Annotated in this window: 44 protein-coding genes (2 of these 44 cut by a window edge); 21 read left to right on the forward strand and 23 right to left on the reverse strand. The window is 70.4% G+C overall.

Features of this window, described 5'->3' with window-relative positions; genetic code table 11:
- The 5 genes from frc to QSK34_RS16175 all read left to right on the forward strand — a co-directional run.
- Positions 1-159, forward strand: the end of a protein-coding gene (frc, locus tag QSK34_RS16155) for a formyl-CoA transferase (protein WP_285584917.1). It extends 1,068 nt beyond the left edge of the window; the window shows 159 of its 1,227 coding nt (coding positions 1,069-1,227); its start codon lies beyond the left edge, outside the window; its stop codon occupies positions 157-159.
- 1 nt (position 160) lies between these two features.
- The gene (locus QSK34_RS16160) at positions 161-2,287 is read left to right on the forward strand and encodes an acetate--CoA ligase family protein (protein ID WP_285584919.1); all 2,127 of its coding nucleotides are present in this window, start codon (positions 161-163) and stop codon (positions 2,285-2,287) included.
- Between the two features lie 237 nt (positions 2,288-2,524).
- Entirely contained in the window at positions 2,525-3,931 is a 1,407-nt protein-coding gene (locus tag QSK34_RS16165; protein WP_285584921.1) for an Nramp family divalent metal transporter, read from the forward strand.
- A gap of 1 nt (position 3,932) precedes the next feature.
- Positions 3,933-4,490: a hypothetical protein gene (locus tag QSK34_RS16170; RefSeq protein WP_161480989.1), complete on the forward strand. Its 558-nt coding sequence runs from the start codon at positions 3,933-3,935 to the stop codon at positions 4,488-4,490.
- Positions 4,487-5,506 carry a TerC family protein gene (locus QSK34_RS16175; protein ID WP_285584923.1) on the forward strand — a complete coding sequence of 340 codons (1,020 nt, stop codon included), beginning with the start codon at positions 4,487-4,489 and terminating at the stop codon, positions 5,504-5,506. The genes QSK34_RS16170 and QSK34_RS16175 overlap by 4 nt, the downstream gene beginning before the upstream one ends.
- Before the next feature lie 138 nt (positions 5,507-5,644).
- Here the strand turns inward: QSK34_RS16175 and QSK34_RS16180 are convergent, their stop codons facing one another.
- From QSK34_RS16180 to QSK34_RS16190, 3 genes are all read right to left on the reverse strand, one after another.
- A complete protein-coding gene (locus tag QSK34_RS16180) occupies positions 5,645-5,821 on the reverse strand; it encodes a hypothetical protein (RefSeq protein WP_156045963.1) in 177 nt (58 codons plus the stop codon).
- Between the two features lie 672 nt (positions 5,822-6,493).
- Positions 6,494-7,222 (reverse strand): GntR family transcriptional regulator, encoded by a 729-nt coding sequence (locus QSK34_RS16185; protein WP_030454884.1) that lies wholly within the window; start codon positions 7,220-7,222, stop codon positions 6,494-6,496.
- Positions 7,223-7,349: 127 nt separating this feature from the next.
- On the reverse strand, positions 7,350-8,636 hold the full coding sequence (locus QSK34_RS16190) for an MFS transporter (protein WP_285584929.1): 1,287 nt from the start codon (positions 8,634-8,636) through the stop codon (positions 7,350-7,352).
- Positions 8,637-8,735: 99 nt separating this feature from the next.
- On the opposite strand from QSK34_RS16190, the gene sucC reads away from it, so the two are divergent.
- From sucC to QSK34_RS16220, 6 genes are read left to right on the forward strand one after another with little or no spacing between them, the layout of a single operon-like run.
- The gene (sucC, locus tag QSK34_RS16195; protein WP_285584932.1) at positions 8,736-9,887 is read left to right on the forward strand and encodes an ADP-forming succinate--CoA ligase subunit beta; all 1,152 of its coding nucleotides are present in this window, start codon (positions 8,736-8,738) and stop codon (positions 9,885-9,887) included.
- 13 nt (positions 9,888-9,900) lie between these two features.
- Positions 9,901-10,770: a succinate--CoA ligase subunit alpha gene (gene sucD / locus QSK34_RS16200; RefSeq protein ID WP_161480994.1), complete on the forward strand. Its 870-nt coding sequence runs from the start codon at positions 9,901-9,903 to the stop codon at positions 10,768-10,770.
- Positions 10,767-11,561 (forward strand): hydroxypyruvate isomerase family protein, encoded by a 795-nt coding sequence (locus tag QSK34_RS16205; RefSeq protein ID WP_285584934.1) that lies wholly within the window; start codon positions 10,767-10,769, stop codon positions 11,559-11,561. The genes sucD and QSK34_RS16205 overlap by 4 nt, the downstream gene beginning before the upstream one ends.
- Positions 11,558-12,427 carry a 2-hydroxy-3-oxopropionate reductase gene (locus tag QSK34_RS16210; protein ID WP_285584936.1) on the forward strand — a complete coding sequence of 290 codons (870 nt, stop codon included), beginning with the start codon at positions 11,558-11,560 and terminating at the stop codon, positions 12,425-12,427. The genes QSK34_RS16205 and QSK34_RS16210 overlap by 4 nt, the downstream gene beginning before the upstream one ends.
- 14 nt (positions 12,428-12,441) lie before the next feature.
- Positions 12,442-14,148: a glyoxylate carboligase gene (gcl, locus tag QSK34_RS16215; protein ID WP_502875524.1), complete on the forward strand. Its 1,707-nt coding sequence runs from the start codon at positions 12,442-12,444 to the stop codon at positions 14,146-14,148.
- Positions 14,149-14,162: 14 nt separating this feature from the next.
- Positions 14,163-15,701, forward strand: a complete 1,539-nt coding sequence (locus QSK34_RS16220; RefSeq protein WP_285584940.1) for an aldehyde dehydrogenase family protein — start codon at positions 14,163-14,165, stop codon at positions 15,699-15,701.
- A gap of 353 nt (positions 15,702-16,054) precedes the next feature.
- Here the strand turns inward: QSK34_RS16220 and QSK34_RS16225 are convergent, their stop codons facing one another.
- Positions 16,055-17,545, reverse strand: coding sequence for a hypothetical protein (locus QSK34_RS16225; RefSeq protein ID WP_285584941.1), 1,491 nt, complete (start codon positions 17,543-17,545; stop codon positions 16,055-16,057).
- Positions 17,546-17,812: 267 nt separating this feature from the next.
- The gene (locus QSK34_RS16230) at positions 17,813-18,382 is read right to left on the reverse strand and encodes a dihydrofolate reductase family protein (protein WP_161480999.1); all 570 of its coding nucleotides are present in this window, start codon (positions 18,380-18,382) and stop codon (positions 17,813-17,815) included.
- 147 nt (positions 18,383-18,529) lie between these two features.
- Between QSK34_RS16230 and QSK34_RS16235 the strand changes: the two genes are divergently transcribed.
- From QSK34_RS16235 to QSK34_RS16255, 5 genes are all read left to right on the forward strand, one after another.
- Positions 18,530-19,663, forward strand: a complete 1,134-nt coding sequence (locus QSK34_RS16235; protein ID WP_285584947.1) for an MFS transporter — start codon at positions 18,530-18,532, stop codon at positions 19,661-19,663.
- A gap of 994 nt (positions 19,664-20,657) precedes the next feature.
- Positions 20,658-20,912, forward strand: a complete 255-nt coding sequence (locus QSK34_RS16240) for a hypothetical protein (RefSeq protein WP_285584952.1) — start codon at positions 20,658-20,660, stop codon at positions 20,910-20,912.
- Between the two features lie 59 nt (positions 20,913-20,971).
- Positions 20,972-22,039 carry a glycosyltransferase gene (locus tag QSK34_RS16245; protein WP_285584953.1) on the forward strand — a complete coding sequence of 356 codons (1,068 nt, stop codon included), beginning with the start codon at positions 20,972-20,974 and terminating at the stop codon, positions 22,037-22,039.
- Entirely contained in the window at positions 22,036-23,175 is a 1,140-nt protein-coding gene (locus QSK34_RS16250) for a glycosyltransferase family 4 protein (RefSeq protein ID WP_285584955.1), read from the forward strand. The genes QSK34_RS16245 and QSK34_RS16250 overlap by 4 nt, the downstream gene beginning before the upstream one ends.
- Entirely contained in the window at positions 23,162-24,106 is a 945-nt protein-coding gene (locus QSK34_RS16255; protein ID WP_285584957.1) for a DNA polymerase domain-containing protein, read from the forward strand. The genes QSK34_RS16250 and QSK34_RS16255 overlap by 14 nt, the downstream gene beginning before the upstream one ends.
- Positions 24,107-24,175: 69 nt before the next feature.
- On the opposite strand, the gene QSK34_RS16260 is transcribed toward QSK34_RS16255, so the two are convergent.
- Positions 24,176-25,462: a carotenoid oxygenase family protein gene (locus QSK34_RS16260; RefSeq protein WP_285584959.1), complete on the reverse strand. Its 1,287-nt coding sequence runs from the start codon at positions 25,460-25,462 to the stop codon at positions 24,176-24,178.
- 89 nt (positions 25,463-25,551) lie between these two features.
- On the opposite strand from QSK34_RS16260, the gene QSK34_RS16265 reads away from it, so the two are divergent.
- Positions 25,552-26,106 (forward strand): PadR family transcriptional regulator, encoded by a 555-nt coding sequence (locus tag QSK34_RS16265; RefSeq protein WP_285584961.1) that lies wholly within the window; start codon positions 25,552-25,554, stop codon positions 26,104-26,106.
- Here QSK34_RS16265 and QSK34_RS16270 read toward each other — a convergent pair whose 3' ends face one another.
- Both QSK34_RS16270 and QSK34_RS16275 read right to left on the reverse strand, forming a co-directional pair.
- On the reverse strand, positions 26,107-27,240 hold the full coding sequence (locus tag QSK34_RS16270) for a hypothetical protein (protein WP_285584963.1): 1,134 nt from the start codon (positions 27,238-27,240) through the stop codon (positions 26,107-26,109).
- Between the two features lies 1 nt (position 27,241).
- A complete protein-coding gene (locus QSK34_RS16275; protein WP_285584965.1) occupies positions 27,242-27,730 on the reverse strand; it encodes an NUDIX domain-containing protein in 489 nt (162 codons plus the stop codon).
- A 37-nt stretch (positions 27,731-27,767) separates the two neighbouring features.
- Between QSK34_RS16275 and QSK34_RS16280 the strand changes: the two genes are divergently transcribed.
- On the forward strand, positions 27,768-28,310 hold the full coding sequence (locus tag QSK34_RS16280; RefSeq protein ID WP_285584967.1) for a cadmium resistance transporter: 543 nt from the start codon (positions 27,768-27,770) through the stop codon (positions 28,308-28,310).
- Here QSK34_RS16280 and QSK34_RS16285 read toward each other — a convergent pair.
- The 13 genes from QSK34_RS16285 to QSK34_RS16345 all read right to left on the reverse strand — a co-directional run bounded on the left by QSK34_RS16285 (position 28,288) and on the right by QSK34_RS16345 (position 43,349).
- On the reverse strand, positions 28,288-28,620 hold the full coding sequence (locus QSK34_RS16285; RefSeq protein WP_285584969.1) for a YnfA family protein: 333 nt from the start codon (positions 28,618-28,620) through the stop codon (positions 28,288-28,290). The two genes, QSK34_RS16280 and QSK34_RS16285, sit on opposite strands and share 23 nt — an antisense overlap.
- A 14-nt stretch (positions 28,621-28,634) precedes the next feature.
- Positions 28,635-29,795 (reverse strand): NAD-dependent formate dehydrogenase, encoded by a 1,161-nt coding sequence (locus QSK34_RS16290; RefSeq protein WP_285584971.1) that lies wholly within the window; start codon positions 29,793-29,795, stop codon positions 28,635-28,637.
- A gap of 99 nt (positions 29,796-29,894) precedes the next feature.
- On the reverse strand, positions 29,895-30,815 hold the full coding sequence (locus QSK34_RS16295) for a LysR family transcriptional regulator (RefSeq protein WP_285584973.1): 921 nt from the start codon (positions 30,813-30,815) through the stop codon (positions 29,895-29,897).
- A 104-nt stretch (positions 30,816-30,919) separates the two neighbouring features.
- Positions 30,920-32,395: an L-arabinose isomerase gene (araA, locus tag QSK34_RS16300; RefSeq protein WP_285584975.1), complete on the reverse strand. Its 1,476-nt coding sequence runs from the start codon at positions 32,393-32,395 to the stop codon at positions 30,920-30,922.
- Positions 32,392-33,039: an L-ribulose-5-phosphate 4-epimerase gene (locus QSK34_RS16305; protein WP_161481014.1), complete on the reverse strand. Its 648-nt coding sequence runs from the start codon at positions 33,037-33,039 to the stop codon at positions 32,392-32,394. Before QSK34_RS16305 ends, araA begins: the two co-directional genes overlap by 4 nt.
- The gene (gene araB, locus QSK34_RS16310) at positions 33,036-34,637 is read right to left on the reverse strand and encodes a ribulokinase (RefSeq protein ID WP_285585303.1); all 1,602 of its coding nucleotides are present in this window, start codon (positions 34,635-34,637) and stop codon (positions 33,036-33,038) included. Before araB ends, QSK34_RS16305 begins: the two co-directional genes overlap by 4 nt.
- 7 nt (positions 34,638-34,644) lie before the next feature.
- On the reverse strand, positions 34,645-35,640 hold the full coding sequence (gene yjfF / locus QSK34_RS16315) for a galactofuranose ABC transporter, permease protein YjfF (RefSeq protein WP_285584977.1): 996 nt from the start codon (positions 35,638-35,640) through the stop codon (positions 34,645-34,647).
- Positions 35,637-36,668, reverse strand: a complete 1,032-nt coding sequence (locus QSK34_RS16320; RefSeq protein ID WP_051760580.1) for an ABC transporter permease — start codon at positions 36,666-36,668, stop codon at positions 35,637-35,639. The genes yjfF and QSK34_RS16320 overlap by 4 nt, the downstream gene beginning before the upstream one ends.
- A complete protein-coding gene (locus tag QSK34_RS16325; protein ID WP_285584980.1) occupies positions 36,665-38,164 on the reverse strand; it encodes a sugar ABC transporter ATP-binding protein in 1,500 nt (499 codons plus the stop codon). The genes QSK34_RS16320 and QSK34_RS16325 overlap by 4 nt, the downstream gene beginning before the upstream one ends.
- A 74-nt stretch (positions 38,165-38,238) precedes the next feature.
- Positions 38,239-39,231, reverse strand: coding sequence for an ABC transporter substrate-binding protein (locus QSK34_RS16330; RefSeq protein WP_202610200.1), 993 nt, complete (start codon positions 39,229-39,231; stop codon positions 38,239-38,241).
- 134 nt (positions 39,232-39,365) lie between these two features.
- On the reverse strand, positions 39,366-40,559 hold the full coding sequence (locus QSK34_RS16335) for an MFS transporter (RefSeq protein WP_285584984.1): 1,194 nt from the start codon (positions 40,557-40,559) through the stop codon (positions 39,366-39,368).
- Positions 40,560-40,698: 139 nt separating this feature from the next.
- Positions 40,699-42,852: a collagen-like domain-containing protein gene (locus tag QSK34_RS16340; RefSeq protein ID WP_285584986.1), complete on the reverse strand. Its 2,154-nt coding sequence runs from the start codon at positions 42,850-42,852 to the stop codon at positions 40,699-40,701.
- Positions 42,853-42,980: 128 nt separating this feature from the next.
- On the reverse strand, positions 42,981-43,349 hold the full coding sequence (locus tag QSK34_RS16345; protein WP_285584988.1) for a hypothetical protein: 369 nt from the start codon (positions 43,347-43,349) through the stop codon (positions 42,981-42,983).
- A gap of 189 nt (positions 43,350-43,538) precedes the next feature.
- Here QSK34_RS16345 and QSK34_RS16350 point away from each other — a divergent pair, with 189 nt between their 5' ends.
- Together QSK34_RS16350 and QSK34_RS16355 are read left to right on the forward strand one after the other, a co-directional pair.
- Positions 43,539-44,525, forward strand: a complete 987-nt coding sequence (locus QSK34_RS16350; protein ID WP_285584990.1) for an aldo/keto reductase — start codon at positions 43,539-43,541, stop codon at positions 44,523-44,525.
- A gap of 13 nt (positions 44,526-44,538) precedes the next feature.
- Positions 44,539-45,108: a dihydrofolate reductase family protein gene (locus QSK34_RS16355; protein ID WP_285584992.1), complete on the forward strand. Its 570-nt coding sequence runs from the start codon at positions 44,539-44,541 to the stop codon at positions 45,106-45,108.
- Here the strand turns inward: QSK34_RS16355 and QSK34_RS16360 are convergent.
- Both QSK34_RS16360 and QSK34_RS16365 read right to left on the reverse strand, forming a co-directional pair.
- On the reverse strand, positions 45,081-46,472 hold the full coding sequence (locus QSK34_RS16360) for an MFS transporter (RefSeq protein ID WP_285584993.1): 1,392 nt from the start codon (positions 46,470-46,472) through the stop codon (positions 45,081-45,083). The two genes, QSK34_RS16355 and QSK34_RS16360, sit on opposite strands and share 28 nt — an antisense overlap.
- Positions 46,473-46,500: 28 nt before the next feature.
- On the reverse strand, positions 46,501-49,185 hold the full coding sequence (locus QSK34_RS16365) for an aminotransferase (protein WP_285584995.1): 2,685 nt from the start codon (positions 49,183-49,185) through the stop codon (positions 46,501-46,503).
- 154 nt (positions 49,186-49,339) lie between these two features.
- On the opposite strand from QSK34_RS16365, the gene QSK34_RS16370 reads away from it, so the two are divergent.
- Positions 49,340-57,671, forward strand: partial view of a Tc toxin subunit A-related protein gene (locus QSK34_RS16370; protein WP_285584997.1) — the 5' portion only. Its footprint extends 4,466 nt past the window's final position; only the first 8,332 of its 12,798 coding nucleotides appear in the window; its start codon is at positions 49,340-49,342; its stop codon lies beyond the right edge, outside the window.

The raw sequence follows: 57,671 nt of genomic DNA on the forward strand, positions 1-57,671 counted from the left end.
GGCGACTTCACGACGGTCGGCAGCCCCCTTCAGCTCTCCGACTCCCCGGTCGACATCACGACGCCGCCGCTGCTCGGAGAGCACAACGACGAGATCTACACGCGGCTCGGGGTCACGGCCGAGGAGCTGGCCGAGCTGAAGACGAACGGAGTGATCTGAGATGTCGGCAGAAGTCCGGGAGATCCTGGACAAGGCACGGGCCGAAGGGCGCACCGCGCTCACCGCCCCCGAGGGCAAGCTTGTCTGCGACGCCTACGGGATCGCCACCCCCGGTGAGGGCCTGGCGACGTCGGCCGACCACGCCGTCGAGCTGGCCACCTCGATCGGGTTCCCGGTCGTGCTGAAGATCGTCTCCCCGGACATCCTGCACAAGACCGAGGCCGGCGGCGTCTTGGTGGGCGTGGGCTCGGCCGAGGCCGTACGCGCCGGCTACGACCAGATCATCGCCAACGCCCAGGCCTACGACGCCGGGGCCGTCATCGACGGCGTCCAGGTGCAGCAGATGGTCGGCGGCGGACACGAGGTGATCATCGGCGCGGTGACCGATCCGACCTTCGGCAAGGTGGTCGCGTTCGGCCTCGGCGGAACGTTGGTCGAAGTGTTAAAGGACGTGACCTTCCGGCTCGCCCCCCTAACAGTGCATGATTCCCTGGCGATGCTGGACGACATCAAGGCGGCCGAGGTGCTGCGTGGGGCCCGCGGAGCCGCACCGGCCGACCGGGCGGCTCTGTCGACCATGATCGAACGCGTCGGCGCGCTGGTCGCCGACTTCCCCGAGATCGCCGAGGTCGACCTCAACCCCGTCTTCGCCTCCGCGAACGGCGCCGTGGCCGCCGACGTGCGCATCATCCTGTCGGCCGAACCGCCGGTGGAGACCCCGCGCATCCCGCGCGAGGAGATCCTCGCCAAGATGAACCGCATCTTCCACCCCCGGGCGGTCGCCGTCATCGGCGCCTCCGGCGAGACGGGGAAGATCGGCAACTCGGTCATGCGCAACCTGATCAACGGCGGCTTCCGGGGCAACATCTACCCGATCAACCCGAAGTCCTCCGAGATCCTCGGGTTACCCGCCTACCCGAGCATCGCCGACGTGCCCGGCGAGGTCGACGTCGCGGTCTTCGCCATCCCGGCCGCGTTCGTGCCGGCCGCCCTGGAGGCCGCGGGGGAGAAGGGCGTCGCCGGCGCCGTCATGATCCCCTCGGGCTTCGCCGAGACCGGCAACGTCGAGGGCCAGCAGGAGGTCGTCGAGATCGCCCGCAAGCACGGCGTACGCATGCTGGGCCCCAACATCTACGGCTACTACTACACCCCCGAGAACCTCTGCGCGACCTTCTGCACCCCCTACGACGTGCAAGGAAACGTCGCGTTGACCTCTCAGAGCGGCGGCATCGGGATGGCGATCCTGGGCTTCAGCCGCACCACCCGGATGGGCGTCTCCGCGATCGTCGGAGTCGGCAACAAGGCCGACGTCGACGAAGACGACCTCCTCACCTTCTTCGAGCAGGACGACAACACCAAGTGCGTCGCCATGCACCTCGAAGACCTCAAAGACGGCCGCGGCTTCGTCGAGGCGGTCCAGCGGGTCGTCAAGGAGAAGCCGGTGATCGTGCTCAAGGCCGGCCGGACCGCCATGGGCGCGAAGGCCGCCGGGTCCCACACCGGCGCGCTCGCCGGTGACGACAAGGTCTACGACGACATCCTCCGGCACGCCGGTGTGGTCCGTGCCCCCGGGCTCAACGACATGCTGGAATACGCCCGATCCCTGCCGATCATGCCGACCCCGCAGGGAGAGAACGTCGTGATCATCACCGGGGCGGGCGGCTCCGGTGTCCTCCTCTCCGACGCCTGCGTCGACAACGGGCTGACCCTCATGGAGATCCCGCCCGACCTCGACGAGGCGTTCCGCGCCTACATCCCGCCGTTCGGAGCGGCGGGCAACCCGATCGACATCACGGGCGGCGAGCCGCCCTCGACCTACGAGAACACCCTCAGGCTGGGCCTCACCGACCCCCGGATCCACGCGCTCGTGCTCGGTTACTGGCACACCATCGTCACCCCCCCGATGGTCTTCGCCGAACTGGTCGCGCGCGTCGTGGCCGAGGAAAGGGCCAAGGGCAACCACAAGCCGGTCGTCGCGTCACTGGCCGGTGACACCGAGGTCGAAGAGGCCTGCGAATACCTCTTCGACCACGGCGTGGTCGCCTACCCCTACACCACGGAGAAGCCCGTGGCCGTGCTCGGCGCGAAATACCGCTGGGCCAGGGCGGCGGGGCTCATGCCCGGCTGACGCGTCACCCGCACCACCACCGCGGCGGCCCGCCGCACCTGAGCACGGCGGGCCGGCGCACGACGCTCCGGTCACCAGGGCCGGAGACCCAAGAGGGGGGCGAATCGGGGACAGGCGGGACCAATCAACTCCCGAGGAGGTCCATACGTGGACACGTCAAGTACACCGGCGACCGAACCCACGGCTGCCACCGCAGGACAAGAAGAGAAAGTGTGGCGGGCGGGCAAGCTGGAGCCGATGCCCATCCGCACCCTGCCCGACGCGCCCCCGTCGGTGCACATCCTCGGACCCACCGTGTTCCTCGTCGCGCTCGGCGTGGGCATGGGCGAGTCGTACATGTGGCCCCGGCTGGTGCTGCTGTTCGGGCCGGAGATCCGCTGGTTGTTCCTCGTCGGCGTGACCCTGCAGGCCGTCGTCATGCTGGAGATGGCCCGCTACGCCATGGCCACCGGCGAGAGCATCTTCTTCGGCGCGGCGCGTGTCTTCAAGCCGCTGATGTGGTTCTTCTTCGTCGTCGCCATCGCCGTCTACATCTGGCCGGGCCACCTGTCGGCGGGCGCGGCGGCGTTCGAGGAGATAACCGGCATCCCATGGACAGTGACCGCGGTATGCGGCCTGCTCCTGGTCGGGGTGGTGTTCAGCCTCGCCAAGGTCATCTACAGCCTGCTCGAAAGCCTGCTGTCGATCCTGATCGGGGCGCTGGTCATCGGCACCGCGATCGTCGCCGCCATGGTCGGCACCTGGGGCGACGTCGTCAGCACCGTCACCGGCATGTTCGCGATCGGCTACATCCCCGACGGAGCCCTGTCGGCGGCGTGGTTCCCGGTGATCGTGGGGTCGATCGCCTTCGCCGGTCCGTCCGGAATGCAGCAGATGTGGTACACCCTGCACCTGCGTGACTCCGGCGCCGGCATGGGCGCGCACATCCCGCAGATCCGCGGCCTGCGTCACGCCGGCGAGGAAGAGAAGATGCCCTCGCGGGGCTTCATGTTCGACACGAGCAACCCCGAGGAGATGAAGAAGTGGCGCGGCTGGCGCCGCTGGGTCACCTTCGACGCGTTACTGCTCTTCTGGGGCGTCACCATGCTGGTCACCATCTCCTTCACGGTGATCGCGCAGGCGGCGACGCGGCAGACGCCGGGCGTCAAGGAGATCATCGCGAACGGCGAGCGCGAGGCCGCCCTGTCGGCCATGGCCGACTCGTTCGCCTCGGCGGGCAGCTCGGTCCTCGGCGTCATCTTCCTCGGCTTCATCTCGCTCATCGGTCTGAACGCGACCCTCGGCCTGTTCGACTCGTTCTCGCGCGGCCAGGCCGACATGACCTACCACTTCGTCAAGGGCGCCAAGAAGATGCGCATGTCGCACCTCTACGCGGCCTTCCTGTGGGGCGTCATCGCGTTCGGCATCCTGATCCTGCTGTTCGGCCCGGCCGACGGACCGAGCGGCATCCTCGACACGCTGGCGTTCCTGTCGACGTTCGCCATGGGCGCCTACTGCGTGACACTGCTCCTGGTCAACAACCGCATGCTGCCGAAACCGATCCGGCCCAAGTGGTGGTCGAACCTGATCATCGGCTTCGGCGCCGTGTTCTACCTCGGCATGCTGCTCTACAGCCTCTTCGCCTACGGCGTCGTGGTCGGCTGACATGGCGCCCGACCGACCCTCCATCCGGCACGCCGTGGAGCTCGCCCTCCCCGGCTTCGCGATCGGAGCCGTCGGCGGCGCCATGGCCGGCGGGCTGACCCTCATCGCAGGGCAGCCCGCCGGTTGGGCCGCCGTCTCGGCGCTCACGCTCGCCCTCCCGCTGGGCCTGTTCGGCGGCCTCTTCAGCACCCTGTGCGGGCTCGGCGGCCCGTTCCGGCCAGGCCTGTTCGCCCCGGCCGGGCTGTTCTGGCTGCTGGCCTTCCCGCTCTCCCGACTGACCCAGGAGGTCGGCACCGGACTCGTCATCGACGGCCAGGTCGTCCTCGCGGGCGGCGTGGCGGGCTTCCTCGCCTATCAGGCGCTGGTCAGCCTGGGTTTCGCGATCGGTTTCGTCTGGCTCCACGAACGGCTCATGCCCCATTGGCTGATCCGGTTGGCAGGACGCAACCCCGTGGCGCGTACCCTGCTTCAGCGCTATATCGAGCACGCCGAGGCCCTCGACCACCAACGCCGTAACCGGAAGGCACGTGGAAAGGGCCAGACGAAAGGAGTCCGATGAACCTTCCCGCCTGGGTCTGGGTGGCCACGGTCGCGGGATTCGCCCTCGTGCTCGCGTTCGACTTCTGGCTGGTCGCACGCAACCCGCATGAACCGTCTTTCCGCGAGTGCGTCAGCTGGGTCCTGTTCTACGTGGGCCTGGCCGTCGTGTTCGGCATCGGCCTCTGGGTCCTGTGGGGCGGCGACCACGGCGGAGAGTTCTTCGCCGGATGGATCACCGAATACTCACTGAGCGTCGACAACCTGTTCGTCTTCCTCATAATCATGAGCCGGTTCCAGGTGCCGCGGAAGTATCGCCAGAAGGTGCTGCTGATCGGCATCATCATCGCCCTGTTCATGCGGGGCGGCTTCATCGCCGCCGGCGCCGGGGCGATCTCCCGGTTCGACTGGCTGTTCTACATCTTCGGCGCCTTCCTGATCTACACGGCGTGGAAGCTGATCGGCCACGAGGAGGAGGAGGCCGAGTTCTCCGAGAACATCGCCCTGCGCACCGTCCGCCGGGTGCTGCCCTCGACCGACAAGTACCACGGCGCCGCGATGACCGCCCGCGTCAACGGGCGCCGCGTGGTGACCCCGATGCTCATCGTCATGGTGGCCATCGGCACCACCGACCTGCTGTTCGCCCTCGACTCGATCCCGGCCATCTTCGGCCTCACCCGCGAGCCCTACATCGTGTTCACCGCCAACGCGTTCGCGCTGATGGGCCTGCGCCAGCTCTTCTTCCTGATCGGCGGCCTGCTCGACCGGCTCGTCTACCTGAGCAAGGGCCTGTCGGTCGTGCTCGCCTTCATCGGCGTGAAGCTGATCCTGGAGGCCCTGCACCACGACGGCGTCTCGTGGGCGCCCGAGGTGCCGATCGCGGTCAGTCTCGGCGTGATCATCGGGACCCTGGTCGTGACCACCATCGCCAGCCTGATCAAGACCCGCATGGACGACCGCCGCGCCGCGGCCGAACCCCCTGCCCCGAAGGACGACGCGGGCGAGGAGGACCGCCAGAAGGCCGACATCGACGGCTGACACCGCTTCACCGGCCTCCGTGGTTCTCCTCCACGGGGGCCGTTCCGGTACAGCGGTGTTGGGTTTACGTGCCCCGGATGACGTCGGACTTCGGCGTGGATCGCACGCGTCAGCCCGACGCCGGAGGCATGGGGCGGCTCAGCGCTGCTCGGCCTTGACGGGCTCGGTGGCCCACTGGCGAACGTGGCTCTCGACGCCATCGGCGGAACGCGCCTTGCGCAGCGCGCCGGCGAGGCCCAGCCCGATCGGGCGGCCGTCGGCCGAGGCGCCCAGCGGGCCCTCGAAGGCACGCAGCTTCTCGAAGAACGACTTCATGCGAATACACCTCCTTCGGAACGGTCTCCACTACCCGGGAAGGTCCCGGGGAATCTGGCGGTCATAGGGATGCGGTCTCGGTCTCCGGAATCGATGGTCGGGGACTTCACGGCCGGTGACGTCGTGGTGTGGTGCGGAACAGCTCGGCGGATTGCCCTGCGCGGAAGTTCTTTCAAATATCCCAGCGGGGCATTAGGTCCGCGTTTCAGGCATGGAAACACCGTGGTGGTTCCACGGCTTCCCGATATTTGAATTGTCCGGATCGGATGGCGAATGGTGACGGACGAAGGGCAGCCGAAACCGCACTCCGTGCCGGGTGAAATCGCTTCGACGAAAACCGGGCGACGACTCTTGTAGACGGTCCTCAAAGCAGACGGCTGCGTCTGAGCCAAGTCGGTCGGTCGTGCGTTGACCGATCAGCGATGGTCCGTGCGCCCGCCTGAGATCCAGGGCACACCGCACGGGCCAACGTCGTCAGTGAGCCTCTGCCGACCAGGCCGATCTGGAACTACGCTCCCGATCGCGCTACGAACCCCATATCTGAACGCCCGCTTCAACGCGCTGCGAACGGGCCTGCTCTTCGGCGAGCCGCTCGGTGAAACCAGGAGTGAGCGGCTGCTTTATCAGCCGGCCATTCTTTCCTCCCTGGACTGGCTTACTCGGCGTCGATTCTCAGCCGGATACCGCACGCGGCCGCCGGCGGCGGATGGGAGCCGGGGGCTCCTCCACCGGGTTCTGGGCGCGGGATTCCAGGTAGGACTGACGCGTGTGTTCGGTGTGGCGGCGCATGATGTCGGCGGCGACGTCCTCGTCGCCGGCCTCGATCGCGTCGATCAGCGCCGCGTGCTCCTCCCACGAGGCCCGGCCGCGGTGGCGGGCCACGGGGGTGTGATACCAGCGCACCCGGCGGGCGACCTGTGAGGTCAGATCGGCCAGGACGCGGTTGCCCGACATGTTCACCACGGCGGTGTGGAGCTCGCTGTTCGCGGCGACGGCGGCGTCGACGTCGTCGGCCACGCAGGCGGCCAGACCCCGGTTGCAGATGTCGCGCAGGTCGGAGATGTCGGTCTTGTCTGGGTTGCGGGCGGCCAGGCGGGCCGACTCCGCTTCCAGAAGCGTGCGGACGGCGAGGAGCTGGTCGGCTTCCTCGACCGTGGGGGAGTGGACATAGGCGCCGTGACCGGGCCGCAGATCGACCCAGCCCTCGCCGCTCAGCAACTGAAGGGCCTCTCTGACCGGCTGGCGGGAGACGCCGAGGTTGTCGGCAAGTTCGTTCTCGACCAGGTGCTGACCCGGCTTCAAGCTGCCGATGATGATGAGCTCGAGGATCCTCTCCAAAACGCTCTCCCGCAGGGTTGTGGGACGAACGATCTTCGCGGTGGAGCCCTGGTTGGCCAGCATCGGGTTTCTCAACTCCTGGAAACGACCACTCAAAATGTTTGTCGTCGACTGCCTACAGCATACATTCTTGACATTATCGCTGGCCGTGACATCGCTCACATCGGCCCGCCGGAACTCGTAACGGTCTTTACAGCGACGGCGCGGGAAGAGTGGCGGGCACTCCCGGCCGTCGCAGGGTGGTGCAGAGCAGCGCGGTCGTGGCCGCGATGAGGGTCGCCGCCACGAATACCGGCGCCCCGGTGCTGGTCGCCAGGCCGGGCAGCGCTGTGATCGCCAGGCCCACCCCGGCCGGGCCCGCGACCGCCTTGGCCGTGTAGACCAGGCCGTGGATCCCGTGGACGCGGTCTTCGCCGAAGTACTCCCGCACGAGCGCCGCGATGAGCGGATAGATCGCGCCGCCACCCAGGCCGGCCGGGATCGCGGCCACCACCGCGACCATGTGGGCCGCGGCCACCGCGGCGGCGACGGCCAGCATGCCCTGGGCCAGCGCCAGCAGCGCCAGTGCCGAGGCCAGCACCTTCACGCGGCCGAAGCGCTCGGCCAGGGGCACCGCCGCCGCCCGGCCGGCGCCGGTGAGGGCCAGCAGGACGGCCAGGGCGAGCCACGGGGGCGTGGGGCCGAGGAAGGCCAGGGCGATCACGTCGAAGATCACGACGGCCCCCGCGCCGACGAGGATCACGGTCAGCACGACCAGCGTGGGGGTGCGGACCGCCTCGCCCAGCGAGAACTGACGGGCGGCGCGCGGTTGACGGTGCAGCACCCGCCGGTCGAGGGCCCACGCGCGGGGGTCGATCTCCGGAGGCCACCAGTTGGCGGGCGGGGTGCGGAGAACCGCCGCGGCCCAGGCGATCGCGGCCAGGCCGAAACCGGCCATGACGGGCCATAAGCGTAGGTCAAGGGTGAGCGGAAGCGCGCTGCACGAATAGGCGCCGGTCACGAAGGCGACGCGCACCCCCGGTCGTTCGGGATACCAGCGGGCGATGGTCTCGGTGCAGGCGGCGTAGACGAGCCCGGCCCCGGTGCCGCCGAGCAGGCCGTAACCCACCAGCAGCGCGATGCCCGGAGCGGTCAGCGACGGGACGGCCAGGGCGGACAGGAGGGCGCCGAGCCAGAGGGCGACGCGGACGCCGACGACCCCGCGCGAGAGCAGGCGGGTCGCGGGCAGCGCGACGGCGGCCTGGCAGGTGAGCCACACCGCCAACGGAAGCAGGACCTCGGCGGCGGAGACGCCGTGGGCGCGGGCGATCGACGGTGCGAGGGCGGCGTAGCCGTATTGCATCGGGCCAACCGCCGCCATGGCCGCCATGGCCGGCCACAACATCGCCGACCTGGGTCGCCCGGTGATCTGTGGGGCCGCCGGGCCCACCTGGTAGAGCCGTCCGCGCCAGTCTCTGACTTCCGATGTATCCTGCATACCGTATGGAATATCCCAAGCAACGCCTCTTGTCGAGAGGGGTTTACGACCTCACTTCCATACGGTATACCGTCTACAAGATGCGTTGAGGGAGGCCCGATGGACCTGTTCGAGCACCAGGCGAAGGAGCTGTTCGCGCGCTACGGCGTTCCCGTCCCCGAAGGGGCGGTGGCGGCGACGCCTGAGGAGGCGCGCGCCATCGCCGCCGAGCTGGCCGGGCCGGTCGTGGTCAAGGCCCAGGTGAAGACGGGCGGTCGCGGCAAAGCCGGCGGCATCAAGCCCGCTCCCGGCCCGGCCGCGGCGGAAGACGCCGCGCGAGCGATCCTCGGGATGGACATCAAGGGTCACCTGACCCGGCGTGTCCTCGTCGAGGTGGCCAACGTGCCGGTCGAGGAGTATTACGCGGCCTTCCTGGTCGATCGCGCGGCCGGGTCGTTCCTGGCGATGTGCTCGGCCTCGGGCGGCATGGAGATCGAAGAGCTGGCGGCCACCGATCCGACCGCGCTGGTCAAGGTGCCGATCGACCCGCTGCGCGGCGTCGACCACGAGACGGCGACCTTCATCGTCACCGAGGCGGGGCTGCCCGCCGACGTCGCCGGTGAGGCGGCCGACATCCTCGTCGGCTTATGGAAGGTGATGGCCGGTGAAGACGCCGTGCTCGTCGAGGTCAACCCGCTGGCCCGCACCGCCGACGGCCGCGTGCTCGCGCTCGACGGCAAGGTCACGCTCGACGAGAACGCCGGCTACCGGCACGAACGCCCCGCCGACGAGACCGTGGGCGGCGACGATCTCGAGAGCCGGGCCAAGGCCAAGGGCCTCAACTACGTCAAGCTCGACGGGTCCGTCGGCGTGATCGGCAACGGCGCGGGGCTCGTCATGAGCACCCTCGACGTCGTCGCGCAGGCCGGCGCCAGGCCCGCCAACTTCCTCGACATCGGCGGTGGCGCCTCCGCCCAGGTCATGGCCGACGGCCTCGGCGTCATCCTGTCCGACCCCGACGTGAAATCGGTGCTGGTCAACGTGTTCGGCGGGATCACCGCCTGCGACGCGGTGGCCGACGGCATCGTGGCCGCCCTCGCCACGCTCGGCGAGCAGGGTGCGACCCACCCGATCGTGGTGCGGCTCGACGGCAACAACGCCGAGGCGGGCCGCCGGATCCTCGATCAGGCCGCACACCCCGCCGTCCGGCAGGTCCCGACCATGGACGGCGCCGCCGAAGAGGCGGCCAGGCTGGCCAACGCGGCCGCGTGAGGAGACCCCCAGAATGTCGATCTTCCTGAGCAAGGACAGCCGCGTCGTCGTGCAGGGCATGACCGGCGCCGAAGGCGGCAGGCACACCGCCCGCATGGTCACGGCGGGCACCAACGTCGTGGCCGGGGTGACGCCGGGCAAGGGCGGGCAGGTCCACCAGGGCATCCCGGTGTTCTCGTCGGTCGCAGAGGCGATGGATTCGACCGGTGCCGACGTGTCGGTGGTGTTCGTGCCGCCGCGGTTCACCAAGGGCGCGGTCCTCGAGGCGGTCGACGCCGGGATCGGGTTGTGCGTGGTGATCACCGAAGGTGTTCCCGTCCACGACAGTCTCGAGTTCCTGACCCTGGCCAGGCAGAGCACGACCCGGATCATCGGGCCCAACTGCCCCGGCCTGATCTCGCCCGGCGCCTCCAACGCCGGCATCATCCCGGCCGACATCACCGCGCCCGGGCGCATCGGCCTGGTCTCCAAGTCGGGCACCCTCACCTACCAGCTCATGTACGAGCTCCGCGACATCGGCTTCTCCACAGCTGTGGGCATCGGCGGCGACCCGGTCATCGGCACCACCCACATCGACTGCCTCCGCGCCTTCCAAGACGACCCCGACACCGACGCGATCGTCATGATCGGCGAGATCGGCGGCGACGCCGAAGAACGGGCCGCCGCCTACATCGAGAAACACGTCACCAAGCCGGTCGTCGCCTACGTCGCCGGGTTCACCGCGCCCGAGGGCAAGACGATGGGCCACGCGGGCGCGATCATCTCCGGCTCGGCCGGCACCGCCCAGGCCAAGAAAGAGGCCCTGGAGAAGGTCGGCGTCAGCGTCGGCCGCACCCCCAGCGAGACCGCCCGGCTCATGCGCGCGCTGCTGGAGGCCGCATGAGCACGCTCCGCTACAGCGTCAACCTGTCGATCCTGTTCACCGAGCTGCCGCTGCTCGAACGGTTCGAGGCCGCCGCGAAGGCCGGGTTCGACGCCGTCGAGTTGTGGTGGCCGTTCGACGGCCCGCAGCCGTCCGAGCTCGAACTCGACCGGTTGCGGACTGCCGTCAACGACGCCGGGGTGCGGCTCGTCGGGCTCAACTTCGACGCGGGTGACATGGCCGGGGGCGACCGCGGGCTGGTCTCCTCCCCGAGCGGGTCGGCGCGGTTCCGGGCCAACGTCGAGGTCGCCGTGGGGCTGGCCGAGTCGCTCGGGTGCCGACGGCTCAACGCGCTCTACGGCAACGCCGAACCCGACATGTCCGTCGAGGTCCACCGGGCCATCGCGGTGGAGAACCTGCTCTACGCCGCCGAGGTGGCCGACCAGGCCGGGGCGATGGTGCTGGTCGAGGCGCTCAACTCCTACGAGAGCCCGGCCTACCCGATCGTCTCCTCAGAGGAGGCGTTCCGGCTGCTCGACCAGGTGGGCGTGGCGAACGTCGGGTTCCTGGCCGACCTCTACCACCTCCACCGCATGGGTGAAGACGTGCTCGACCTGATCGGCCGCCAGTGGGAGCGGTTCGGTCACGTGCAGATCGCCGACGATCCGGGGCGGGGGCAGCCGGGCACCGGCGCCATGCCCTACGACCGGATCCTCGCGCGGCTGGCGGCCACCGGCTACGACGGCCACGTGGGCCTGGAATACCGTCCGGTCGGCCCGAGCGCCGACAGTTTCGGCTGGAGGAACGGATGAACATCGGCTTCATCGGCCTCGGCATCATGGGCACGCCCATGGCCGGCAACCTGGTCCGGGCCGGGCACACCGTGGTCGGCTACGACGTCAGCACCACCCGGCTCGACGAACTGGCCGAGCTCGGCGGCAAGGCCGCGGCGAGCATCGGAGAGGCGGTCTCGCAGGCCCACGTGGTGATCACCATGCTGCCCGACTCCCCGCAGGTCGAGGAGGTCGTCTTCGGCGAGGGCGGCGTGCTCGAATACGCCCCCGCCGGGCTGCTCCTGATCGACATGAGCACCATCCGTCCCGAGACCTCGCGCCGGGTCGCGCAGGCGGCGGCGGTGAAGGGCGTGCACGCCATCGACGCGCCGGTGAGCGGTGGGGAGAAGGGCGCGGTCGACGGCACCCTGTCGATCATGATCGGGGGCCGGACCGAAGACGTCGAGTCGGCCCGGGAGATCCTGCGGGTGCTCGGCACCACGATCGTCCACGTCGGGCCCGCCGGGGCGGGGCAGACGGTCAAGGCCGCCAACCAGCTCGTCGTCGGCGGCGTCTACGCCCTGGTCGCCGAGGCGATCGTGCTGCTGGAGGCCTCGGGCGTCGACCCGAAGGCGGGCCTCGACGTGCTCGCGGGCGGTCTGGCCGGGTCGCGGATCCTGGAGCTCAAGCGCCACTCCATGATCGAGCGCAGCTTCCAGCCGGGTTTCCGCATCGACCTCCACCACAAGGACATGGGCATCGCCACCGCAGCCGCCCGCGAGGCCGGTGTCGCGCTGCCCATGACCGCGCTGGTCGCCCAGCTCATCGCGGCGGCCAGGGCCCAGGGCCACGGCGCGCTCGACCACTCCGCCCTGCTGAAAGTGATCGAAAGGATCAATTCGTGAAGCGGATCCCCTGCATGGAGGCGGCCGTCGCGGTGATGGAGAGCGAAGGCGTCGACACCGTCTTCGGCATCCCGGGCGCGGCGATCCTGCCGCTCTACGCGGCCCTGCAGCACAGCTCGATCAAGCACATCACGGTCCGCCACGAAGAGGGCGGCACCCATGCCGCCGACGGCTGGGCGCGGGTCACCGGGAACGTCGGCGTCTGCATCGGCACCTCCGGTCCGGCCGGCACCAACATGATCACCGGGCTCTACACGGCGATGGCCGACTCGATCCCGATGATCTGCATCACCGGTCAGGCGCAGAAGAGCAAGCTCCACCAGGAGTCGTTCCAGGCGGTCGACATCGTCGAGATCGCCAAGCCGGTCACCAAATGGGCGGTCCAGCTCAAGGAGCCCGCGCAGGCCGCGTGGGTGTTCCGCGAGGCGTTCCGCATCGCCCGGTCGGGGCGGCCGGGGCCGGTCCTGATCGACCTGCCGATCGACGTCCAGCGCGGCACCTGCCTCTACGACCCGGAGCTCGACGCGCCGCTGCCCGTCGACGTGCCGCAGCCCTTACCGAAGGCCGTCGCGGCGGCGGTCGACATGCTGTCGGCCGCCGAGCGCCCGCTGATCCTCGCGGGCGGGGGCGTCGTCATCGCCGACGCCTCGACCGAGCTGCGCGCGCTGGCCGAACACCTCCAGGTGCCGGTGCAGGTCACCCTGATGGGCAAGGGCGCGTTCCCCGAAGACCACCCGCTGTTCGCCGGCATGGCGGGCATCCAGACCCAGACCCGGTGGGGCAACGCGGCGTTCCTCGAAAGCGACCTGGTGCTGGCGATCGGCGCCCGCTTCGGCGACCGGCACACCGGCGACCTCGACGTCTACCGCAAGGGCCGCCAGTTCATCCACGTCGACATCGAGCCGACCCAGATCGGCCGGGTCTTCGAGCCCGACCTCGGGGTTGTCGGGCACGCCCGGCCGACGCTGGCGGCGATGGCCTCCGAGGCACAGAGCCGCGGCAAGGCCCGGCGCCCGTCGGCGTGGGCCCACCGGGTCGGCGAACTGCGGCGCACACTGCCGCGCCGCGACGACTTCGACGAGGTGCCGATCAAGCCGCCGCGGGTGTTCCGCGAGCTCAACGAGTTCTACGGCCCCGACACGACCTTCGTGACCGCCATCGGGCTCTACCAGATCTGGTCGGGCCAGTTCCAGAAGACCTACCTGCCGCGCCGCTACCTCGTCTGCGGCCAGGCCGGGCCGCTGGGCTGGGAGGTGCCGGCGGCGATGGGCGTGAAATGCGCCCACCCCGACCGCGAGGTCGTCGTGGTCGTCGGCGACTACTCCTTCCAGTTCCTGATGGAAGAGGTCGCGGTCGCCGCGCAATACCAGATCCCGTTCGTCATCGTCATGATCAACAACGAATACCTGGGGCTCATCCGGCAGGCCGAGATCCCCTACGACATGAACTTCGCCGTCGACCTCCACTACGGCGAGGGCGGCATCGACCACGTGAAGGCCATGGAGGCCTTCGGCTGCCCGGCCCGCCGCGTCGAGGAGCCCGGCGACATCCGGCCCGCCCTCGAATGGGCCACCGCCGAAGCCCACCGGTCACGGCTTCCGGTGCTGGTCGAGGTCATGGTCGAACGCGAGGCCAACGCCGCGATGGGCCCCTCGCTCGACGCCATCAAGGAGTTCGAGCCGCTGCCCGTGCTGGCCGAAGACATCGACTGGTCCGACTGAGAGGGACGACAGCCATGCCGCTCATGCTCAAGCCGGGCACGGCCTGGTCCGACGCCTACGGCCGCTGTGCCGACCTGGCCCCCGAGGCGTTCAACGACGACCGGGTGCTCAACCACTGGGGAGGCATCTGGCACCGCGACGGCCGCACCACCCCCGCCGTCACCCCGGTCGACGGCACGACCATCGCCGGCCCGCCCCGCCTCGACCGCTCGGCCGCCGCGCGGGCCGTCCACGCGGCCGTCGACGAACACCGCCGCTGGCGGCACACCCCCGTGGCCGAACGCGCCGCGCGGGTGTCGGCCGCGCTCGACGCGATGGAGGCCCACCGCGACCTGTTGTCGCTGCTGCTGGTCTGGGAGATCGGCAAACCGTGGAAACTCGCGACCGCCGACGTCGACCGGTGCATCGAGGGGGTGCGCTGGTACGTCGGCGAGATCGCCCGCATGACCGACGGCCGCGTGCCCCTGGCCGGTCCGGTCTCCAACATCGCGAGCTGGAACTACCCGATGAGCGTGCTCATGCACGCCATGCTGGTGCAGGTCCTGGCCGGCAACGGCGCCATCGCCAAGACCCCCACCGACGGCGGTCTGTCGTGCCTGACCCTGGCCACCGCGCTGGCCGTGCGCGAAGGTCTCCCGCTGACCCTCGTGTCGGGGAGCGGGTCGGAGCTGTCACGGGTGCTGGTGCGCGGCCAGGAGATCGGCTGCGTGTCCTTCGTCGGCGGCCGCGACACCGGCGGCCAGGTCGCCACGTCGCTCGCCGACCTCGGGCGGCGGCACATCCTCGAACAGGAGGGCCTCAACTGCTGGGGGGTCTGGGAATACAGCGACTGGTCCACCCTGACCGGCCAGATCCGCAAGACCTACGACTACGCCAAGCAGCGGTGCACGGCCTACCCGCGGTTCGTCGTGCAGCGGTCGGCGTTCGACCACTTCCTGGCCGCCTACCTGCCCGCCGTGCAGGGGGTGCGCTTCGGCCACCCCCTCGCCGTCGAGTCGGCCGACGACCCGCTGCCGGAGCTCGACTTCGGGCCGCTGATCAACAACGCCAAGGTGAAAGACCTGGCCGACCAGGTCGACGAGGCGATCTCCAAGGGCGGCGTGCCACTGTTCCGGGGAGCGCTGGATGACGGGCGGTTCCTGCCCGGGCAGGACATCTCGGCCTACATGGCCCCGGTGGCGATCCTCGCGCCGCCCCGCTCCTCGCCCCTGTTCCACGCGGAACCCTTCGGCCCGGTCGACACGGTGGTGCTCGTCGACACCGAGGCCGAACTGCTGGCGGCGATGAACGCCAGCAACGGGGCGCTGGTGGCGACCATCTCGTGCGACGACACCCGCACCGCCGCGCGGCTCGCCTCCGAGGTGCGGGCCTTCAAGGTCGGCCACAACACGCCCCGTTCGCGGGGCGACCGGGAGGAGCTGTTCGGCGGGTTCGGCGGGTCGTGGCGGGGGGCGTTCGTGGGGGGTGAGCTGCTGGTCCGCGCGGTGACGCAGGGGCCTGCCGATGAGCGGTTACCGGGCAACTTCGGGAACCAGACGCTGCTGCCGGCGTAGGAGGCGTGGCCTGGCGGCGAGGTTCAACGGCTCGGGGCCGACACCGCCGCCAGGCCACTCGACGGGGTTGTCGATGGAGTTTCGCCCAGCGCAGGCCGCCTTGGCGGCCCGTCCCGGCCGCCTTCGCCGCCAGCAGCGCCGACAGGCCGACCCCGCCGCGGCGCCGGGTGTCGGTTCGCGCGGTTCTTCGCCGGTTCTCAGGGGCGCGACCGCTTTCCGTTACGGGGCGCCCCCCGCCGTTCGGGGGGGCGGCTGGTGGCGGGCGGCCACCGGCCGTTTCGATGTCGCGCCGTTTCGGGTCACTTCACGTTGCCAGATGGTTCTCGCATCACCTGGCCGGGGCTGCGGCCTGATTACCACGCCAGGTAGGCCGGGGGTTCTCGGCCCTCCCAGACGAGACGTTGCGGAAGATCGAGCTCGCCGGTCGCCTCCGGGTTCTCGATCAGGGGCCGTAGGTCCACGCGCACGATCTGGTAGGTGCTGTTGCCAGTGAGGTCGTCCACCTGCTGGAAGTTCTCCGTTCCGACCAACAGGGCCGTGCTGGTCGCGTCCACGGCCGTCGACAGGATGCGGCCTCGGACCGTGAAGGCGGTGGCCAGCTTTCTGGCACCCCGGTACACGCTGATCGTGTGTTGCTCCAAGGTGGACTTGGTCGTGAGGTGGCGGCCGTCGGGCAGCAGTGTCGTCACCATGCCTGGCGAGTCGGGGTCGACGTGGAATCGTCCAGGTGCGCCGGTGTTCGTGTTCAGAGTGTCTCCCCCGGGGAGGAGGAGCTCAGTGGAGGAGCTCCAGGTGAGGCCGTTCGGGGACTGGCTCGGCCATTCGCGGTCGGGGGCGACCACGCCTGTGAAGTAGTGATTCGTGTCGACCGCTCGGCCGTAGGCGACCCGGCCCCCGGGCGAGACGGCCACTGCGGTGACGACGCCTTTGAGGGGCGGGGTGATGCTCTCGCGCAGCATGGCCTTCCCGTCGGCGTTCACGGTGAGGCGGTAGAGGCGGGAGTTCCGGCCGCGGGGGCCGAGGGCGGACACGACGTAGTGGCCGGGTTCGCGGTCGCGGGTGGCGGCGGTGTACGTCGCGAACTCCAGCGACCGCGGGTGCCACACCACGTCGGTGACCTTGCCGGTCGTCAGGTCGACGACGTAGAGCTCGCTGGTGCCGTCGTTCCAGGTCTTCCACTGGCCGTAGGAGCTGAGGAGGGCGTACCGATGCGTTCCGTCGGCCGTGAGGGCGGGGCCTCGATAGATCTTGGCGACGCGGTCGTCGACGATCGGCTGTGCGGCGATGACCAGCACGGCGGCCAGCGGCAGGGCGACGATCGACCAGCCGGGCCGGACCCTCCCGGCGACCGCGCCGGCCACCAGGATCGGCATGATCGGGCTCGTCGCCCAGGCGAGGAGGACTCCCAGGCTCATCGACCGGGGGGTGATGCCGAACTGGCGCATGAGGCACTCGTCCGGCGGGACCGGGTTGAGGTCCAGGGACATCAGGACGGTGGTGGTGAGTGCCACGACGAAGGCCCAGCGGGCTGCCCTCAGATGGGTTTCGTCGGCGCCGTTCTTCCTCAGGCCCAGGGCGGGGAGCAGGAAGAGGAGTGGCAACGTCCAGGAAAGGGTGTCGCCCAGATCGTGGATGAAGTATTCGACGCGGTCGATCGTCGTCGGTTCGTCGAAGAACCCTGCGGGGCAGAGGATGGGGGCGACGCCGTATCCGGGCGCCCAGCGCACCAACTCGAACAGCACGGAGTACAGGACGGGAAGGGCCGCGGCGACGACGGCGATCCACCACCAGAACGTCGGATTGCGCCAGGGGGAGGACGTGAGGTCCCGTAAGCCGATGGGCACTCCCGTACCTTAGCGATCACCTGCCATCGCATTGATCGCGTCGCCTCTTCGGTAGCGGAGAAGGCGGGCCGACACGGACCTCTGGCCGTTCGCCGTCGTGGCAGGATCCGGCCTCTTCGCAGGTACTTCGCAGGTATGAGGTGTCTCGCCGGGCCTGGTGAGTGGTCGGCATCGTGCATTTTCGCTGCTGCGATGCCTCCACCGCACGTGAGAACCCGGCGAAGCCGCCCCGCTGGAACTCGTTCCCCGTGTAGCTCGTCGCCACGTTCAGAACCCCATCGGGTTCTCCGGGATGTCGGCCTTCGCGTAGATCTGGTGGGTCACGCCGTTCTTGAAGACCTTGAGGTCGACCAGTTCCAGCCCCAGCCGCTCCCCGTCGTCGAACAGCCGCTTCTTGCCCTCGCCCACGATGATCGGGTGGACCAGCAGCCGCAGCTCGTCGAGCAGCCCCTGCCGCAGCAGCCACATCACCAGCGTCCCGCTCCCGGTGATCGAGATGTCCTTCCCCTCGGACGCCTTCAGCTCGCGGATCTGCGCCGCCACGTCACCGGAGATGATCGACGAGTCGGCCCAGGTCGTCTCGGTCAGGGTCGTCGACACGACGTACTTGCGGACGTTGTTGATGAAGCTGGAGAACGGCACCTCCGGGCCCTGCTCGGGCCAGTAGCTCTGGAAGTCGGTGAAGGTGCGGCGGCCGAACAGGACCGTGTCGGCGTTGGCGACGGTGCTCTCGACCGCTTCGCCCATCTCGTCGTTGAAGTAGGGGAAGTGCCACTGGTCGGGGGCCTCCACGACGCCGTCGAGGGAGATGAAGAGGCCCGAGATGATCTTCCGCATGTCTGCTCCTTGAGAGGTGGTCCCCTTTCCGGGGGCCGGTGCCCTTAGCCTTTCACCGACAACTTTTCTTGTCAAGAAAAACTGAGTGTTCGGACGTGCTCCCGTGTTAGGTTCCGGCGCGGACCACCCCCACGACAGGTCACCGTCATGCGCCTCTACCTGCTCATCCGTGCCGTCGCCGGGTTCGCCATGGCGAGCGCGTTCACCCTCCAGCTCGTCTACCAGGCCCAGATCGCGGGCCTGGGGCCGCTTGAGCTCGTACTGGCCGGGACGGTTTTCGAAGTGGTGATCTTCGCGGCGCAGGTGCCGACCGGGGTGCTGGCCGACCTGCACAGCCGCAAGTGGTCGGTGATCATCGGGTACGCCCTCATCGGGTCCGGCACTCTCGTCGAGGGGCTCGTGCCGGCGTTTCCGGCCATCCTGGCCGGGTCCGCCCTCATGGGGGTCGGCTACACGTGCGTCGAAGGGGCCGAGGAGGCCTGGGTGGCGGGCGAGCTCGGCGACGGCGCCTCGCGGGCGTTCACCCGGGGGGCCCAGGTCAGCCAGGCCGCCACGATCGCGGGCATCGTCGCGTCGGTCGGCCTGGCGTCCATGGAGTTGCGGATTCCGCTGCTCGTCGGGGGAGGGCTGCTGGTCCTGCTGGCGGCGGTGCTGGTCGTCGTCATGCGGGAGTCGCCGTTCGAGAAGGTCGGCGCGCCGCGCGAGCACCTGTCGGAGTCGATCAGGGAGGTGCGGCGGCGGCCCGCCCTCTGGTTCCTGATGGCCGCCGTGGCGAGCACCGCCTTCGCCGCCGAGGGCATCGACCGGCTCACCCAGTTGCACTTCACCGAGGCGTTCGGTACGCCCCTGGTCTGGTTCGGCGTCATCTCCATCGGGGCCATGTTCGCGGCCATCGTCCTCACGCAACTGGCCGACGGCAGCGGGATGCGCGGGCTCGTCATCCTGCAGGCGGGGGCGGCCGTCTCCGCGCTCGCGCTGGCCACCTCGGAGTGGTTCTGGCTCGCGGCGGCGGCGTCCGTGCTGCTGAGTGCCGCCCGGGAGGCCGCGCGGCCCACGATGATCACCTGGGTGACCGAGCACACCGAGCCGGGGAGCCGGGCGACCGTGCTCTCGTTCCTCGGCCAGACCGACGCCGCCGGCGAACTGGCGGGTGGGCCGCCGCTCGGGCTGACGGCGGAGCGGTTCGGGATCAGGGTGGCGCTCCTTGGCGCGGCCGGGGCGCTGGCGGTCGCGGTGCCCTTTCTGAGACTGGCTCTGGCGCGGCGGGGTGTGACCAAGTAGAACTTCTTCTAAGGCTTGAGAAAAGTCTGCCAGGTCTAGGGAGCGCTCTCTGGCTGTCGGGTTGTTTGTCCATCGATAGGCAGGTCGATGAGCTCGTCTCGGGGTTCGATCGCGAGAGAGGCTTCTCGCGAGAGGGAGCCGGATCGGATGATCGAGGTCGGTGGGTTGCTCGCCGGTTACCTCGGCTACTCGCGGAGCTCGTTTCAGGAGGCGGTCGATTGGGGGTCGCACGAGGCGTTCGGCAACGGCGTCTCGTCGCACTCCAGTCGGAAGGTGGATTCGACTGCGACATCGGGGCCGAGCGAGCCGAACGTGAGGAGTCACACCATGGCCCCGTCTTCCTCGGCGGAAGCGGTGGCAACGACGTGGGCTCCCACGGCATGAGCACCGTCGTCAGCTATCCGTGATGCGGCGGCCGGTGCGGTCGGGCAAGACCGCGCCGGTCTTCACGGGAAGCGGACGTGCGGAACCCGGGAGGCGGACTGGGCATGGGCCGCCTCCCGGGCGGTGCCGGAATCCCTACAGCGCCTGTCTCCCGGGTGCGGTGTCGAACGTCTACAGGGGCTGTGTTCCCGGCGGTGCTGGTCGTCCACGAGGGCCCGGCCTCGCCAACGGTGCCCACGTTTACAGCTGCCTCCGGGGCGATGCGGTCGCTTATGGGTCCGCCTCCGGGCGGGCTGAAGGTCCAGGAGGGTCAGGCTTCGCCGGCGGTGTCGAACGTCTACAGGGCCTGTCTCCCTGGCGGCGCGGTCGTGCGCAGGGCTCGTCTCCCGGGCTGTGTTGAACGTGTCTACCAGGCGGTGCCAGTTGTCCGCAGGGCTTACCTCCCGGTGGTGCCGGATGGTCTACAGGGCCCGCCTCCACGGCGGTGCCGCACGTCCACAGCCCCGCGTGCCCCCCGCGAAAACGTCGGTGCCGCAGGAAAGGATGGCCGCAACCCGGGTGGGAGGGCATCCGGTGTTCGCCCCCGTCTCTCTCGGGCACAAATCGGATCATGGCCATGGTTGAGCCCCACGACATCCGGTCCCTGCTCGCCTCCGAGATTCCCGACGCCGCGATGGTCGTCGATGACGGGCGGGTGCGCATCGTCAGCGAAGAGCATGCCGATCACGCCGCCGTCGTGGTCACCAAGCAGACGCTCGTCGACAAGCTCGACGCCGGGGGCATGTCCCCCGACGAGCTCACCGACGACCACGTCAAGCACATGGCGAAGGCGCTCGATCAGATCGCCCATAAACCCGGCGTTTAGCCTCGCTGCCGTCATTCGGCCTTTTCGGGTGATTTACTCGCGGTTGCGACACTCCAGCCGTGAAGATCGTGCGGCTCGCCAACTTCGTCACGGCAACCTCCGGTGGGTTGCGTACCGCACTGGCCGAACTCGGGGCGGGATACGCCGCCGCGGGGCATGAGCCGTTCCTGATCGTCCCCGGGTCGAACGCGTCGGTCCGGGAGTCGGAGGCGGGGCTCGTCATCACCCTTCCCGGGCGGATCGTGCCGGGGACGGGCGGCTATCAGGTCATCACCGCGCGCGGGGCGGTGCGGCGGGTGCTCGACCAGATCAAGCCTGACCGGATCGAGGTCTCCGACCGGTCGACGCTTCGGTGGACCGGGCGGTGGGCGCGGGAGCGCGGCGTCGGGTCGGTCATGGTGTCGCACGAGAGCCTGGCGGCGCTGCTGCCGCCGCTCGCCGATCCGCTGAACAGGGCGACCGCGCGGGCGTACGACACCGTCGTCTGCACGACCAATTGGGCGGCGGCGGAGTTCCGCCGGATCGGCGCGCCGAACGTCACTCATGTTCCCCTCGGGGTGGACCTCGACCGGTTCACCCCCGGCAACTTCGATCAGGCGGTCCGTGACCGGCTGGCACGCCCGGACGAAGTGCTGCTGGTGCTCTGTTCCCGGTTGTCGATCGAGAAGAGACCCCACCGGGCCGTCGACGCGCTCGCGGAGCTGCGGCGGCGCGGGGTGAACGCGGTGCTCGCGGTGGCGGGCGAGGGGCCGCTGCGGGCCCGGCTGGAACGCCGGGCCGAAGGGCTGCCGGTCAGGTTCCTCGGGCATCTCACCGACCGGGCCGGTCTCGCCGCCCTGCTGGCGACCGCCGACATCGCCGTCGCCCCGGGGCCGGCCGAGACGTTCGGGTTGGCCGCGCTGGAGGCGCTGGCCTCCGGGACTCCGGTGGTGGCCGATCGGCGCAGCGCCCTCGGGGAGGTCATCGGCCGTGCGGGGAGATGCGTCTTCGGTCATCCCGGGGCGTACGCCGACGCCGTGCAGGATCTGCTCGGCCACGACGACCGCCGGGAGCTGGCGCGGCGACGCGCCGAACGCTTCAGCTGGGCCGCTTCGGTGGCCGGATTCCTGAAGGTGCACTCGACATGAGGGTCGTCGTCATCTCCGAATCGTTCCTGCCCCAGGTCAACGGGGTGACGAACTCCGTCTGCCGCCTGCTCGACCACCTCGCAGCCAACGGTCACGAGGCGCTCGTCATGGCTCCCGACCCTGGACCGGCCAGCTATGCGGGCTTTCCCGTCGTGGCCACGCCGGCCCTCGCCCTGCCCTTCTACCGTGATTTCCGCGCCGGGCTGCCGAGCCGGCTGGTGCTGCGCACGTTGCAGCGGTTCCGGCCGGACATCATCCATCTCGCCTCCCCGGCGGTGCTCGGCGCGTCGGGGATCCGGGCCGCGGCCCGTCTCGGCATTCCCGCCGTCGCGGTGTTCCAGACCGATCTGGTGGGCTTCGCCCGTCAGTACGGGCTGCGCGTCGCCGGGCCGTTCATCTGGCGGCGCCTGCGCGCCATCCACGGGGCGGCGGCCCGCACGCTCGCCCCGTCGAGCGCGACGCTGAACGAGTTGCGCGCCAACGGCATCCCGCGCCTGGCCCGCTGGGGGCGCGGCGTCGACCTGACCGGGTTCCACCCCGGGCGGCGTTCCGACCCGCTGCGCCGCGAGCTGGCGCCCGGCGGTGAGGTCGTCGTCGGGTACGTCGGCCGGGTCGCCGCCGACAAGCGGGTGCACCTGCTGGCCGGGGTGGCCGACATCCCGGGCGTGAAACTCGTGGTCGTCGGGGACGGGCCGGCCAGGGAGGCGCTCGGGAAGCTCATCCCGCATGCCGTCTTCACCGGGCTCAAGACCGGGCCGGACCTGCACGAACTGGTGGCCTCGTTCGACGTGTTCGTGCACCCGGGCGGCAACGAGACCTTCTCCCAGGCGGTCCAGGAGGCGCTCGCCTCCGGGGTGCCGGTTGTGGCGGCGGCCGCGGGCGGACCGCTCGACCTGGTCCGCGACGGCCGTACCGGACTGCTCTACAAGGCCGACGAGCCCGCCGCGATGCGCGGCGCGGTCGAACGGCTGGTCGCCGATGCCGAATCGCGGCGGCGGATGGGGGAGGCGGCGCGGGCGTCGGTCGAAGACCGGACCTGGAACGCCGTCTGCGCGGAACTTCTCACGCACTACCGGGAGGTGCTGCTCGAATCGGGCAGGCGTGACGACCTAGTGTTGACGGATGGCCAAGGGTGAGGAACGTGACGGCGTCGAGCTGAGCAATCTCGACGCCGAGCTCTTCGACGGCGCGAACGCGACCAAGCGCGACCTGATCGACTACCTCGACGCCGTCTCGGCGCGCATGTTGCCGGGCCTGCGCGACCGGCCGCTGTCGGTCATGCGGGTCAGGCCCGGCCAGCCGCCCTTCATGCAGAAGAACCTGCCCAAGTACGCCCCCGCGTGGATCCGCACCGAGGAGATCTGGGCCGAGGCGTCCAAGCGCGAGGTGCGCTACCCCGTCTGCGACGACCGGCGCACCCTGCTCTGGTTCGGCAACCAGCGTGCCGTCGAGTACCACGCGCAGCTCTACCGGTCGTCGGGTGAGCCGCACCAGACCCACCTGGTCCTCGACCTCGACCCGCCCGAGGGGGCGGGCTTCGACGTGGTGGTGAAGGCGGCCTCGCTGGTACGTCAGGCGCTCGCCGACGACGGGCTCGAAGCGGCGGTGAAGACGAGCGGCTCGAAGGGCGTGCACATCCTGGTGCCGCTGGCCGGGGCACCCTCGTTCGAGGACGTCGCCGCCGCCACCCGCGCCCTGGCGGTCCGGGCGGAGAAGCTGGGGCCCGAGATCGCGACGACCGCGTTCATCCGCGAAGACCGGGAGGGCAAGGTCTTCCTCGACTCGACCCGCGCCGGAGGCGCGACCATCGTCGCGGCCTACTCGCCCCGGATCCGGCCCGGGGCCCCGGTCTCCCACCCGGTCGCCTGGGACGACCTGGAGTCGGTCACCCCCGCCGACTTCACCATCAAGACCCCCCTTCCCGACGAGGACCTGTGGGCGACCCTGATGCCCGAGCCCCAGACCCTGCCCGCCGACCTGATCGAGCACGGCCACACGATCCCGGTGGCCCGGGTGCAGGCCATGCACGAGGGCAAACGCCGGGCCAAGGCCCGCCGGGAGGGGTAGCCGCCCGCGCCGCTTCTCTCGGCGGAGATCCGCAGCTCCCGCCGGACCCCTCAGCCGTCCACAAAAGCTCTAGTCGGCCAGCCAGTGGCCGTGGAAGCCGCGCGGCACCCGGCGGGGCAGGTGGACGGAGGCGACGTGGCCGAGGTCGTGGGCGTCGAGCACGAGCAGGTCGGAGCCGCCGTCGGTGTCGACGATGGAGACGAGCCAGCCGTCGTCCTCCGCTTCCCCCCGCGGCACGAAGACCGCCTCGCCCGGGCCGTCGGCCGCGCGGACGTCCACGGCTCCGGAGGTCAGGTCGTACTTGACGATCTCGCCGCCGGTCACCGCGTAGACGTAGCGGCTCGTGCGGCCCGTGTGGGCGTCGTTGATCGTCGGGAATTCGACGCGCCGGTCGTCGAGCTCCTCCTCCTTCGCGGTGGTGCCGGAGATCGTCCAGCGGTGCAGGCGTGAGCCGACCGTCTCGTGGGCGGGGTTGGCGGTGCCGCTGATGTGGCCCCACATGCCGGTGAAGGTCCCCGGCGAGTAGCGGACCGCGTCGATGACGATGTCGCCGGCGGCGTCCTCCCGGGCGTTGCCGACGTGGAAGACGTAGCAGGGGTCGACGTCGACCCAGGTCACCGGGCCGCCCGACTTGGGCATGTGGCCGATGCGGGCGCCGTAGCCGTCGTCCCAGCGGTAGGGCAGGCCCTGGCCCTTGAACGCCAGGTCGAGGTCGAACACGACCGGGAGATCGAGCCAGACCACGTGGTTCTCGGTGATCGCGAAGTCGTGCATCATGGTCGGCCCGGGGACGGGGATCTCCCGGCTCTCGACCAGGACGCCGTCCTTCGACAGGCGGTGGTAGGTCAGGAAGGGCGCGAAGAAGCCGTAGCCGAAGAAGAACAGGTCGCCGGTGACCGGGTCCTCCTTCGGATGGGCCGTCATCGCCGTGGTCAGTCGGCCGCCGAAGTCGACCGGGCCGAGGGTGTCGAGTTCGGGGCTCATCTCGTAGGGGAGCCCGGCCTCCACGAGCGCGAAGATCCGGTCGGCGTGCCGGATGACGTTGGTGTTGGCCGGGACGGCGGCCAGGTCGAGCGTGCCCTGGTCGTCCACGAGCCGGGCGCCCTCGGTGAGGCGGGTGGTCTTGACCCAGCGGTTGCGGTACCACTCGGCCCGGCCGTTCCTGAGCCGGACGCCGTGGATCATGCCGTCGCCGGCGAACCAGTGGCCGGGGTCCTGGCCGGGCAGCGGGTTGGGGCCGTTGCGGAAGTAACGTCCGGTCAGCTCGGGCGGCAGGGCGCCGGTGACGGGGAGGTCGAACGCCTCGATCTCGTCGGGCACCGGTGCGAGATGCCCTTCCAGGTACGTCTTGCCCATGTCGCGCTCCTCTGACGTTCCACTAGTGACATGTCGAAAGTAGACGTTCCATTAGTGACATGTCAACACATACCGGTAGAGTGCCGGACATGAGCCTGCGCCACGCCCTGCTCGGTTTGTTGTCCGAAGGTCCCGCCAGCGGATATGACCTGCTGAAACTCTTCGAGAACTCACTGGCGAACGTGTGGCCCGCCACCCAGAGCCAGCTCTACGGCGAACTCGGCCGCCTCGCCGACGCCGGGCTGATCACGGTGCGGTCGGAGGGCGCTCGTGGGCGCAAGGAGTACGCCGTCACCGAGGCCGGCCGCGAGGAACTGCGCCACTGGCTGCTCGACGTGAAACCCGCGCCGATCCGGCGCTACGAGATGCTGCTGCGGGTCTTCTTCTTCGGTCAGATCTCCACCGACGACGCCATCGCCTACCTGCGCGAACAGCAGCAGGCGGCCGAGGCCGCGGCCGAGCACCTGGCCGAGATCGGCAAGTTGATCGCGCACCACCAGGACAACTTCACCGTCTACGGACGGCTGGCCCTCGAATGGGGCGTGCGCTCCAACCGTCTCCACCAGGAATGGGCCGAGTGGGCCATCGGGGAGGTCAAGGCCCACGATCCCACGGCGAACACCGAGCCGTGCGACCCGAGCTGATCAGCCCAAAATCCTGCGCAGGCGTTCCCTGGCCGGGCCGCGCAGCCGTGACAACCAGCGGGTGAGCACCGTCTCCCCGAAGCCCTGCACCAGCACCTTCTCCTCGTGGGGCGTCAGGGCGCCCTCCAGGCGTTCCGCCACCGCCGGGAGCAGGTCGTCGGCGAACGGGGCCGCCCTGCGGAGCACCAGGTCGCGGCTGACGTTCTGCTCGACCCAGTCGGGCGGGGCGTTCACGTAGCCGCCCAGCGGGCCGGCGATCATCCGCCGCAGCGCCGGCACGCAGCGCGGGTCGCCCTGCTTCACCAGCACGCACATCGCGATCTCGCCCAGGTCGGGATCGTCGGCGAGCTCGGCCACCCGGTCGAGGTAGCCCGGTTCGTCGATCCAGGCCACGATGTTCCGCAGCGCCGCCTGCCGCACGCTGAAGTCGGGATGGTCGGTCAGCGCCAGCACCAGCGGCCCGAGCGGGCGGCCGTGGTCGCTCTGCGCGGCCAGGCCGGCCGCCTCCCAGCAGCAGGCCGCCAGCGGGCGTTTGCGGCTGAGCAGGATGGTCAGCAGGTGGCCCAGCGCCTCGGGGCGGCAGCGCAGCCGCTCGCAGACCACCCCGGTCACCGTGTCCCATTCGGGGTCCATCCACGGCAGCCGCTCGGCGCAGTTCGCCACGCCGTTCTCGGCGCACAGGGCCAGTTCGGCGACCGAGGCGTCGTCGGTCTCGCCCGCGCGGATCAGCAGCCCGAACGCCGCGCCGAAGCGCAGTTCCGGATGCTCCGAGCGCAGGTGCGCGCGTACGAACGGCACCTGGGCGGGGTGCCGCGACAGCGCGACCAGGGTCGCCATCCCGGCGGCCATGTCGGGCTCGACCTCCATGTGGCCGCGCAGCACCGGGCCGAGGGCGGGGTCGGAGACGTACGAGAGCACGAAGGCCACCACCCGCCGCAGTCCGGGCGACGGGTGGTCGAGCAGGTCGAGCAGCCGTGGCACGTCGCACGTCACGGCGGCCAGCCGCGCCGACCAGGGCCCGGAGGGCGAGGCGTCGACCTCGTCGGCGAGCCAGCGCAGGCCGGCCGCGCTCGCGGTGCCAGGTTCGTCGCCCGAGGTGCCGAAGTCACGGACGACGTCGTCGGCGGCGAACACGCTATGTCGCGGCGAAGTAGGCGGCCATGACCCGCGAGTGCAGGGGGAACGCCAGCTCTTGCGGCTCCTTCACGACCAGCCACTCGGAGGTCTCCGGAGTGGGGGCGAACACCGGGAGGTCCGTGCTCGACAGGGCGGGGCCCCGGCCGAAGACGAGGACCGTGCCGTCGGGGGCGCTGAGCACGTCGAACAGCGTCACGTCGGCGGCGGAGACCGTGATGCCGGTCTCCTCGAACAGCTCACGCGCGGCGGCCTGCTGCCACGACTCGCCGATGTCGATGAAGCCGCCCGGCAGGGCGAGCTGCCCGAGCCGGGGTTCGATCGCCCGACGGATGACGAGCAGGCCCTCGTCGACCGGCAGCACCATGACGGCCACCGGCAGCGGGTTCTGGTAGGAGGTGTTGCCGCAGGCCGCGCAGAGGCGGGGCCAGGGCTGGTCGAGCGCGTAGGAGGCGCCGCAGAAGGTGCAGTGTGAGTTCCGGATCGCCACGTGCTGAGCGTATCCGGAAAAGGTGCAGGATAGCCGGGTGAACGCAGGCACCGTCGGTCAGGCCATCGGCCTTTTCGCCATCACCAATGTGGACGATCTGGTGCTGATCGCCCTCTTCTTCACTCAGACCACGGCACTGCGCATCGTTCTGGGGCAATATCTCGGATTCGCGGCGATCCTCGCCGTCTCGGTGGTGGTCTCGCTCGGCGCGGCGGCGCTGCCCGGCGACGTCGTCCGGTGGCTCGGGCTGATCCCGCTCGTGCTGGGCCTCAAGGCGCTGTGGGGGCTCAGGAACGACGACGACTCCCCGGAGAAGGCCCCGACGGGCATCCTCGCCATCGCCGGCATCACCTTCGCCAACGGCGGCGACAACATCGGCGTGTACGTCCCCGTCTTCGCCACCCAGGGCGTCGTCGTCTACGTGGTCGTCTTCCTGGTCATGGTGGCCGTGCTCTGCCTGGCCGGCCGGTTCCTGGCCACCCGGCCCGTCGTCGCGAGGGCCCTGGCGAGATGGGGGCACGTCCTCTTCCCGGTCGTCCTCATCGGCATCGGGGTCTTCATCCTCGTGGCGCATACATGATGACGAGGACCCCCAGCAGGCAGACGCCCGCGCCGATCAGGTCCCACCGGTCGGGCCGGAAGCCGTCGAAGACGACGCCCCACAGCAGCGACCCGGCCACGAACACCCCGCCGTACGCGGCCAGCACCCGCCCGAACTCGGCCGAGGGCTGGAGCGTCGCGACGAACCCGTAGATCCCGAGCGCGATCACTCCGGCCCCGGCCCAGACGAGCCCGCGGTCTTCGCGGACCCCCTGCCAGACCAGCCACGCGCCGCCGATCTCGGCCACGGCGGCGAGGGCGAACAGCACCAGGGAACGGACGATCGTCACCCCGGCGACTGTAGCTACTTCCTGGTCGAGTACGAGTGGGCGCCCGCCCCGGCGAGATGCCCGCCCTCGACGATCAGGTACTCCTCACGGATCGGCCGGCCCTCGAAGAAGCACTCCAGGATCTCCCGCGTGCCCGCCGCGTAGCGGGTCTGGGCCGACAGGGAGGAGCCCGACATGTGCGGCGTCATCCCGTGGTGCGGCATGGTGCGCCACGGGTGGTCGGGCGGCGCCGGCTGCGGGTACCACACGTCGCCCGCGTAGCCGGCGAGCTGACCGCTCTGCAGGGCGCGCACGATCGCGTCGCGGTCGGTGATGCGGGCGCGGGCGGTGTCGATCAGGTAGGCCCCCCGCTTCATGGTCGACAGCAGTTCCTCGCCGAACAGCCCCTCCGTCTCCGGGTGGAGCGGCGCGTTGATCGTGACGACGTCGCACACCGGGACCATGTCGGCGGTGCTCTCGTGCCAGGTCAGGTTGAGGTTCTCCTCGACCTCACGGGGCAGCCGGTAGCGGTCGGTGTAGTGGAGGTGGACGTCGAACGGCGCCAGCCGCTTCAGCACGGCCAGCCCGATGCGGCCCGCCGCGACCGTGCCGACGTGCATGCCCTCGAGGTCGTACGACCGCTTGACGACGTCGGCGATGTTCCAGCCGCCGTCCTTGACGACCTCCCACGCGGGCAGGTAGTCGCGGACCAGCGAAAGGATCATCATCACGACGTGCTCGGCGACGCTGATGCTGTTGGAGTAGGTGACCTCGGCGACCGTGACGCCCTTCTCCACGGCCGCGTCGAGGTCGGTGTGGTCGGAGCCGATGCCGGCCGTGATGACGAGCTTGAGGTTGCGCGCCTTCTCGAACCGCTCCGGCGTCATGTACGCCGGCCAGAACGGCTGCGAGATCACGACGTCGGCGTCGGGCAGCTCGCGGTCGAACGTCGAGTCGACGCCGTCCTTGTCGGAGGTGACGACCAGCGTGTGGCCGTTGTCCTCCAGGTACTTGCGGAGACCGAGCTCGCCCGAGACGCTGCCGAGCAGCACGCCGGGGGCGAAGTCGATCGCCGAGGGGGTCGGCAGGGTCTGCCCGCCGGGATAGCCGCTCAGTTCCGGCAACCCGTCGCGCGCGTATTCCTTCGGGTAGCCGTCGACGGGATCGTCGTAGAGCACGCAGAGGACCTTGGCCATGGGAATCGCCTCTCGTCCGCGGGAAGGTGGTCTGAAGCCAGCCTTCAAGAGGCTTAATGCCAGGTCAAAGCGTATGTTCCTATCGTTGATAGGCGGCGCCTATCGGCGCAGGTGATCGCGGAGCGTGGCGTCGAGGGTGACGCGGAGGTCCAGGCCGCGGGCGACGTCGAGCAGCGCCCGCACCACGACCGGCTGCGGTGAGCGCTCGGCGGTGACCAGCCCGATCTGGGGCGACCTCGGGGGCGTCTCCATAGGGATGATCCGCATGCCGTCGGGGACGCCGATCATGTGCAGCCACGCGTGGGCGATCACGCTCGACCAGCGGTGGGTGGCGACGTGCGCGAACAGGGCCGACACGCTGTCGGTCTCGATCGCCGGGACCACCGCCGCCCCGGCGTCGTGGAAGAGGTCGTCGAGGATGCGGCGGTTGCGCATCTCCTGGCCGAGCAGGCAGAGCGGGAGCGCCGCCACCTCGGTCCAGCGGGCCCTCGGGCGGTCGGCCAGTTCGCCGTCGTCGGGGGTGAGCAGCAGGTAGCGCTCCTCGTAGAGCGGGATGGCCCGTTCGCCGTCCTCGCCGTCGAGGTAGGTGAGGGCGGCGTCGATCTCGAAGTCGGTCAGCCGCCGGTGGATCTCCCGCGACGACAGGCTGCTCAGGGAGATGCGGGCGTGCGGGTGGCGTGCGCAGAAGGGGGTGGTGAGCAGTGACGCGGCGGCGAGAGCGGTGGGGATGGCGCCGAGCCGGAGCGTGCCGGAGACGCCGGCCCGCATCTGGTCGAGGTCGTCGCGCAGGCCGTCGAGGTCGGCGAGGATGCGGTGGGCCCACAGGAGCACCCGCTCGCCCTCCTCGGTCAGGCCGGTGAACCGGCGGCCCCTGCTGACCAGGGTGACGTCGAGGTCGGTTTCGAGGCGGCGGATGCCCGCCGAGAGCGAGGGCTGGGAGACGTGGCAGGCCTCGGCGGCACGCGCGAAGTGGCGTTCGCGGGCCAGCGCGACGAGATATTGCAGCTCGCGGAGCAGCATGCCCCCAACCTAAGCCGCCAGGCCGACGCGCGATCGTCGGCTCGGTCGCCGGGGAGACGATGGCCCCGCCCCGGGTGGGTGGGCCGGGGCGGGGCCATCGTCTGTCAGAACCCCTGGGACAGGCGGTAGTAGGCCTGGTTCCAGCGCAGTTCCTTGGTGAACTGGCGGGTGGTGGTGTTCGCGTCGATCAGGAGGAGCTCCACGCCGAGCATGTCGGCGAAGTCGTGCAGTTCCTCCGTGCCCACCGCCGCCGACAACACCGTGTGGTGCGGCGCCCCGGCGGTCAGCCACGACTCCGAGGAGGTGCGCAGGTCGGGGCGGGGCTTCCAGACGGCGCGGGCGACCGGGAGGTTGGGGAGGGCCTCCAGCGGCTCGACCACGTCGATCTCGTTGGCGATCAGGCGGAAGCGCTCGCCCATGTCGGCCAGGCCGATGACGACCGCGGGGCCGGGGGCCGCGTCGAAGACCAGGCGGACCGGGTCCTCCCGGCCGCCGATGCCGAGCGGGTGGATCTCGCACGACGGCTTCCCGGCGGCGATGCTCGGGCAGACCTCCAGCATGTGGGCGCCGAGGATCAGCTCCTCGTTCGGCGTCAGGTGGTAGGTGTAGTCCTCCATGAACGAGGTGCCGCCCCCGGGCACCATCGCCTTCAGCGTCCTGAGCAGGACCGAGGTCTTCCAGTCGCCCTCGCCGCCGAAGCCGTAGCCGTCGGCCATCAGGCGCTGCACCGCCAGGCCGGGGAGCTGGCGCAGGCCGCCGAGGTCCTCGAAGTTGGTGGTGAACGCCTTGAAGCCGCCCTCGGTCAGGAAGGTCCGCAGGCCCAGCTCGATGCGGGCGGCGTACCGCAGCGAGTCGTGCCGGGCGCCCTCGCTGCGCAGTTCGGCGGCGACGTCGTAGAGCTCCTCGTACTCCTTCACCAGGGCGGTCACGTCGGCGTCGGACTGGGCGTCGACCACCGCGACCAGGTCGTTCACGCCGTAGGTGTTCACCGAGACGCCGAAGCGGAGCTGGGCCTCGACCTTGTCGCCCTCGGTCACCGCCACGTCGCGCATGTTGTCGCCGAAGCGGGCCAGCTTCAGCGAGCCGACCTCGGCCCGCCCGGCCGCCGCGCGCGCCCACGCCGAGATCCGCTCGGCCACCGCCGGGTCGGAGACGTGACCGGTCACGGTCTTGCGGGCCACCCCCAGGCGCGACTGCACGTAGCCGAACTCACGGTCGCCGTGGGCGGCCTGGTTCAGGTTCATGAAGTCCATGTCGATGGTCGCCCACGGCAACTCGCGGTTGGCCTGCGTGTGCAGGTGCAGCAGCGGCTTGCGCAGGGCGTCCAGGCCGGCGATCCACATCTTCGCGGGGGAGAAGGTGTGCATCCAGGCGATGACGCCGCCGCACTCGTCGTCGGCGTTGGCGGCGAGCATCACGTTGCGGATGGACGTCGCGTCGAGGAGGACCGGCTTCCACTCCAGTTCGAACGGCAGGGCGTGGCCCAACTCCGTCGCGATGGCCCGCGACTGGTCGGCGACCTGGGCAAGCGTCTCGTCTCCGTAGAGGGACTGGCTGCCGGTCAGGAACCACAGTTTCACTTGGAACTCCTCTGTCCGTAGACGTTCTGGTAGCGGTCGTACAGAGCGTCGATGTGTTTCGGCTCGATGGGGATGACGGAGCCGAGCTGGCGGGCGACGTGCACGGTCCGGGCGACGTCCTCGCACATCACGGCCGCCTTGACGGCGGCCTTGGGGGTGGCGCCGATGGTGAAGACCCCGTGGTTCTGCATCAGGACCGCCGGGGAGCGGTGGCCCTTCAGGGTGTCGACGAGGCCGCGGCCGATGTCGTCGCCGCCGATCAGCGCGAACGGGCCGACGGGGATCTCGCCGCCGAACTCGTCGGCCATCGCCGTCAGCACGCAGGGGATCGCCTCGCCGCGGGCGGCCCAGGCGGAGGCGTAGGTGGAGTGGGTGTGGACCACGCCGCCGACCTCGGGCATGTGGCGGTAGACGTAGGCGTGCGCGGCGGTGTCGCTGGAGGGCGCGTAGTCGCCCTCGACCAGGTTGCCGTCGAGGTCGCAGACCACCATCGACTCGGGGGTCAGGTCGTCGTAGGAGACGCCGCTGGGCTTGATGACGAACAGGTCCTCGCCGGGGATCCGGCCGGAGACGTTGCCCGCCGTCCAGGCGACCAGGCCGTACCTGACCAGTTCCGCGTGCAGGGCGCAGACGGTCTTCCTCACTTGGACGCCTCGTTCCGGATCGCGCGCAGCCGGTGGAGCACGGCCCCGTCGGCGAAGTGGTCGTGCAGGACGCGGTATTCGGCGTAGAGCCGGTCGTAGGCCGCGGCCCGCTCGGGGTCGGGGGTGTACGCGTCCGCGATCCGCTTGCCCATCGCCGCCGCCGCAGAGGGGATGTCGGGGTAGGCCCCGGCCGCCACGGCGGCGTGGATGGCCGAGCCCAGTGCCGGGCCCTGGTCGGAGTCGATCATCGACAGCGGCTTGCGCAGCACGTCGGCGTAGGTCTGCATCAGGAAGGCGTTCTTCAGCAGCCCGCCCGCGACCACGAGCTCGTCGACCGGCACGCCGGACGCCTCGAAGGTCTCCACGATGACGCGGCAGCCGAACGCGGTCGACTCCAGCAGCGCCCGGTAGACCTCCTCCGGCTTGGTGGACAACGTCTGACCCACGACCACTCCCGAAAGATCGTGGTCGACGAGGACCGACCGGTTGCCGCCGAACCAGTCGAGCGCGACCAGTCCGTGCGCGCCGACGGCCTGCCCGGCCGCCAGCGACGTCAGATGCTCGTGGACCGAGACGCCCGCCTCGGCGGCGTCGGCCACGTAGGAGGCGGGCACGTAGTTGTCGACGAACCAGGCGAAGATGTCGCCGACGGCCGACTGCCCGGCCTCGTAGCCCCACAGGCCTGGAACGATCCCGTCGCGCACCACGCCGCACATGCCGGGGACCTCGGCCAGGTTCTCCCCGTTCATGACCAGGCACGTCGAGGTGCCCATGATCGCGACCATCTGGCCGGGCCGCACGGCGTCGGCCGCGGCGGCCGTCACGTGGGCGTCGACGTTGCCGACCGCGACCGCGATGCCCTCGGGCAGCCCGGTCCACTCGGCGCCCTTGGCCGACAACGAGCCCGCCCGTCCGCCCAGCGGCGCCAGCTCGGAACCGAGCTTGGCGGTGAAGCCGGCGAACCCGGGGTTGAGCGCGGCCAGGAACTCCTCGGAGGGGTAGGCGCCGTCCTGGTGGATGGCCTTGTATCCGGCGGTGCAGACGTTGCGGGTCTCGACGCCGCTGAGCTCCCAGATGATCCAGTCGGCGGCCTCGATCCAGCGGTCGGCCAGGGCGTAGAGCTCCGGGTCCTCCTCAAGGAGCTGCAGGCCCTTGGCGAAGGCCCATTCCGAGGAGATCTTGCCGCCGTACCGGGGCAACCACGGCTCGCCGCGTTCGGCGGCCAGGGTGTTGATCCGGTCGGCGTGGGACTGGGCCGCGTGGTGCTTCCACAACTTGGGCCAGGCGTGCGGCCGGTCGGGGTAGCGGTCGCTGAGGGGCGTCCCGTCGGCCAGGGCGGGCAGGATCGTGCAGGCGGTGAAGTCGGTGGCGATGCCGATCACCTCCGACGGCGCCACCCCGGCCGTCTCCACCGCCTTGGGCACGGCGATGCGCAGCACGTCGCGCCAGTCGTCGGGCGATTGGAGCGCCCAGTCGGGGGTAGGGCCGGAGATCACCCCCTGGGCGTATTCATGGACGGCGGAGCCGAGCTCGGCCCCGTCCCGGACGCGGACCACCACGGCCCGGCCGGAAAGGGTGCCGTAGTCGACTCCCACCACGTACCTGTCATCGTTCACGCGAGACTCCTGTCGTCACAATGAGGCGCTGGAGAAGGATGAAGACCAGGAGCAGGAGACCGATAACGATCTTGGTCCACCACGAGCTGAGGGTGCCCTCGAAGCTGATGACCGTCTGGATCAGCCCGAGCACGAGCACACCGAGAACCGTCCCGAGCAGGTAGCCCGAGCCGCCGGTCAGCAGCGTGCCGCCGATGACGACCGCCGCGATGGCGTCGAGCTCCATGCCGACGGCGTGCAGGCCGTAGCCGGAGAGCATGTAGAACGAGAGCAGCAGGCCGCCGAGTGCGGAGCACAGGCCGCTGATGGTGTAGACGGCGATCTTGGTCCGGGCCACCGGAAGGCCCATGAGCAGCGCCGACTGCTCGTTGCCGCCGACCGCGTAGACGTTCCTCCCCAGGCGCGTGTAGTGCAGCGTGTACGTCGCCACGAGCACCACCGCCAGCGCGATCAGCACCGTGGGGGAGATCCAGAGCTCGGGGGCGAGGTCGATGCGCGTCTGCGCGATGGCCGTGAAGGTCGGGTCGGTGATCGGGATCGAGTCGGTGCCGATCGTGTAGCACAGGCCCCGGGCCAGGAACATCCCGGCGAGGGTCACGATGAACGGCTGGATCTCGAAGTAGTGGATGATCGCGCCCATCGCCGCGCCGAGCACCCCGCCGATCGCCAGGACCAGCAGGATCACCAGGAAGGACGGTGTCGACGGCAGCAGGGAGGCCGCGATCATCGTGGTCAGCGCCACCACCGAGCCGACCGACAGGTCGATGCCGCCGGTGAGGATGACGAAGGTCATGCCGACGGCCACGACCAGCAGGAACGCGTTGTCGATGAAGACGTTCAGGATGATCTGGCCGGTCGCGAAGCCCTCGTAGCGGATGCCGCCTGCGGTGAACATCGCGATGAACAGCGCCCCGGTGACCAGGACGGGCAGGTAGTTGCGCGGCAGCCGGCCGGGCAACTGGCGCGGGAGTGCCAGGGTTTTCACGTGCGGACCGTCACTTTCTCCCCGGCGGGCACCGTCGGCGGGGCCGGTTTTCTACGGGATCGGAAGACCTTGGCCCGGAACGCCGGCGACTGGAGCAGGCAGACGATCGTCACGACGAGCGCCTTGAACAGCAGCGTCGTCTCCGGCGGCACGCCGAGGGAGTAGATCGTCGTGGTCAGGGTCTGGATGATGAGGGCGCCCAGCACCGTGCCGCCGAGGGAGAACCGGCCCCCGGCCAGCGAGGTGCCGCCGATGACGACGGCCAGGATGGCGTCGAGCTCGATCCACAGGCCGGCGTTGTTGCCGTCGGCGCTGGACACGTTGGAGCTGATCATCAGGCCGGCGATGCCGGCGCAGAGGGCGCAGAAGGCGTACACGACGATCAGCAGGCCGTGGGACCGGATGCCCGACAGGCGGCTCGCCTCGGCGTTGCCGCCGACCGACTCGATCAGCAGGCCGAGCGCCAGCCGCCGGGTGACGAAGGCGATCAGCGCCAGCACGACGGCCACGATGATGATGCCGAACGGCAGCGTCAGCCAGTAGCCGCCGCCGATGAGCTTGTAGGGGTCGCTGTTGATCGTGATGATCTGGCCGTCGGTGATGAGCTGGGCCAGGCCGCGTCCGGCGACCATCAGGATCAGCGTCGCGATGATCGGCTGGATGCCGACGATCGCGACCAGGAAGCCGTTGCCGACGCCCAGCGCCACGGCCAGCCCGAGGGCGATGCCGATCGCGCCGAGGACGCCGCCGATCGAGTCCTGCGACGGGAGGGTGCTGATCTGCAGGCAGGCCATCGCGCCGGCGATGGCCACCACCGAGCCGACCGACAGGTCGATGCCCTTGGTCGCGATGACCAGCGTCATGCCCAGGGCCACCAGGATGAGCGGGGCGCCGAACCGGAAGATGTCGATCAGGCTGCCGTAGAGGTGGCCGTCCTTGATCTCGATCTGGAAGAAGTGGTCGGTGAAGATCAGGTTGACCAGGAGGAGGGCGACCAGGATGCCCGCCGGCCAGGCGAGGCGCTTCATTTCGCTCCCCCGCTCGCGATCGTCTCCATGAGCACGTCCGTCGTCAGGGTGTCGTCGTTGGGCAACTCGGCGACCAGCCGCCGGTCGCGGAGCACGGCGACCTTGTGGCTGAGCCGCAGCACCTCGTCGAGCTCGGCGGAGATGAACAACACGGCCATCCCGCCGTCGGAGAGCTCGACGACCAGCTTCTGGATCTCGGCCTTGGCGCCGACGTCGATGCCGCGGGTGGGTTCGTCGAGGATGAGCAGGCGCGGTTCGAGGATGAGCCAGCGGGCCAGCAGCACCTTCTGCTGGTTGCCGCCGGACAGGTTCCTGATGAGCATCTCCGGGTTGTCCGGGCGGATGTTCAGCGCCTTGATGTACTTGGCGACCAGTTCGTCCTGCTTCTTGCGGGGCACCGGGCGGCTCCAGCCGCGGCGGGCCTGCAGGGCCAGGATGAGGTTCTCCCGGACGGTCAGCTCCGGGATCAGGCCCTCTTCGCGCCGGTTCTCCGAGCAGAACGCCACGCCCCGGGCCATCGCGGCGCGCGGGGTGCGCAGGGTGACCTGGTCGCCGCCGATGCGCAGGGTGCCGGTGCCGGCGTGGTCGGCGCCGAACAGCAGCCGGGCGATCTCGGTGCGGCCCGAGCCGAGCAGGCCGGCCAGGCCGACGACCTCGCCCTCGCGGATGGTCAGCGAGAAGGGCGCCACCCGGCCGCCGAGCTCGGTGGCCTCCACGAGCGTGTCGGAGGTGCGGGCCGGCGGGCGTTCGTCGAGGCGCTCCAGCTCGGCCAGCTCGCGGCCGATCATCTTGCCGACCAGTTCGACCTGGGGGAGTTCGGCGGTGACGTACTCGCCGACGAGACGGCCGTTGCGCAGGATGGTCATGCGGTCGGCGATCTCGTAGATCTGGTCGAGGAAGTGCGACACGAACAGGATCGCGATGCCCTGTTCCTTCAGGCGGCGCATCACCCGGAAGAGCTGCGCGACCTCGCCGGCGTCGAGGGAGGACGTCGGCTCGTCGAGGATGAGCACCCGGGCGTCCACGTCGATGGCCCGCGCGATGGCGACCATCTGCTGGATCGCCAGCGAGTAGCGGCTCAGCGGCTTGGTGACGTCGATCGCGAGGTCGAGCCGGGTGAGCAGTTCGGCGGCCCGGCGGCGCATCTCGCGCCAGCGGATGCGGCCGAACCGGCGGGGCTCGCGTCCGATGAAGACGTTCTCGGCGACCGACAGGTTCGGGCAGAGGTTGACCTCTTGGTAGACCGTGCTGATGCCGGCCTTCTGGGCCTCCAGCGGGCCGGTGAAGGCCACCCGGTCACCGGCCAGCTCGATCTCTCCGCTGTCGATCGAGTAGACGCCGGTCAGCACCTTGATCAGGGTCGACTTCCCGGCCCCGTTCTCGCCCATGAGGGCGTGCACCTCACCGGGCAGCAGCCGGAAGTCCACGCCGTCCAGGGCCCGGACGCCCGGGAACTCCTTGCCGATCCCGGTCATCCGCAGGATCGCTTCAGCCATGCGCCATCCTCAATTTCTGGCCTTCGATTGGAAAAGGGGCCGTCCCGATCTCAGGGCGGGACGGCCCCCGGCTCCTAGTACTGGCGGGTCGGCAGGGCCTGCTTGGCCTGCTCCTGGGTGAAGGTGGTCTCCTCGGTGACGACCCGGTCGGGCACCGTCTCACCGGCGAGGACCTTCTTGGCCAGGTCCATCAGCTGCGGGCCGAGCAGCGGGGAGCACTCGACGATGTAGTTGATCTTTCCGTCGGCGAGCGCCTGCATGCCGTCCTTGACGGCGTCCACCGTGATGATCTTGATGTCCTTGCCGGGCACCTTGCCCGCGCCCTCGATCGCCTCGATGGCGCCCAGGCCCATGTCGTCGTTGTGCGCGTAGAGCACGTCGATGTCCGGGTGGGCCTTCAGGAAGGCGTCCATGACCTCCTTGCCCTTGGCGCGGGTGAAGTCGCCACTCTGGGAGGCGATCACCTTGAACTTGGGGTCGGCGCCGATGACCTCGGCGAAGCCCGACTTGCGGTCGTTGGCGGGGGCGGAGCCGGTGGTGCCCTGGAGTTCGACGATGTTCACGTCGCCGGTCTCGGAGGCGTACTGCTCGACCAGCCACTGGCCGGCCTTCTTGCCCTCTTCGACGAAGTCGGACCCGAGGAAGGTCTTGTACAGCGTCTTGTCGGCCGAGTCGACCGCGCGGTCGGTCAGGATGACCGGGATGTTCGCGGCCTTGGCCTCCTGGAGGACGGTGTCCCAGCCGGACTCGACCACCGGAGAGAAGGCGATGACGTCGACCTTCTGCTGGATGTACGACCGGATCGCCTTGATCTGGTTCTCCTGCTTCTGCTGCGCGTCGGAGAACTTGAGGTCGATCCCGGCCGCCTTGGCCGACTCCTGCACCGACTTGGTGTTGGCGGTGCGCCAGCCACTCTCGGCGCCCACCTGGGCGAAGCCCATGGTGATCGTCGAATCGCCGCCACCGCTGGCAGCGGGGGCGCCGCCGTCGGCCGTCGTCTCGCCGCCACCGCCGCACGCGGTCGCGAGCACGCCGACCGCCACCAGAGCCATGATCTTCTTGAACAAGGCCAAGTCCCTTCCGTATTTGTTAGCGCTCACACAATTTGCCCGGCCGGGAATCAGAGTGAAGCTTGGTCTGCCGTGTCGACTGTGAGCGTTAACATAGACGAGCGTCAAGAGTCCGCCTCGTCACGGTACGGTCACATGCGCTGAACCGACTTGTGAGTCATGGCGCCGTAGGCGAGAGACACCACGACGACCAGCACGGGAAAGGCGATTCCGGCCAGCAGGCCGGTGCTCAGCCCCCCGCCGGTCGCGTCCGCCACGGCGCCCGTGGTCCACGGTCCGACCGCCGCGCCGAGGTCGCCGAAGACGGCCAGCACGCCGAACATCGCCGCGCCCCCGAGCGGGAACCGCGCCGACGCGAGGCTGAAGGTGCCCGGCCACAGCAGGCTCACCGCGAACCCGCAGAGCGCGCAGCCTGCGAAGGCCAGCACGGGGTTGGACGACAGGCTCGCGAGCAGGTAGCAGAGCGTTGCCAGCGCGCCCGAGAAGACCATCGCCGGCACCAGGGGGATCTTCTCCCCGAACAACCCGTAGACGATGCGCCCGACGCCCATCAGCACCGCGAAGAGGCACGGCCCGGCCAGGTCGCCCCAGACCTTGGAGGCCCCGAGCCCTTCCTCGGCGAACAACGACGACCACTGCGACATCGTCAGCTCCGACGCGCCCGCCGCCAGCATCAGCACCATGGCGGCGATGAACGCGGGCGTCCGGAACAGCGACTTGAGCGAGGTGCGGTGCGCGTCGGGCACGGTCTCGGGCATCGGCACCCGCAGGAACGCCACCAGATTCGCCAGCGGCACCAGCGCCCAGATCAGCGGCAGCACGTACCAGGCCTCGCGGCCGATCCCGGCCAGCAGCAGGGTCGACCCGGCGACCACCGCCACCTGTCCCCAGCAGTAGAACGAGTGCAGCAGGCTCATCGCCGCCGCCTTGCCCTCCTGGGGCGCGGGCAGCGCGTCCACGACCGGGCTGACCAGCACCTCCAGCAACCCGCCGCCGATGGCGTAGACGACCACCGCGACGCACAACCCGATGTACGGCGTCGGCGCCACGAACGGCGCCACCGCGAGCAGCACCAGCCCGGCCGCCGACATCACGTGGGCCAGCACGAGCGGCCCCCGGTAGCCGAGCCGGTCGACGTAGCGCACCGCGATGATGTCGGTCAGCAACTGGGCGCCGAAGTTGAGCAGCACCAGACGTCCGAGCATTTCCAGCGGCAGCCCGTAGGCGGTCTGGAACACGATGAACAGCAGAGGGGCCAGGTTGTTCACGATGGCCTGGGTGACGTAGCCGGTGTAGCAGGCCCAGCGCGTAGCCGTGTAGGACACCCGAAACCCTCCGAAGGCGACAGAAATCACCCGATGTTAGTGGAAGGTTCCGGGTACGCAGAAGGGCCGCGCACCCCCGAAGGGATACGCGGCCCCCTGACTTTCAGCCGTCAGCTCTCATGGAACCGGAGTCGGAGACTCAGGTGGCCATGCGGAGCGGAGGCGTCTGGTTGACCCACGCGGTGCAGTTCGCCGGGTAGGCCGCCGGGCCGCCCGGAGCGCCGGGAGCGAAGAAGCCTCCGACGATCGGGACGGGCAGGCCCACGGTGCAGATCGTCCGGTGGATGTCACCGGTGGTGGTCTGAACCGTGATGTGCAGGTACGGAATCAGAGCGTCGATGATGACCTCTGACGACACCGACTGCACGTTGGCCGGGTAGCCGGGCAGCCCGGACAGGTTGTGCCACATCGGCGTCGTCCGCGGGTCGCGGATCCACGTGTCGCCGTTGGGCCGGACCGACACCTGGAGGGTGTCCAGGAGCAGCGGCGACAGCGAAATCGCGGTCCCCGCCCCAGGTCCCGCCGGACCCTGCGGACCGGCCGGACCTGCCGGGCCCTGCGGACCGGCGGGGCCGGTCGCGCCGGTCGCACCAGTCGCGCCGGTCGCGCCGGTCGCGCCGGGAGCACCCTGCGGGCCAGCCGGACCGGCCGGACCAACCAGACCCTGGGGGCCCGCCGGACCGGAAGGACCGGTCGCACCCTCGGGACCAGCCGGACCCACGGGCCCTGCCGGGCCCTGCGGGCCTGCCGGGCCGGCCGGGCCGACCTCACCGGGAGTACCGGGCGTACCCGCCGGGCCACCGGGGCCCGCGGGTCCGACCGGACCCTGGGGGCCCGCCGGGCCGGCCGGGCCGGTCGCACCGGGCGCGCCCGGCGTGCCGGGCGTACCCTGCGGTCCAGCGGGGCCCGCCGGACCGGTGGCACCCTCCGGACCCGCCGGACCCACAGGTCCAGCCGGGCCGACCGGGCCCACCGGGCCGAGACCACCCGCGGGGCCCGCCGGGCCCGCCGGGCCCTGGGCGCCGGGCGCACCAGCCGGGCCCACCGGGCCGGCCGGGCCGATCAGACCGGTCTCACCGATCGGACCCTGGGGACCGACCGAACCCTGGGGTCCAGCCGGGCCCGCGGGGCCGGCCGGACCCTGGGCACCGTTCGTCCCCGCAGGACCCTGAGGTCCAGCCGGGCCCGCGGGGCCCTGAGGACCCTGCGGTCCAGCCGGGCCGGCGGGGCCACCCGCCGGGCCCGCCGGACCCTGCGGACCGATCGGACCCGAAGGTCCGAACGGGCCACGCGGTCCCACCGGGCCGGTGGGGCCCATCGGGCCACGCGGACCCATCGGGCCACGCGGGCCGCGGATGACGATGGGCTTCTTCCAACGCGGGTCGTCGTGCCACCCCGCCACACTCTGTGCCCGCATCGGGGCCGTGGAGTTGACGGGCACGTTAGGGTTTTGGGCCCCCTGCTGAGTGCCGGGAACCTGGGCGCCCTGGTCGCCCTGCGGACCCTGCGGCGTGGCGACCTGCGGCTGCGGCTGCGGCTGCTGCTGCTGGTTGTCGTCCCAGCCGTTCGGCTCGTTGTTGTCCCAGCCGCCCTGGTCGTTGTTGTCGTCCCAGCCGCGGTCGTTGTTGTCGTCCCAGCCGCGGTCGTGGTGGCCGTGGTGGCCGTGGTGACCGTGCTCGTGGTGGCCGTGCTCGTGGTGGCCGTGGTGGTGGCCGTGGTGCTCTTCCTCATCGTGGTGGTGGTGGCGGTGCTTCTTCTTGTGGTGCTTGTGGTGCTCTTCGAAGCGGTGGTGGTCCCGGCGGTGGTGGTGCCGCTCGTGCACGTGGTGGTGGTGGTTGCAGCGGTCGTGGAAGCCGTGGCCCCAGTCGCCGTCGCCGCCCCAGCCGCCGGTCGCGCCCCAGCCGCCCTCGTCGTCGCTCCAGCCGCCGTCGTCCCAGCCGTGGTGGCCGTGGTGGCCGTGGTGGTGGCCGTGGTCACAGTGGTGGTGCGAGCGGTGGACGAAGTGCTGGCGGTGGTGACGGTGGAAGAAGCGGTGGTGCCTGTGGTGGTGGTGGCGGAAGCGCTTGATCACCTTGATCTTGACGCGCTTCAGCGGCCGCTTCTCCTTGTACTTCCAGTCGACCCAGCCGATGTTGTCGCTGAGCATGCTCGCGCCGGTGCCGACGGAGCTGGTGGCGCTGACGCCGGTGGCGCCGGTGAGAACCAGGCCGCTCGCCGCCACGGCGACGGCGAGCGCCTTGGCGCCGCGGACGGCGCGGCGACCGAGCTCGCGCCCTTTATCCTGAAAAGTCATGTCAGTCCATGCTCTTTGGTACGTGCATCCGAATTACGGGACCTGAATTGATTCCGTAATGTTGAGTAGGGTGCCCGGCGTACCAAAAAGCGAAAAGCTGGACATAGCTAACTAACGTAAACGACTTTCTATTGCGCAGGAAAAGCGCCGACGTTCTGACATGAGAGGACGTTCGTCATCGTCTCGCGGACTTCGCTGGCCGGATCGCTCAAATCCTCGGCCGTGACCCCCCTGAGCACCGACCGCAGACGCGTCAGATCGGCGGTGAGCACGGGGTTCGCGCGATCGGAGACGTCGCTGAGACGGCCGGTCACCAGGCCGTCGATGGTGTTGAGCGTGTCGACGAGATTCGGACTTTTCGGATCAATCTCCTGAATCTGGGCGACGATTTCGACGGCGGCTTCGCAGGGTGTCCGGCTATCTGTCCAAAACAGGACGTATAACCCCAGGCCCGACATGACTAATATGACGGAAATTGCGACGGCGACGCGGGGCATGGGCACTCCGAATGACGAGGGAACACGCCACAGGATGCCGTGAATAGGGGAAAGGTTGTCTTCCCGTGACGAATACGTTGGAGTTCCTGGAATTGCCCATGTCGACATTTCCGGATTTATCGTGACGTAACGGCTTGACCTGGAGCGCGGTCCAGCACCCACACTCGGTCGCGACGACGGGAGGAACACATGAGATACCGCACGATCGGCACCACGCCCGCGACCCGGCGCGAGGTGAGCGTGTTGTCGCTGGGGGCGATGCTGTTCGGCTCGGTGACCGACGAGGCGACCAGTTTCGCGATCCTCGACCGGTTCGTGGAGGCGGGCGGCACCTTCATCGACACCTCGGGCAACTACGCCTTCTGGACCGACGGGAGCCAGGGCGGCCACAGCGAGGAACTGATCGGCCGCTGGCGCAGGTCGCGGGGGGTGGGCGACGAGATCGTGATCGCCACCAAGGTCGGCGCCCGGCCGCTGGCCCCCGGCACGAGCTACACCGACAACGCCGAGGGGCTGTCGGCGAAGGTGATCCGCGAGTCGGCCGAACGCAGCATGGAGCGGATGGGCCTCGACCGGATCGACGTCCTCTACTCGCACATCGAGGACCACCGCACCCCGGTCGAGGAGACCGTCGAGGGCTTCGCCGCCCTGGTCGCCGAAGGGCTGGTCGGCATGCTCGGCGTCAGCAACCACGCCGCCTGGCGGGTCGAGCGGGCCCGCGCCCTGGCGAGGCAGCGGGGGCTGCCCGGTTACGAGATCCTCCAGTACGCCCACAGCTACGTCCGCCCCCGGGTGGACATCCCCGACGCGCTGTTCCGCGACGGCAACCTCGGGGCGGCGGGGCCCGACCTGGTGACGTACCTGAGGGAGGAGCGGGAGCTCGTGCTGGTGGCCTACTCGCCGCTGATGTCGGGCCGCTACACGCGGACCGACAAGGAGTTCCCGCCCGACTTCCGGCACCCGGGCACGGAGGCCCGGCTCGCGAAGGTCCGCGAGATCGCCACCGAGACCGGGGCGACCGCGAACCAGGTCGTGCTGGCGTGGCAGATGGGCCACGAGGTGCCGATCATCCCCCTGGCGGGAGCCTCGTCGGTGGCCCAGTTGGAGGAGAACCTGGCGGCCGTCGACCTGGAGCTGACGGCAGAGCAGCGGGCGGCGCTCGACGCGACCCACTAGCTAGCCTGGGGGAATGCGGAAGATCATGATCACCTCGGCGGTGTCGCTCGACGGCTACATGGAAGGGCCGGGCCGGGACATCTCCTGGCACCGGGTGGACGCCGAGCTGCACCGCCACCTCAACGAACTGCTCGCTCCGCTGAGCGCCTTCATCGACGGGCGGGTCACCCACCAGCTGATGGCCGACTACTGGCCGACCGCCGCCGACGACCCGGCGGCCTCCCGGGAGGCCGCCGACTTCGCCGAGATCTGGCTCTCCAAGAAGAAGTACGTCCTCTCCCGCACCCTGGAGGAGGACCGCTGGAACACCGAGGTGGTGCGGGAGTTCGACCCCGACTGGGTCAGGGAGCTGAAGGCCACCTCGGGGGCCGGCATGGCGGTCGGCGGGGCGAACCTGATGGCGCAGTTCATGCGCCACGACCTGATCGACGAATACCGGCTCTACCTCAACCCGGTCGTCGTCGGGGGCGGCACCCCGCTGTTCCCGCCCGGCCTCACGATGGACCTGCGGCTGATCGAGACCCGGCCGTTCGGCCAGGGGGTGGTCGAGCTGACCTACCGGCCGGGCCCGAAGAGGTCGTAGAGGGCGACGAGCAGCGCGGCCACCACGAAGCCGGCCGAGGTGAGCATGGCGATCTGGAAGCTCTCCGCCCAGTCGCCGCGCGAGCTCGCCAGGTGGGCGAAGTAGACCGCGCCGACGCCCGCGATCCCGGCCGCCGACCCGATCCGCTGCCAGGTCTGCAGCACGCCTCCCGCGCTGCCCGCCCGCCTGACCGGCACGTGGCTGAGCGTGAGGGTCTGGTTGGGCGAGATGACGAGCCCGCTGCCGACGCCCGACAGCAGCAGCGGCCCGGCCGCCGCCCATCCGGCGTGCCGTCCGGGGACCTCGTGCACGGCCAGCATCGTGGCCACGAACCCGACGGCCACGATGAACAGCCCCCACGCGACCATGGCCCGGCCGTAGCGGTGCACCAGCCGCCCGCTGACCCCCGAGGCGATGCCCGAGCCGATCGCGAACGGGACCGAGGCGATGCCGGCCATCAGCGCCGAATAGCCCAGGCCGTTCTGCAGGAACAGGGTGAAGACGAAGAAGATCGCGGTGAACCCGGCGAAGTAGAGCACGCCGATCAGCCCGCCGAGCGTGAAGGCCCGCGACCGGAACAGGTCCATGTGCACCAGCGGCTCGATCCGCCGGGCCGCCCGCAGCTCCCACCACCCGAACCCGGCCAGCACGGCCATCCCGGCCGGGACCAGCAGCCACTTCGCCCCGCCCGGCCACTGCTGGTTCTGCAGGAACGGCAGCAGGACCAGCAGCAGCCCGGCGGCCAGCAGCAGCACGCCGACCGGGTCGAAGCCGGGCTTCAGCGTGCGGCGCAGGTTCTCGGCGGGCAGCATGCGCAGTGCGAAGGGCAACGACAGCAGGCCGATCGGCAGGTTGACGTAGAAGACCCAGCGCCAGCCGTTCTCCTCGCCGAAGATCTGGATCAGCACACCGCCCAGCAGCGGGCCGACGGCGGTGGACAGGCCGATCACCGCGCCGAGGTAGCCGAAGGCCCGGCCGCGCTCCGACCCCTGGAACATCTCCTGGATGTAGCCGCTGACCTGCGGCATCATCAGGGCTCCCGCGGCCCCCTGCACCAGCCGGGCGATGATCAGCCACCATTCGTTCTGGGCCGCGCCGCAGGCCGCGCTCGCGGCGGTGAACAACACGATGCCCCACATGAACACCGCCCGGCGGCTGCGCGCGTCGCCCAGTCGCCCGCCGGGGATGAGGGCGAGGCCGAAGGTGAGGGCGTATCCGGAGACCACCCACTGGAGGCCGCTGTCGCTGGCGCCGATCCCCGCCTGGATGTCGGGGAGCGCGACGTTGACGATCGAGACGTCCAGCAGCGTCATGAACGCCGGGACGAGACAGACGGCCAGTGCGCGCCAGCGACGGGGATTCATACCCCGTCCAGTGCCCCTGCCAGGGGATTCACCAACCCTCCGCGAGGGTGCGGGCCAGGGCGGCTGCGAAGAACGCGGCGCTGTCCTCCGTCAGCACCATCGGCGGCTTGATCTTCAGGATGTTCAGGTGGTCGCCGGTCGGCTGCACGACCACCCCCAGTTCCAGCATCCGGTCGCAGATCGCCGCGGTCTCCTCGGTGGCCGGGGAGCCGTCGGGCCGGTTCAGCTCGACGCCCATGTAGAGGCCCAGGCCGTGCACCGCGCCGATGATCGGGTGCTCGGCGGCCAGCGTCTCCATGAGGTCGCGCAGGCGGTCGCCGACCCGGGCGGCGTTGGCCTGGAGGCCCTCCTCCTCGATGACGTCGAGCACGGTCATGCCGGTGACGCAGCTGACCGGGCTGCCGCCGGCGCTGGAGAAGAAGTAGCCGACCCTGCGGTAAGTCTCGGCGATCTCCCTGGTCGTGATGACCGCGCCCAGCGGATGGCCGTTGCCCATGGCCTTGGCGATCGTGATCACGTCGGGGACGACGCCCTGCTGTTCGAAGCCCCAGAAGTGGCGGCCGAGTCGGCCGTAGCCGACCTGCACCTCGTCGGCGACGCACAGACCGCCCTTCGCGCGCACCTCGGCGTAGAGGGCGGCGAGGTAGCCGTCGGGCAGCGGGATGCCGCCCGCGTTGCCGTAGAAGGCCTCGGCGATGAAGCCCGCCGGCTCGCCGACCATGGCCAGGGCCTTGGCGAGCGCGTCGGGGTCGCGGTGCGGGGCCGGGACCGGGCGCACCCAGGCCGGGCGGGTCGCCATCGCGTTGGGGTTGTCGGCCGTGGAGGTGCTGACGGCGTCGGAGGCCATCGTCCAGCCGTGGTAGGCCTCGGCGACGCAGAGCATCTCCTCGCGGCCGGTGGCGACCTGGACCAGCCGCAGCGCGAGGTCCACCGCCTCCGAACCGCTGTTGACCAGGAACACCGTGTCGAGCGGGTCGGGGGCCAGGTCGGCCAGCCGCCGGGAGAACTCGGCGATGGCGCGGTAGTTGAACCGCGAGTTGGTGTTGAGCAGGGCGAGCTGCCTCGACACCGCCTCGGTGAGGCGCGGGTGGGCGTGGCCGATCGCGGCGACGTTGTTCACCATGTCGAGGTAGGCGCGGCCGTTCACGTCGACGAGGTGCTGCCGCCAGCCGCGCTCGATGCGGGGCGGGTCGGCGTAGTAGTGCTCCTGGACGTCGGCGAGGGCGTCGCGGGAGAAGGGGGCCGGTTCGGGGGCCGGGCCGATGCCGAAGAGGGCGCCGGGGTCGGGGCAGACCGCCCGCCAGGCGGCCGACTCCTCGGGGGTGACGAAGGCCGGGGGTTCGAGGTCCCGTACCGAGCACAGGGTCGCGTAGACCGGACCGGAGACGGCGCCGATCTGGTCGCCGGCGCGGACCGGGCCCTCCCACATCTCGACCCCGCTCAGCCGCAGGTCGAGGGTGCCGCCCCGCAGCACTCCCAGATGCACCTCGCCGTCGAACGGCGCGTGCACCGGGGTGCCAGCCGGGAGCCGCGACTCGACGCCGAGCGGGACCGTCGCGGGCGCGTCGAAGGAGTGGACCCGGGTCTCGGTCAGCCGAGGTTCGCCGGCCCGGTGGGCGACGCCCTCTTCCGGCGTGTACGTCTCCAGCACCCCGCCGGGAAGATCACTGGTCACCGACAGGTCCCGCACCGGCAGCACCGGCACGATCGGCGCTCCGGCGAACCGGGCCGGGGGAGTCTCCCGGAACGCCGCCTCGGCCACCTCGAACGGCAGGCTGAGCGCGGTCTCGAAGGCGCGGAACTCGGCGTCCTGCCGCTCGGTCGCGTAGTCGTTGTCGGGCTCCAGCAAGGCCTGGTGCACCCCGCTGACCACCAGCACCGCCGTGCGCGCCACGATCGCCGGCCAGAGGGCGGCCAGTTCGTCGCCGGTCAGCGGCACCACCCGCTGGAAGGCGCGCACCGCCGGGAGGATCGCCAGCGGTCGTTCCGGCGCGTGGTGCAGCAGCGACGCGCAGGTCACCGCCAGTTCGCCGACGATCCAGCCGTGCCCGAGGTCGCCGAAGTCGATCACCCCTTCGGGCACCGGACGCCCGTCGGGACCGATCGAGCAGACCACGTTGTCGTCGGTGAGGTCGCCGTGGATCGCCTGCGTCCGCAGGTTCCCGGCCAGGGTGTCGAGCCGGTCGCAGGCCTGGTCGGCGGCCCGGCGCACCAGGTCGCGTCCGGTCGACAACGAGCCGATCATCTGGTCGATCTCGGTCCGGGCCCGGCGCAGGTCCCATTGGGAGACGCGGTCGAACCCGGGGTGGTCGAGGTCGGCCAGGTTCGCCACGAGCCGCCCGGCCAGGTCGCCGAGCCGGGCGACGACCACGGGCGCGAGATAGGCGTGGTCGATCAGGGGCGTGCCCGGCACGAACGTCAGCAGCCGCGCCCGCAACCCGTCGCCGAACCGGGCCACGTATCCGCCGCCGAGGGACGGCTGCGGTTCGGGCACGCTCATCCTGTCCCCGAGGTGGAGCAGGGCGGCGTCCTGGGCGTCGAGTTCGGCGTCGGTGTAACCGGCGTTGGCGACCTTCAGCAGGAACCGGCCGTCGACGACGAAGTTGCGGTCCTGGTTGCTGCCGACCTCCCTGACCTCGCCTCGGACACCGAAGAAGGTGTCCGCGATCTCTCGGGCCTGGTCGAGGGTGACATCAGGACGGACGACGTTCATGTGCCGACATTTCCGGTCATGTCGCCCAGTCTCGCATCGCCCGACAAACCGAAGTGATCGAAGTTGTCACCGTTTCGGTAGATAGCTCTTCTTTGCCGGATCGGCGAGCATAAGGCGGCCGATTCGGGGGCCGTCGATGGAGGGGATTTCCCGCGTGCGTAGCGATGCTTCGATCCCGAGCTATGAACGACTCTTCGGAGAACTCGATCTGCGGACGGGAGACGAGGCGCGCTCGGTCTACTCGCCCGCGGCCTATCTGACCGATCTGCTCACCTTCCTGCAGGAGACCTTCCACGGTGACTCCGACGTGGGCTCGCTGCTGCGCCGCCGCCCCGGCATCGGGGAGATCCCGCTCGACGAGGAGAACACCACCACGACGGTGCCCTACCTCGACATCGTCAACGAGGTGCTGGAGGCGCTGGTCGGCGACGACCCCTACGAGAAGCTGGCCGACCGCGACTTCAAGCACCCGCTCGCGCTGCCGTTCTCGCTCGACGCGGCCAGGTTCACCACCTACCTGCGCCACCTGGGCGTCGACCCGGTCGAGTTCTACCGGCTGTTCGCCGCCACGGTCGACCGCGACCGGGTCACCCGCGACTACCTCGGGCTGACCGAGGCCGACGTCCACGTCATCACCACCCCGCGCACCGACGCGGCCGGACTGGCCGCCGCCTACGGGCTCGACGGCGAGCCGATCTCGGTGCTGCACGACGTCGAGCGTTTCCTGGAGGCCACCTCCCTCACCGGCGCGGAGCTGACCGAGCTCCTCTACGGCGACCCCGACCTGGAACGTTCCCTCTCGGGCACCTTCGTCCACCAGGGCGCCGTGGTCGAGGTCGGCGAAGACGGCCGGACGTTGGCGCTCCGCGACGGCGGCGCCGTGCCCGACGTGTGGCTCGACCGGGCCCACCGGTTCATCCGGCTGGCGAAGAAGACCGGCCTGTCGTTCACCGATCTCGACCGGGTCGTCGGCGCCTTCACCTCGGTCCTGGAGGCCGAGACGTTACGCGCGGTGGCCGCCGCCGCCCACCTGCACCGCACCCACGACGTCCCGTTCGACCTGGTCGAGACGCTGACCACCCGCACCCTCCCGGCCGAGGTCGACGACCTGCCGCGTCCGGCCGGTGACATCCTCGCCCCGCAGAACCGGACGTTCCGCCGCGAATTGGCACGTTCCATCGATATGGCCGAGTCAGAGCTGGTCGAGACCGTCCGCCGGTTCCGCGAGCGCTACGCCGGGCCGCTGGAGGAGAGCCCGTTCGACCGGGAGATCAGCCGGGCCTCAGTGGTCGTGCTCCACCGGGTCGCCCGGCTGACCGGGCACCTCGGACTGTCGGTGGCCGAGCTGTTCGCCGTGCTGACCGCGCTGGAGAACGACCCCGCCATCGAGCGCCACTCGACCTTCCCGGTGCTGCCGGTGCTGTCGCCCGCGTCGGCCGACGTCCACCGGATGCTCGAACGCGACGACGACCCCGTCTCCTCGCTCTGGCTGGCCCAGACCCTCGTCGAGGTGGTGGCCTGGATGCGGTCGTGGGGGTTCGCGGGGGAGGACCTCACAGGCATCCTCGGCGAACCCGCCACGCCCGAGTCGGAGGCCGAGCAGGCCGAGGTCGTCGCCTCGATCGCCGACCAGTTCGCGACCGTCGCGCTGACCCCGGCGGTGCTGATGTCCGACCGGTTCGACGAACGGGCCGCCCGGGTGATCCACGAGGCCCTGGCGACCCACCGCGACGGCGTGGTCTCCCCGCACGACCCCCGCCTGCTGCGGCTCGACCCGGCGGCCGTCGCCACCGCCGCCTACCACGCGGTCGACCGGCTCGGCGTGCTGGCCGCGGGCGACTTCGAAGGGCTCGGGCTGGCCGACCGGCTGACGTCCAAGATCTTCGCCAACCTGGTGACCCGGGGCATCCTGCGGCCCGACGGCCTGCTCGCGTCCGAAGACCTGCCCGACCGGCTCACGCTCGCCGGCGACTTCGCCGCCCACCGCGACGCGTTGTTCACCGTGATCGCCGGGCTGGAGAACGCCTTCTACCCCTCCGACCTGGCGGGCGCGCTGCCGCAGCTCACCGAGGCCGAGCGGGCCGAGCTCTACGACAACCTGGTCCACAACGGCCACCTCGGCGACGAGGGCGACCTCACCGACCCCGAGTTCTTCGCCGAGCCGGCCAACGTGACCGAGTTCCGGGTGAACGCGCCGCTCGACGACGTGGCCCCCGCCGTGCTCGCGCTGCTGAAAGCCCGGGTGTCGGCCTACCGGGAGGCCAGGATCGCGCTCGACCCCGCCGCCTTCGCCGAGCTGAGGCTGACCGCCGAGCAGCTCGACTCGCTGGCCCAGAGCCTGCGCTTCAACGGCTTCGTCGACGCCGACCTGTGCTTCACCGACAAGGCGGCGCTCGCCGGACTCGACGTCGCCGACTTCGGGATCGCGCTGGAGTTCTATCCCCTCCGCCGGGTCGTGCTCGACGCGATCAAGGCCCAGCTGGCCGCCGCCAAGGCCGAGATGCACCTGGTCACCCCTGAGGACTTCGCCGCCCTCGCCGACCAGGCCATGGCGGCCCGCGTCGTGCACCGGCTGGAAGGGCCGATCACCCGTGACGGGCGGGTCCACGAGGAACTGCGCGGAGAGCTCGACGACGCCGAGGGCACCATCGACCTGGGCGAGGGCTTCACCGACGGAGACGGGGAACTGGTCTTCGAGCGGGTCGCGGCGCTGACACGGGCCCAGGCGCCCTACCGGATCGACCTCAACGCCCTGACCGAGCTCGGCTTCGACGACGACGAGCGGCCCCGGCTGGTCGAGATGCTGGTCGAGGCCGGGCACCTGACGCCGTCGCTGGCCGTCCCGGAGGCGCGGCTCGGCTACTTCCGGCAGGTCACCAGCGCGCTCGACTTCACCCTGCCGGGCGTCGACGACTACGCCAAAGACGTCTTCTTCGTGCTGCACGCCACCGCCAAGGAGCAGCTCGCCGCGATCGTCGAGATCGCCGCCACCCTCGGCGACCTCGCCGACCGTCAGCACCGCACGCTGCTGAACGTGCTCCAGGACGTCTTCGGGGTGTCCTCGCAGGTCGTCGAGGCCATCGGCGCGGCGGTCGCCCCCGGCGCGCTCGACGTGCTGGTCGCCCCGGCCGTCGCAGGACCCGCCGGGGGATCGACAGGGCCCGACTTCCGCCGGGTCTACCGGCGGCTGCGCCGGTTCGCCCGGCTGGCGGCCAAGCTCGGCCTCGACGTCGACGAGGTCACCGTCGCCTTCCGCGACCAGGACCTGGCCGGGAAGTTCCCCGAGCCGCTGGCGCTGCCGCGCGGCGTCGACCGCTTCGACGCCCTGCTGACCGGCCACGACGGCCTGATCCTGCTGTTCCGGGGCGGCTCCTACTGGACCTACTCCGCCGGTCACGAGCTCACCGACCAGCGGCCGAAGCCGCTCACCGAGTTGTCGCCCCGGTTCTCCGGGCTGACCGCGATCGACGCCGCGTTCACCCGCGACGGCGCCGACTGGCTGATCGGCCGGGGCGACGACGGGAGGTCGCACGCCTTCACCCGCGCGACGGGCGAGAAACGCTGGGCCCCCAAGGCCCAGACCTGGGGCGCGGTGCGCAACGGCTTCACCGCACCCAAGAAGATCGACGGCGCCTACGTCGACGCCGAGGGCCGCACCCACCTGTTCACCGGCGACCAGTACCTCCGCTACTCCGCCGACGGCCCGTTCACCGTGGCCGACGAGGGCTTCCCGAGGTCGATCGCCGAATGGTGGCAGGGCGACACCCCGCTGCCCGAACGCTTCCGCGACGCCGTCGACGCCGTCTTCCACGGCCACGACGGCCGCACCCACGTCTTCTCCAGCGACCGGACCTTCGACGGCCGGCAGGAGCAGCCGATCAACGAACGCTGGGGCCTGATCCGCAACACCTTCGACGGCGCGACCCGCGTCGACGCCGCCTACGCCGACGCGCAGGGCTACCTGCTGTTCGCCGGCAACCAGGTGATCCGCTACACCGACAACCCCGAGAACGACGAGGTCCGTGTCGCCGACGGCTACCCGCAGCGGATCGAGACCTGGTGGCCGGGCCTGCCGGTCAGGTTCGAGAGCGCCGTCGAAGCGGCGTTCGCGGTCGGCGACACCGTTCACCTGTTCAAAGACGGCCAGACCGTCTCGCTGCCCGGCGGCCAGACCCGCGCGACCGCCGACGTCTGGGGCGTGCCGAACGAGGCGCTGCCCGGCGGCCGGGTCGACGCCGCGTTCGTCGGGCTCGACGGCAAGACCTACCTGTTCAGCGGCGACCGGTACATCCGCTACTCCTCGGCCGACTACTCGGTCGTCGACCCCGGCTACCCGAGGGCGATCGAGGGCGACTGGGGCGGGCTCGACCGGGTCGACGCCGCGTTCGTCATGGACGGCTCCGCCCACCTGTTCGGCCCGGTCGGCCTGATCCTCGACCTGCCCGCCGACTACGAGGCCGAGCTCGCCGACGGCAACTGCTCGCCCGCCCTGCGCCGCCGCCTCCAGGCCCACGGCGTCACCGTGGGCGCCACCGCGTCCGTGACCGGGGCGTCCCCGCAGTGGCAGGTGGTCGCCGAGGGGAACATCCAGCTGACCATCCGCCGGGTCGGCGACCGGATCAAGGTGTACGGCGACGACACCCCCTTCTACGTCCGCTACTCCACCCGCGACTACACCCGGCCCGACGAGGGCTATCCGAAGCCGCTGGCGGAGAACTGGCTGAACCTGCCCGACTCGTTCGGCTCGATCGACGCCGTCTTCACCGGCCGCGACAACGAGACCTGCCTGTTCAGCGGCGGTCACTTCGCCGTCTTCGACAACCGCCACCGCTGGTGGTCGGAGCCGAGGCCGCTGGGCGACCGGTGGGACAGCATCCCGTTCCAGACGGTCGACGCCGCCTTCGTCGGCAAGGACGGCAAGACCTACGTCTTCTCGGGCCCCGAGTACGTGCGTTACTCCACCGCCGACTACACCGAGATCGACGACCGCTATCCGGCGACGACGGCCAACTTCTGGGGCAACGTCGTCAACACGATCCAGCGCACCGGCCGGGTCGACGCCACGCTGGTCGTCGACGTGACCGAGAAGGCCGACGGGATCGAGTCGACGCACACCTACACCTATCTCTTCTCCGGCGCGCAGTACGTCCGCTACCGCGACCACGACTACGACCACATCCAGTTCGGTTACCCGAAGGCGTTGTCGTCGCTGAGGTCGGAGCCGAGGCTGCAGGCGCTGACGGCCGACCTCGACGGCGTCGACGCGGCCTTCGCCGACGGGCGGACCGTCTACCTGTTCCGGGGCGACCGGTGGCACGCGGTGTCCGACTCGCTCACCCGCTCGTACCCGATTCCCGGCATCACGGCGGCCTACGTCGACCACGGCTCGGTCATGGTGCAGACCGCGGCCGGGTGGCGGCGGCAGCACGCCCTCGAAGGGCCCGCGTTCAGCGCCGAGACCCGGCCGCTCGCGCTGCGGGCCGTGCCGGCCGACTACCGGACCGGCCTCGACGCCGTGCTGACCGGGGCCGACGGCAACCTCTACCTGTTCAAGGGCCCGATGTGCTTCAACACGGCCATCGGCAAGGACTACCCGCTCGACGAGGAGTGGGGCCGCCCGCGCAACACCATCTACCAGGACAACGCGGTCGACGCCGCGTTCGTCGGCCGTGACGGGCGCACCTATCTCTTCTCCGGCGACCAGTTCGTGGTCTACGGCGACTCGCCCGACGTGATCGACGGCGAACCCCGGCTCATCGCCGACCACTGGGGCGGGCTGACCGGTGTGGCGCTGGCCTACTACCGCGACGGCAAGACGTACGTGTTCGAGCGGCCGGACGCGTCGGGCATGATGCGGCACCTCGTCTACTCCGGCGACGAGGGGGCGTACACCACCCCCGACCCCGGCTACCCGGCGCTGACCGACGAGACGTTCTGGAAGGCGCCCGACGGGTTCCCGATGCCCGACGCGGTGATCTTCGAGGGCGACACGATGGTGCTGCTCGCCGGGGAGCGCTGCGTGCAGTTCAGCGAGGCGACCGGGCTCTGGTCCTACCCCCGGCCGATCGAGCGGGTGTGGCGCGGCTTCTCCGTCGCGACCGGCGACCGGCTCCGGTCGGCGTTCACCGGGGCCGACGGGGCGACGTACTTCTTCTTCACCGAGACCTACACCCGCTACGCCGACCGTGCCTTCTCCGCGCCGGAGGAGATCCGGTCGCGGTGGGGCCGGTCGGTCAACCCGTTCGGCTCCCGCGTCGACGCGGCCGTGGTCTGCGGCGGGCACACCTACGTGTTCGGGGGAGCGCAGTACGTCCGCTACACCGGCGACGGATACCGCTACACCGACCCGGGTTACCCGAAGCCCATCTCCGTCGAACTGCGCCGGGAGGCGGCGTTCGCCGGGCTGCCGGAGGCGTTCGAGGACGCCGTGCTGGGCGGCCCCGTGACGGCGGCGGTGGCCAACGGCCGCACCGCCCATCTCGTCGTCGGCGACACCGTGTTCGCCGTGTCGACGGCGCTGACCGCGACCTACCCGCTCGGGCTGCTCGGCCGGGTCCGCAACACCGTGGCCGACCGGGGGAAGGTGGACGCCGCGCTGGTCCGCGACCGGCACACCTACCTGTTCTCCGGCGACCAGTACGTGCGCTACACCGGCGGCGACTATCTCTACATCGATGAGGGCTTCCCGCGCACGATCGCGGGCGACTGGGACCTGCCCGCCGACTTCCAGGACGGGGTGGACGCCGCGTTCCTGCGAGAGGGCGTCGTCTACTTCTTCAAGGGCGGCAGATTCGTCGCCGGGACCGTACTGGGCGACGTCGCCGCGACGTTCGGGAAGATCCGCAACGACTTCGCCGACGGCTCGGTCGTCGACGCGGCGTTCGTCTCGGCCCGGGGCGAGCTGTACGTGTTCCGGGGCGCCCAGTACGTCCGCTACTCCACGGCCGAGCTGAAACACGCCGACGAGGGCTTCCCCCGCACGATCCGCGACGACTTCGGCGACCTGCCCCGCACGTTCGAAGAGGGCGTCACCGGCGCGTTCACGCTGGGCGAGGCCACCTACCTGGTCAAGCAGGACAAATACGTGCGCTACTCCGGCCGCCTCGACGTGGTCGACCGCACCTTCCCGCAACTGTTCCGGCACCGCTGGTCGGACGCCGCCGACTACCGTCTCTCCGACGTCCACACGATCACCGAGTTCGCCGACCTTGCCCGCCGCCACAGCGGGCTGGCGGAACTGCTGGCCAAGGGCGCGGCGGAGCCGTACGAGAAGCTGGCCGAGATCTTCCCCTGGGACGTCGAGGAACTGCGCTGGGCCAAGCGCAACGCCGGCCTGATCACCGAGTTCCCGGCCGAGGACGAACGGTTCGAGATCGAGTTCCTGCTCAAGCTGGTGCGCCTCTTCGCGGTCGCCGCCAAGACCGGCGCCGGGCCGTCGAAGCTCCACGGCGCCACCGCCGACACCCTGGAGGCGCTGCTGCCTGAGGCCGTCGTGCCTCTCGCGCACGACGACCTCAACGTGCTGAAACGCGACGCGCTGGTCCCGGCGGTACTGCACCTGCACCCCGAACTGGCGACCGCCGCCGAGATCTACGAGCACGCCCTCATCGACGTCGCGATGGGCAAGGAGGGCGTGACCTCGCGCATCCGCGAGGCCATCGCCGCCACCCAGCTCTACCTGCACCGCTACCTGCTCGACCTGGAGGAGCTGTCCTCCGAGGAGGACGTCAAGCCGAGGCTGCGCACCTGGTGGACGTGGCTGAAGAACTACCGGATCTGGGAGGCCAACCGGAAGGTCTTCCTCTACCCGGAGAACTACATCCGCCCCGAGCTGCGCGACACCAAGACCCCGGCGTTCAAGGAGCTGGAGGACGACCTCCTCCAGGGCGAGATCACCCCCGAGTCGGTGCAGCGCGCCTACAAGCGCTACCTCGACGAGTACACCGAGGTGAGCCGCCTGGCCATCGCCGGCGCCTACGTCTACAGGGCCGACGACGACGCCGAGGGCACCCGCCAGCTCGTGCTGTTCGGCCGCACCCGCACCGAGCCGCGCCGGTGGTACTTCCGCGAGGCCGAGTTCCGCGACGGCGAGCGCCTGTCGGCGAGCTGGGAGCCGTGGTCGCGCGTCGACGTGCAGATCGAGGCCGAACAGGTGCACCCCGTGCACGCCTTCGGCCGGGTCTTCGTCTTCTGGACGATCGTCGAGTCGGTCGCCCCCGAGGACACCGGCAAGACCGTCATCACCACCACGACCAAGGACGACGAGCAGAACGTCTCGGCCCCGCCGCCCAAGAAGCGGGTCAGGGTCTGCTACTCCTTCCAGAACCTCAACCGCGAGTGGGTCGCCCCGCAGACCCTCCCACCGGGCGCACTGCACGAGGGCGTGATCGTCGTCGACGAGCTGACCGTGCGGGCGTCGTCGACCGTGCCGGGCAAGGGCACCCACGACTCGATCGTGGTCTCCGCCGCCTACCGGGCCGCGGGTG

It is taken from the genome of Herbidospora sp. NBRC 101105 (genome assembly GCF_030269205.1).
Taxonomy (GTDB): domain Bacteria; phylum Actinomycetota; class Actinomycetes; order Streptosporangiales; family Streptosporangiaceae; genus Herbidospora; species Herbidospora solisilvae.

Excerpts from the sequence above, each read along its gene's own strand:
- QSK34_RS16255 (WP_285584957.1), top strand. The coding sequence starts at position 23,162 with ATGGCCAAGGGTGAGGAACGTGACGGCGTCGAGCTGAGCAATCTCGAC.
- QSK34_RS16185 (WP_030454884.1), bottom strand. The coding sequence starts at position 7,222 with ATGCTGGCCAACCAGGGCTCCACCGCGAAGATCGTTCGTCCCACAACC.
- QSK34_RS16345 (WP_285584988.1), bottom strand. The coding sequence starts at position 43,349 with ATGCCCCGCGTCGCCGTCGCAATTTCCGTCATATTAGTCATGTCGGGC.
- QSK34_RS16205 (WP_285584934.1), top strand. The coding sequence starts at position 10,767 with ATGAGCACGCTCCGCTACAGCGTCAACCTGTCGATCCTGTTCACCGAG.
- QSK34_RS16290 (WP_285584971.1), bottom strand. The coding sequence starts at position 29,795 with ATGGCCAAGGTCCTCTGCGTGCTCTACGACGATCCCGTCGACGGCTAC.
- QSK34_RS16210 (WP_285584936.1), top strand. The coding sequence starts at position 11,558 with ATGAACATCGGCTTCATCGGCCTCGGCATCATGGGCACGCCCATGGCC.
- QSK34_RS16350 (WP_285584990.1), top strand. The coding sequence starts at position 43,539 with ATGAGATACCGCACGATCGGCACCACGCCCGCGACCCGGCGCGAGGTG.
- QSK34_RS16355 (WP_285584992.1), top strand. The coding sequence starts at position 44,539 with ATGCGGAAGATCATGATCACCTCGGCGGTGTCGCTCGACGGCTACATG.
- QSK34_RS16320 (WP_051760580.1), bottom strand. The coding sequence starts at position 36,668 with ATGAAGCGCCTCGCCTGGCCGGCGGGCATCCTGGTCGCCCTCCTCCTG.
- QSK34_RS16180 (WP_156045963.1), bottom strand. The coding sequence starts at position 5,821 with ATGAAGTCGTTCTTCGAGAAGCTGCGTGCCTTCGAGGGCCCGCTGGGC.
- QSK34_RS16250 (WP_285584955.1), top strand. The coding sequence starts at position 22,036 with ATGAGGGTCGTCGTCATCTCCGAATCGTTCCTGCCCCAGGTCAACGGG.
- QSK34_RS16265 (WP_285584961.1), top strand. The coding sequence starts at position 25,552 with ATGAGCCTGCGCCACGCCCTGCTCGGTTTGTTGTCCGAAGGTCCCGCC.
- QSK34_RS16235 (WP_285584947.1), top strand. The coding sequence starts at position 18,530 with ATGCGCCTCTACCTGCTCATCCGTGCCGTCGCCGGGTTCGCCATGGCG.
- QSK34_RS16175 (WP_285584923.1), top strand. The coding sequence starts at position 4,487 with ATGAACCTTCCCGCCTGGGTCTGGGTGGCCACGGTCGCGGGATTCGCC.
- QSK34_RS16230 (WP_161480999.1), bottom strand. The coding sequence starts at position 18,382 with ATGCGGAAGATCATCTCGGGCCTCTTCATCTCCCTCGACGGCGTCGTG.
- QSK34_RS16160 (WP_285584919.1), top strand. The coding sequence starts at position 161 with ATGTCGGCAGAAGTCCGGGAGATCCTGGACAAGGCACGGGCCGAAGGG.
- sucC (WP_285584932.1), top strand. The coding sequence starts at position 8,736 with ATGGACCTGTTCGAGCACCAGGCGAAGGAGCTGTTCGCGCGCTACGGC.
- QSK34_RS16240 (WP_285584952.1), top strand. The coding sequence starts at position 20,658 with ATGGCCATGGTTGAGCCCCACGACATCCGGTCCCTGCTCGCCTCCGAG.
- QSK34_RS16360 (WP_285584993.1), bottom strand. The coding sequence starts at position 46,472 with ATGAATCCCCGTCGCTGGCGCGCACTGGCCGTCTGTCTCGTCCCGGCG.
- gcl (WP_502875524.1), top strand. The coding sequence starts at position 12,442 with ATGGAGGCGGCCGTCGCGGTGATGGAGAGCGAAGGCGTCGACACCGTC.
- QSK34_RS16165 (WP_285584921.1), top strand. The coding sequence starts at position 2,525 with ATGCCCATCCGCACCCTGCCCGACGCGCCCCCGTCGGTGCACATCCTC.
- QSK34_RS16190 (WP_285584929.1), bottom strand. The coding sequence starts at position 8,636 with ATGCAGGATACATCGGAAGTCAGAGACTGGCGCGGACGGCTCTACCAG.
- QSK34_RS16170 (WP_161480989.1), top strand. The coding sequence starts at position 3,933 with ATGGCGCCCGACCGACCCTCCATCCGGCACGCCGTGGAGCTCGCCCTC.
- QSK34_RS16340 (WP_285584986.1), bottom strand. The coding sequence starts at position 42,852 with ATGACTTTTCAGGATAAAGGGCGCGAGCTCGGTCGCCGCGCCGTCCGC.
- QSK34_RS16325 (WP_285584980.1), bottom strand. The coding sequence starts at position 38,164 with ATGGCTGAAGCGATCCTGCGGATGACCGGGATCGGCAAGGAGTTCCCG.
- sucD (WP_161480994.1), top strand. The coding sequence starts at position 9,901 with ATGTCGATCTTCCTGAGCAAGGACAGCCGCGTCGTCGTGCAGGGCATG.
- QSK34_RS16260 (WP_285584959.1), bottom strand. The coding sequence starts at position 25,462 with ATGGGCAAGACGTACCTGGAAGGGCATCTCGCACCGGTGCCCGACGAG.
- QSK34_RS16220 (WP_285584940.1), top strand. The coding sequence starts at position 14,163 with ATGCCGCTCATGCTCAAGCCGGGCACGGCCTGGTCCGACGCCTACGGC.
- QSK34_RS16295 (WP_285584973.1), bottom strand. The coding sequence starts at position 30,815 with ATGCTGCTCCGCGAGCTGCAATATCTCGTCGCGCTGGCCCGCGAACGC.
- QSK34_RS16365 (WP_285584995.1), bottom strand. The coding sequence starts at position 49,185 with ATGAACGTCGTCCGTCCTGATGTCACCCTCGACCAGGCCCGAGAGATC.